The 57,313-nt window shown below is 64.6% G+C and carries 53 protein-coding genes and 1 tRNA gene (1 of these 54 cut by a window edge); 30 read left to right on the forward strand and 24 right to left on the reverse strand.

The genetic code is table 11. From position 1 onward, the window contains the following. From CFB89_RS14495 to CFB89_RS34910, 5 genes are all read right to left on the reverse strand, one after another. Positions 1-1,066, reverse strand: the 5' portion of a protein-coding gene (locus CFB89_RS14495; RefSeq protein WP_089468465.1) for a toll/interleukin-1 receptor domain-containing protein. It extends 101 nt beyond the left edge of the window; the window shows 1,066 of its 1,167 coding nt (coding positions 1-1,066); its start codon is at positions 1,064-1,066; its stop codon lies off the left edge, out of view. Between the two features lie 34 nt (positions 1,067-1,100). After that, positions 1,101-1,592 (reverse strand): TIR domain-containing protein, encoded by a 492-nt coding sequence (locus CFB89_RS14500; protein ID WP_089468466.1) that lies wholly within the window; start codon positions 1,590-1,592, stop codon positions 1,101-1,103. A 466-nt stretch (positions 1,593-2,058) separates the two neighbouring features. Then, on the reverse strand, positions 2,059-6,069 hold the full coding sequence (locus CFB89_RS14505; RefSeq protein ID WP_179233439.1) for an NACHT domain-containing NTPase: 4,011 nt from the start codon (positions 6,067-6,069) through the stop codon (positions 2,059-2,061). Positions 6,070-6,082: 13 nt separating this feature from the next. Further along, complete coding sequence (locus CFB89_RS14510) at positions 6,083-6,958, reverse strand: restriction endonuclease (RefSeq protein WP_089468468.1); 876 nt, start codon at positions 6,956-6,958, stop codon at positions 6,083-6,085. 442 nt (positions 6,959-7,400) lie between these two features. Beyond that, positions 7,401-7,895: a hypothetical protein gene (locus tag CFB89_RS34910; protein WP_179233440.1), complete on the reverse strand. Its 495-nt coding sequence runs from the start codon at positions 7,893-7,895 to the stop codon at positions 7,401-7,403. A gap of 88 nt (positions 7,896-7,983) precedes the next feature. Here CFB89_RS34910 and CFB89_RS14520 point away from each other — a divergent pair, with 88 nt between their 5' ends. Next, the gene (locus CFB89_RS14520; RefSeq protein WP_038771840.1) at positions 7,984-8,274 is read left to right on the forward strand and encodes a helix-turn-helix domain-containing protein; all 291 of its coding nucleotides are present in this window, start codon (positions 7,984-7,986) and stop codon (positions 8,272-8,274) included. A gap of 55 nt (positions 8,275-8,329) precedes the next feature. On the opposite strand, the gene CFB89_RS14525 is transcribed toward CFB89_RS14520, so the two are convergent. The 6 genes from CFB89_RS14525 to CFB89_RS14550 form a co-directional block, all read right to left on the reverse strand. Then, complete coding sequence (locus tag CFB89_RS14525; protein ID WP_080311425.1) at positions 8,330-8,770, reverse strand: hypothetical protein; 441 nt, start codon at positions 8,768-8,770, stop codon at positions 8,330-8,332. Then, a complete protein-coding gene (locus CFB89_RS14530; RefSeq protein ID WP_256979673.1) occupies positions 8,748-10,739 on the reverse strand; it encodes an integrase in 1,992 nt (663 codons plus the stop codon). Before CFB89_RS14530 ends, CFB89_RS14525 begins: the two co-directional genes overlap by 23 nt. A gap of 4 nt (positions 10,740-10,743) precedes the next feature. Then, on the reverse strand, positions 10,744-12,366 hold the full coding sequence (locus CFB89_RS14535; RefSeq protein ID WP_089468471.1) for a site-specific integrase: 1,623 nt from the start codon (positions 12,364-12,366) through the stop codon (positions 10,744-10,746). Continuing rightward, on the reverse strand, positions 12,363-13,562 hold the full coding sequence (locus CFB89_RS14540; protein ID WP_089468472.1) for a site-specific integrase: 1,200 nt from the start codon (positions 13,560-13,562) through the stop codon (positions 12,363-12,365). Before CFB89_RS14540 ends, CFB89_RS14535 begins: the two co-directional genes overlap by 4 nt. Positions 13,563-13,817: 255 nt before the next feature. Beyond that, on the reverse strand, positions 13,818-14,375 hold the full coding sequence (locus CFB89_RS14545; protein WP_089468473.1) for a single-stranded DNA-binding protein: 558 nt from the start codon (positions 14,373-14,375) through the stop codon (positions 13,818-13,820). Positions 14,376-14,475: 100 nt separating this feature from the next. Then, the gene (locus CFB89_RS14550) at positions 14,476-15,663 is read right to left on the reverse strand and encodes an MFS transporter (RefSeq protein WP_089468474.1); all 1,188 of its coding nucleotides are present in this window, start codon (positions 15,661-15,663) and stop codon (positions 14,476-14,478) included. Between the two features lie 262 nt (positions 15,664-15,925). Here CFB89_RS14550 and uvrA point away from each other — a divergent pair, with 262 nt between their 5' ends. Beyond that, the gene (uvrA, locus tag CFB89_RS14560) at positions 15,926-18,811 is read left to right on the forward strand and encodes an excinuclease ABC subunit UvrA (protein ID WP_089468475.1); all 2,886 of its coding nucleotides are present in this window, start codon (positions 15,926-15,928) and stop codon (positions 18,809-18,811) included. Between the two features lie 240 nt (positions 18,812-19,051). Continuing rightward, positions 19,052-20,134, forward strand: coding sequence for an AI-2E family transporter (locus CFB89_RS14565; protein WP_179233441.1), 1,083 nt, complete (start codon positions 19,052-19,054; stop codon positions 20,132-20,134). 97 nt (positions 20,135-20,231) lie between these two features. On the opposite strand, the gene purU is transcribed toward CFB89_RS14565, so the two are convergent. The 5 genes from purU to CFB89_RS14590 form a co-directional block, all read right to left on the reverse strand. Then, positions 20,232-21,116, reverse strand: coding sequence for a formyltetrahydrofolate deformylase (gene purU, locus CFB89_RS14570; protein ID WP_089468476.1), 885 nt, complete (start codon positions 21,114-21,116; stop codon positions 20,232-20,234). A gap of 73 nt (positions 21,117-21,189) precedes the next feature. After that, positions 21,190-22,056 (reverse strand): DUF4743 domain-containing protein, encoded by an 867-nt coding sequence (locus CFB89_RS14575; RefSeq protein ID WP_089468477.1) that lies wholly within the window; start codon positions 22,054-22,056, stop codon positions 21,190-21,192. After that, entirely contained in the window at positions 22,053-22,676 is a 624-nt protein-coding gene (locus tag CFB89_RS14580) for a LysE family translocator (protein WP_089468478.1), read from the reverse strand. The genes CFB89_RS14575 and CFB89_RS14580 overlap by 4 nt, the downstream gene beginning before the upstream one ends. A gap of 75 nt (positions 22,677-22,751) precedes the next feature. Next, positions 22,752-23,318 (reverse strand): adenine phosphoribosyltransferase, encoded by a 567-nt coding sequence (locus CFB89_RS14585; RefSeq protein WP_089468479.1) that lies wholly within the window; start codon positions 23,316-23,318, stop codon positions 22,752-22,754. 77 nt (positions 23,319-23,395) lie between these two features. Continuing rightward, on the reverse strand, positions 23,396-25,402 hold the full coding sequence (locus tag CFB89_RS14590; RefSeq protein ID WP_012329236.1) for a monovalent cation:proton antiporter family protein: 2,007 nt from the start codon (positions 25,400-25,402) through the stop codon (positions 23,396-23,398). Between the two features lie 124 nt (positions 25,403-25,526). On the opposite strand from CFB89_RS14590, the gene kdsD reads away from it, so the two are divergent. The 11 genes from kdsD (at position 25,527) to CFB89_RS14645 (ending at position 34,768) form a co-directional block, all read left to right on the forward strand. Beyond that, entirely contained in the window at positions 25,527-26,510 is a 984-nt protein-coding gene (gene kdsD / locus CFB89_RS14595; protein ID WP_089468480.1) for an arabinose 5-phosphate isomerase KdsD, read from the forward strand. Then, positions 26,510-27,046 (forward strand): HAD family hydrolase, encoded by a 537-nt coding sequence (locus CFB89_RS14600; RefSeq protein WP_050014885.1) that lies wholly within the window; start codon positions 26,510-26,512, stop codon positions 27,044-27,046. The genes kdsD and CFB89_RS14600 overlap by 1 nt, the downstream gene beginning before the upstream one ends. A 3-nt stretch (positions 27,047-27,049) precedes the next feature. Then, complete coding sequence (gene lptC / locus CFB89_RS14605) at positions 27,050-27,664, forward strand: LPS export ABC transporter periplasmic protein LptC (RefSeq protein WP_012329238.1); 615 nt, start codon at positions 27,050-27,052, stop codon at positions 27,662-27,664. Between the two features lie 20 nt (positions 27,665-27,684). Beyond that, a complete protein-coding gene (gene lptA / locus CFB89_RS14610) occupies positions 27,685-28,350 on the forward strand; it encodes a lipopolysaccharide transport periplasmic protein LptA (RefSeq protein WP_050014883.1) in 666 nt (221 codons plus the stop codon). Next, the gene (gene lptB, locus CFB89_RS14615) at positions 28,347-29,123 is read left to right on the forward strand and encodes an LPS export ABC transporter ATP-binding protein (protein WP_089468481.1); all 777 of its coding nucleotides are present in this window, start codon (positions 28,347-28,349) and stop codon (positions 29,121-29,123) included. Before lptA ends, lptB begins: the two co-directional genes overlap by 4 nt. 172 nt (positions 29,124-29,295) lie before the next feature. After that, positions 29,296-30,801 carry an RNA polymerase factor sigma-54 gene (locus tag CFB89_RS14620; RefSeq protein WP_089468482.1) on the forward strand — a complete coding sequence of 502 codons (1,506 nt, stop codon included), beginning with the start codon at positions 29,296-29,298 and terminating at the stop codon, positions 30,799-30,801. Positions 30,802-30,960: 159 nt separating this feature from the next. Further along, entirely contained in the window at positions 30,961-31,320 is a 360-nt protein-coding gene (gene hpf / locus CFB89_RS14625; protein WP_006477786.1) for a ribosome hibernation-promoting factor, HPF/YfiA family, read from the forward strand. 194 nt (positions 31,321-31,514) lie between these two features. Continuing rightward, positions 31,515-32,027, forward strand: coding sequence for a PTS sugar transporter subunit IIA (locus CFB89_RS14630; protein WP_027806888.1), 513 nt, complete (start codon positions 31,515-31,517; stop codon positions 32,025-32,027). 126 nt (positions 32,028-32,153) lie between these two features. Next, on the forward strand, positions 32,154-33,122 hold the full coding sequence (hprK, locus tag CFB89_RS14635) for an HPr(Ser) kinase/phosphatase (protein WP_006483133.1): 969 nt from the start codon (positions 32,154-32,156) through the stop codon (positions 33,120-33,122). Positions 33,123-33,196: 74 nt separating this feature from the next. Next, positions 33,197-34,105 carry an RNase adapter RapZ gene (gene rapZ / locus CFB89_RS14640; protein WP_089468483.1) on the forward strand — a complete coding sequence of 303 codons (909 nt, stop codon included), beginning with the start codon at positions 33,197-33,199 and terminating at the stop codon, positions 34,103-34,105. Positions 34,106-34,132: 27 nt separating this feature from the next. Continuing rightward, positions 34,133-34,768 carry an LON peptidase substrate-binding domain-containing protein gene (locus tag CFB89_RS14645; protein ID WP_059575655.1) on the forward strand — a complete coding sequence of 212 codons (636 nt, stop codon included), beginning with the start codon at positions 34,133-34,135 and terminating at the stop codon, positions 34,766-34,768. Between the two features lie 123 nt (positions 34,769-34,891). Here CFB89_RS14645 and mutY read toward each other — a convergent pair whose 3' ends face one another. Together mutY and mutM are read right to left on the reverse strand one after the other, a co-directional pair. Continuing rightward, positions 34,892-35,998 (reverse strand): A/G-specific adenine glycosylase, encoded by a 1,107-nt coding sequence (gene mutY, locus CFB89_RS14650; RefSeq protein WP_089468484.1) that lies wholly within the window; start codon positions 35,996-35,998, stop codon positions 34,892-34,894. Between the two features lie 24 nt (positions 35,999-36,022). Next, positions 36,023-36,850, reverse strand: a complete 828-nt coding sequence (gene mutM, locus CFB89_RS14655; protein WP_089468485.1) for a bifunctional DNA-formamidopyrimidine glycosylase/DNA-(apurinic or apyrimidinic site) lyase — start codon at positions 36,848-36,850, stop codon at positions 36,023-36,025. A 246-nt stretch (positions 36,851-37,096) separates the two neighbouring features. Between mutM and CFB89_RS14660 the strand changes: the two genes are divergently transcribed. From CFB89_RS14660 to hisC, 8 genes are all read left to right on the forward strand, one after another. After that, positions 37,097-38,920, forward strand: a complete 1,824-nt coding sequence (locus tag CFB89_RS14660) for a tetratricopeptide repeat protein (RefSeq protein ID WP_089468486.1) — start codon at positions 37,097-37,099, stop codon at positions 38,918-38,920. Further along, entirely contained in the window at positions 38,920-39,540 is a 621-nt protein-coding gene (gene lolB / locus CFB89_RS14665) for a lipoprotein insertase outer membrane protein LolB (RefSeq protein WP_089468487.1), read from the forward strand. The genes CFB89_RS14660 and lolB overlap by 1 nt, the downstream gene beginning before the upstream one ends. Before the next feature lie 27 nt (positions 39,541-39,567). Beyond that, positions 39,568-40,449, forward strand: a complete 882-nt coding sequence (gene ispE / locus CFB89_RS14670; protein WP_089468488.1) for a 4-(cytidine 5'-diphospho)-2-C-methyl-D-erythritol kinase — start codon at positions 39,568-39,570, stop codon at positions 40,447-40,449. A 53-nt stretch (positions 40,450-40,502) separates the two neighbouring features. Next, positions 40,503-40,579: transfer RNA gene (locus CFB89_RS14675), tRNA-Gln, on the forward strand. Positions 40,580-40,623: 44 nt separating this feature from the next. Beyond that, complete coding sequence (locus tag CFB89_RS14680) at positions 40,624-41,586, forward strand: ribose-phosphate pyrophosphokinase (RefSeq protein ID WP_089468489.1); 963 nt, start codon at positions 40,624-40,626, stop codon at positions 41,584-41,586. A gap of 158 nt (positions 41,587-41,744) precedes the next feature. Further along, entirely contained in the window at positions 41,745-42,350 is a 606-nt protein-coding gene (locus CFB89_RS14685; RefSeq protein WP_011546248.1) for a 50S ribosomal protein L25/general stress protein Ctc, read from the forward strand. A 120-nt stretch (positions 42,351-42,470) separates the two neighbouring features. Next, complete coding sequence (pth, locus tag CFB89_RS14690; RefSeq protein WP_031403074.1) at positions 42,471-43,070, forward strand: aminoacyl-tRNA hydrolase; 600 nt, start codon at positions 42,471-42,473, stop codon at positions 43,068-43,070. Between the two features lie 115 nt (positions 43,071-43,185). Then, positions 43,186-44,253 (forward strand): histidinol-phosphate transaminase, encoded by a 1,068-nt coding sequence (gene hisC, locus CFB89_RS14695; protein ID WP_089468490.1) that lies wholly within the window; start codon positions 43,186-43,188, stop codon positions 44,251-44,253. Between the two features lie 74 nt (positions 44,254-44,327). Here the strand turns inward: hisC and CFB89_RS14700 are convergent, their stop codons facing one another. The 3 genes from CFB89_RS14700 to rsmD form a co-directional block, all read right to left on the reverse strand. Beyond that, a complete protein-coding gene (locus CFB89_RS14700; protein WP_006477774.1) occupies positions 44,328-44,594 on the reverse strand; it encodes a YfhL family 4Fe-4S dicluster ferredoxin in 267 nt (88 codons plus the stop codon). Between the two features lie 59 nt (positions 44,595-44,653). Further along, on the reverse strand, positions 44,654-45,151 hold the full coding sequence (coaD, locus tag CFB89_RS14705) for a pantetheine-phosphate adenylyltransferase (protein WP_006477773.1): 498 nt from the start codon (positions 45,149-45,151) through the stop codon (positions 44,654-44,656). A 111-nt stretch (positions 45,152-45,262) separates the two neighbouring features. After that, on the reverse strand, positions 45,263-45,877 hold the full coding sequence (gene rsmD / locus CFB89_RS14710; RefSeq protein ID WP_089468491.1) for a 16S rRNA (guanine(966)-N(2))-methyltransferase RsmD: 615 nt from the start codon (positions 45,875-45,877) through the stop codon (positions 45,263-45,265). A 214-nt stretch (positions 45,878-46,091) separates the two neighbouring features. Here rsmD and ftsY point away from each other — a divergent pair, with 214 nt between their 5' ends. After that, complete coding sequence (gene ftsY / locus CFB89_RS14715; protein ID WP_089468492.1) at positions 46,092-47,252, forward strand: signal recognition particle-docking protein FtsY; 1,161 nt, start codon at positions 46,092-46,094, stop codon at positions 47,250-47,252. Between the two features lie 96 nt (positions 47,253-47,348). Here the strand turns inward: ftsY and maiA are convergent, their stop codons facing one another. Continuing rightward, entirely contained in the window at positions 47,349-47,993 is a 645-nt protein-coding gene (gene maiA, locus CFB89_RS14720; protein WP_089468493.1) for a maleylacetoacetate isomerase, read from the reverse strand. Positions 47,994-48,173: 180 nt separating this feature from the next. On the opposite strand from maiA, the gene ybiB reads away from it, so the two are divergent. Both ybiB and leuA read left to right on the forward strand, forming a co-directional pair. Beyond that, complete coding sequence (ybiB, locus tag CFB89_RS14725; protein WP_089468494.1) at positions 48,174-49,148, forward strand: DNA-binding protein YbiB; 975 nt, start codon at positions 48,174-48,176, stop codon at positions 49,146-49,148. 377 nt (positions 49,149-49,525) lie between these two features. Next, positions 49,526-51,172, forward strand: coding sequence for a 2-isopropylmalate synthase (leuA, locus tag CFB89_RS14735; RefSeq protein ID WP_089468495.1), 1,647 nt, complete (start codon positions 49,526-49,528; stop codon positions 51,170-51,172). Between the two features lie 142 nt (positions 51,173-51,314). Here the strand turns inward: leuA and CFB89_RS14740 are convergent, their stop codons facing one another. Together CFB89_RS14740 and pagL are read right to left on the reverse strand one after the other, a co-directional pair. After that, positions 51,315-51,698, reverse strand: coding sequence for a nuclear transport factor 2 family protein (locus CFB89_RS14740; protein ID WP_089468496.1), 384 nt, complete (start codon positions 51,696-51,698; stop codon positions 51,315-51,317). Positions 51,699-51,743: 45 nt separating this feature from the next. After that, positions 51,744-52,313, reverse strand: coding sequence for a lipid A 3-O-deacylase PagL (gene pagL, locus CFB89_RS14745; RefSeq protein ID WP_089468497.1), 570 nt, complete (start codon positions 52,311-52,313; stop codon positions 51,744-51,746). A gap of 359 nt (positions 52,314-52,672) precedes the next feature. Between pagL and rpoH the strand changes: the two genes are divergently transcribed. The 5 genes from rpoH to cydX all read left to right on the forward strand — a co-directional run bounded on the left by rpoH (position 52,673) and on the right by cydX (position 57,172). Further along, entirely contained in the window at positions 52,673-53,608 is a 936-nt protein-coding gene (rpoH, locus tag CFB89_RS14755) for an RNA polymerase sigma factor RpoH (protein WP_089468499.1), read from the forward strand. A gap of 359 nt (positions 53,609-53,967) precedes the next feature. Continuing rightward, entirely contained in the window at positions 53,968-54,249 is a 282-nt protein-coding gene (gene cydP, locus CFB89_RS14760) for a cytochrome oxidase putative small subunit CydP (RefSeq protein WP_027806881.1), read from the forward strand. Beyond that, positions 54,239-55,819 carry a cytochrome ubiquinol oxidase subunit I gene (locus tag CFB89_RS14765; protein ID WP_089468500.1) on the forward strand — a complete coding sequence of 527 codons (1,581 nt, stop codon included), beginning with the start codon at positions 54,239-54,241 and terminating at the stop codon, positions 55,817-55,819. The genes cydP and CFB89_RS14765 overlap by 11 nt, the downstream gene beginning before the upstream one ends. Positions 55,820-55,850: 31 nt before the next feature. Then, entirely contained in the window at positions 55,851-56,987 is a 1,137-nt protein-coding gene (cydB, locus tag CFB89_RS14770; RefSeq protein WP_089468501.1) for a cytochrome d ubiquinol oxidase subunit II, read from the forward strand. A gap of 62 nt (positions 56,988-57,049) precedes the next feature. Beyond that, positions 57,050-57,172, forward strand: coding sequence for a cytochrome bd-I oxidase subunit CydX (gene cydX, locus CFB89_RS14775; protein ID WP_089468502.1), 123 nt, complete (start codon positions 57,050-57,052; stop codon positions 57,170-57,172). Positions 57,173-57,313 lie beyond the last annotated feature (141 nt).

A 57,313-nucleotide genomic window follows, 5' to 3' on the forward strand; every position in this document is an offset into this window, starting at 1 on the left:
GCCATTGCTTGCCGATCCCGACGTGGTCGTAAACCAGCATCGGCGTCTCGTCATGATTTGCCGCCCTGGCCTTGTCAGCGACATCGTTGAGCAACTCGGCTGTTGGGATGCCCACTACGGGATACGCCCAGATGGTACGTCCGTCGTCGAGTCGAATCGATATGGCCCGATGTGCGCCAATACCGATGATCTCCCCCCCTACACGTTCGATCTCGGCTCGCAGCTTACCCGTAATCGACATATAGCGAGACGCGATGCTGCGACTACGCAGACTCTCGACGGCCAACACGATCTGTTCGGCCTTAGCATCGGCGATTGGTCCATCGGGACCAACAAGTTCATTCGCATCCAGATAGATCGTTTCGGCCAGATCCATGGCGCGATTGGGCGTGTGGTCCGGCCACACGACACGCAGCACATGGATTTCCTTCGCGCGTGCCCTGCCCAGTTCCTGCCGCGTCCATTTGTTTTCAAAGTACGTGGGCGTATCGAGCATGACCATGACGTCGGAGTCGCACAGCCGATGCCACAGGACCTCTTGGAACGCTTCGCCGGGGCGGATGTCGTGCGTATCGAGAAACACGTCGAATCCCCGGGCGCTCATAAGGTCGTGAAGCTGCAGTGCTGCGGCGCGCGAGTCGACCCTGCGATAGCTTACAAAGACGCGCCGCTGACGCCGCAACAGACCGATGCACTCAAGTAACGCCGTCGCAAGCTCAGTGAGTCGAGTGTCGCCGGCGCGCCGGCGCAGAGCATTCGCATGGGAAAGCACGTCGGGCACGCAGGCTGCAAAATCATCGGCGACGCCAATGACAGGGATGACCGGCGCACTTGCACGCACGAGTTCTCGCGCCAGGTCTACATCAACCTGCTTCGTCGCTCCGAAGTATGCAGCAACAAACGCCGCATGCCGGTTGCGCTCACGCACTTCGTCCGCAATACGGATCCTGACTTCATCGCCTATGGCAAGGCCGAATTCCTGTATCAGTCCCGCGAGCGTTGCCGGTAACACTTCGCAATCTGTCTGCGACAGGCTGCCCAGAATTCCAATCTCATAGACGCTCAACGCATGCCTCCCAACGTGTCAGCCCGGATCCGCTTCAGTATTTCGCGCGAATCCTGATCGCGTCTTCCACCCAGGCATCGAGGTTTTTCTCGATGGAAGCGTAGACCGCCTTGCTGTCGAGTCCTGCCGGATCGTGCAGCGGAACGATTTGAGAAAGCGACGTCTGGCTAAGATTGAACCCTGCGAACGGATTAGCACCGGGCGTAGCCGTCCGCAGGTTCTGGTCCGTTAATCCATGAATGCGCACGCCGACCACGCCCAAGCCCCTTTCCCACGCCTTACGGATCTCGTACTTAACCCACGGACGTGATGCCGTTTGCGCTCCGACAAGCACCACCGCGCATGTGCGGCCACTCATCTGGGAAGCGATCCAGCGTTCAATCGCTACGTCACCGCCACGCTTGACCGTTTCCCAATCATTGCCGGACACGGGCTCGTTACCTTCGAGCGCGCCCATCTGTCGCACCTTGGACGCTCGCCAACTATCAGCATCAAAGTGGAAGCTGAAGAATACTTTCCTCGTCATTAGCTTCTCCGATAGCGTGTTCTAATTCTGGCTTTACTTCAGATCACAGCTGACTTGTCCGCAAATTTCCGCGGGGCAGAAGTCCGATAGACCTCTGATTTGCCGCACATAGACACCAAGCAATCGGCACAGTCTGCATGAGAACGCCGTCGTATTCTATTGAGCCTTCAAAAAACTGAAATTCCGACGCACATCGCTCACTTTGACCAGACTGACACAGCATACGCCGTGAAGCGCAGGTGGCATTGTTGATTGTCAGCGATCTCGATATAAATGTCGAGTAACCAAAGTTGGCCTGCTTCCGGCTGACATTAGCAGCCGAAAGCAAGCAGCTGATTCTCTCTCTTGATTGTTCGAGTTCCCGAGCCGTTCCTATCAAAAGCGAGCACCAGTCGGACCTGCTATCACCGGCGCGCCTGCTTCAATCGCCACAGCTGCTCCATCGCTTTTTTAAAAGCCACCTGCATTAGCCAAGTTCAAGTCCGGCGGACACAGCGTCAAGCAGAGTCGCGCGTATCGATCGCCATTGATCGGCTATCGCATCGTAGCCCGCGACTGGCAATCGTTGCCCGGTGCCAAATGCCTGAAGAAGATCGAGCGCCTTGCTACGCGCTTCCGGACCGAGTTTTCCTGCTGCGGACAGATAGCGTGCAAAGCTGCCGCTGACGCTTGGATCGACATCGTGAGCGATCCGAGCGCTCAACAATACTTCAAGTTTCAGGTCTCGCTGGAGCCTTTCCTCGACCGCTAGGTTCGTGATCTGCTGCGCGTCGAATTGTGAACGCCACCGCCGAGTCACCATAGTCTCTAGTAGCTTGCAAAATGCGGCGCTGTCGGCCCGGCGCGCCGCCACGTGAACTGCCACAGTCCAATCGGCGAACTCGTGCCCCAGCTCCTCAAAATTCGTGACAAGTGTCAACTCCTCAGCATCGGGTGCGAAGATCGCGAGCGGGATTGCAGTGACGACGGCCGGCGTTTGCCTAAACCGTCTTATAAGTTGCCGACGCACATCCGCGTCTCCCGTGAAGTGGTCCCGCAAAATTAAGCCGACGTCGGCGCTAACCATCGCGCGGTCATTCCGCCCATCGCTGATGTCGAGCATGTCCCAGCATCGCGCAAGTAGAAGGTCACTACGGGGGCGTTCGGCGGCAAGCGCGCGCAGTATACGTGTAGCGTATAGTGTGTGTTGGATCTCTCCGCGCTCGACAAGCGCGAGGAATTCTGCTCGGGCGGCTGGCGAAGCGCCCGGCGCCGCGGAGAGGATCTCTACGAGTCGATTACCTTGCCCAATCGATCTAATCCGCTCTGACAAGCTGTCGCCGAAGACAGTCTTAAATTCGGCAAATCGCTCACAAATCATCCGCTCAACGGAATCGATGCCTTCTATAAGGCCACCAGTCTCGATAGGAAGCGGTCTTCCATGTATTTGGACTGTCGCCAGCGCGTCGAGCGCGTCGATTGTTACCAGCCCTGCGAGCGCCGCAGCGCGAACAGGTTCATTGTTGTGACCAACCTCAACCGCCTTGGCGATGAGCGTCTGCCTAGCCGCGTCGCGTCCATCGGACGGCAGCGCACGATAGTGGGCGATAACCATACGTGCACGCAACTCCGGATCGGCCTCGGACATAGCTTGAGCCAAGACGACCTCGAGTACCGTTCCAGTCGCTCCGGTTGCAGCAACCTCAATGACCTGCGTACGTAGATCTACCGGCAACGGTACTGCTGCATCTAACAGCACCGGCGTGAATTCGGGGTCGTCCGGGTACGCGGCCGCGATTGCTGCGAGTGGTCCGTCGGCCTCGTAGGCTAGCTCCAGTGCGAGCGCGCGAACCTTGGCGTTTGAGCCGAATGCGCGAAAGAGCGAATAGTATGCGTTTTCGTTCATCTGCCGGGGAAAGGCGAGGATTGCCGCCACGGCCTCATTGTCTGCCGCGTCGCATCCGCATCCCTCCAATCCGATGGTAAGCAGATCACGCCGAAGCTCGCAACGCTTCGCCATGCGAATCAATTTCTCGCGCGCTACCGCCTTCTCTCGCGTGATCATCGGAAGCAAGGAAGCGAGATCTATTAGGTCCTCGTCAGCTGCATCGGCGAGTGAGTCGATGGCCGATCTAACCTCGACATGATCCCGCCCCCAGCCAGTCAATAGTGCTGTCAGTGCCCAGTAGCGATTGAACCCGTTCTGCTGATCTCCCAAAACTTCCTTCAACATCGCAGCAATCGGTGGATCAGCGACCTGCGCAACATACATCGGCATGTTGTACATTCCGATGACCCGGTTCTTGGGCTGAAGCCAGTGGTTATTGGCAGCGAGGCGTATTTCGGGGTCGGCGGCGGCGAAACGACCGACTTGGGACCAGAGGCGCTGACTGCCACCCATGACGTTGAATGGATGGTCTCGACCGAGTTCAGCGAGAATCCAAGTGCGAACATCATCTCGGCCGACGGCCGACTCCATAAGGTAGGCGTACGCGACGTCCAACTCCCAGGGCGAATCGAATTGACGCGACGCACGGCCGAGCGCCCCTTTGATGAGCGTGTCATTGCCGGGCCAGTACTTCATCAACATCGTCGAAGCGAGTTCGCGATACGGATGGGAAATATCCGACCAAAAGTTTTGCGCGCGCAGCACGGCATCCCTTGCTTCGTCGGAAGCCCTCCCCCTCGCAGCGAGCCCCAGGATTCCGACCAAACCAAGCTCACGTTCGTGCAGACGCCAAGCCTCCTCGAACAGAGGCGCTACCCCAGGCGCGTCCTGCCAACCGATCGCAAGACTCTCAAGAAGTGCGGCAGCCGCTGCAAGATCGCGTGTGCAAGCCAACCCGTCGACAAGCCGCTGACCGGCATCAGCAGAAGTGGAGAAGGCCCTAGCATAGGCCGCCGCTGCGGCCCGTTGAACGCCGCGATCCTCGTCATGCATGGCCCGAAATAGAAGGTCTTGAAGCTGTGCGGTCGGTTGCCATGCGCCGAACTTAGCGATCAAAGGTGCACGGTGAAGCACGCGCGCAGGCAACCAACGGCTGAGGCACTGCGCGACGTCGTCCTTCAATGCCGGATCGACGAGACCTTTTAGTACTGACGCCAGCGCCTCACGACGCGCGGGTAGCCAATCCTCGGTTTCAACCCGTTGCATGGCCGCGAACGCCAGTCGCCTGGTCGTCGCTGTCGCGCGCATCGCCGCGCCGAATGCGATGTCGCCGAGCAGAGCCTGCCGGTGAAAACACGCGACTTCGTCGGAGTCGGTTGTCTCGATGACCGCTACCAACCGATCGAACTCGTCGCGCCGCTCGATACGACCAATAAGGTTGGAAATGACGTTTCGCCAGCGGCCCTCGCCTGCATGTGCACGCACGAACACTTCGATCTCGCCGAACGGCCAGCCGCCGATATGCTCGGCGCCTAGAAACTCTTCGAAGCTCGCATGGACGAATCCAACTTCACCGAGCGCCTTTTCGACGAGCAACCCCTGAGTTTCTGCATTGACTGCAAGGATCTCGCCGGCAATTACTGCAGCGTCGGCATCGGCGAGATCGAAACCCTGCGGCGATGCGAGATACGCGCGAAGAATCTCGCGCGCGTCAAGTAATGACATGCCGGCACCACCGGTATCTTTGCGCAACGCGTATGCCAATCTAGCGATCGCCGCACGCCTTTGCAAAGGATCAATCGCGTGGCGAAAGCGCGACTCAGTGTCGCCTGAGGCCGTCGCACGCCTGTCTGGGTGAAGTTCGAGCAGGACGCGGACTAGCTGGTCGTAGATGTCGGTCTTCGTGCGCGGAAGGATCTGGCCGCGCAATGCGAGGATCACAAGACCGACAAGTAGCAGTGGTACCGTCGCAAGCGCGCCGAGGTTGGCGTCCCGCGCAAGTTCGGCCATAAATCGATTATTTCGCAGGCTGGCCTCAGAAATTCCGATGCTGACAGACGACACCGCGGAGTACCGCTCAAACCAGCGCACCGCAATAGCGGACTGTTGGGAAACTGACAGAGGTGCGATAGACCCACGTTTCCAGTTATAGGGGAGCGAACCGATGCGGCTCAAACCTCGGGGCCGCCCCGAGACTATGACGGGAATATCATGTGCCTCGACAGTAGTGACCAGCGCACTCAGTGTCGAGCGGGCAGCCTGCTCGACACTCCACTCGTCAAGACCATCGATGAGCAGCAGAGCGCGTCTGTCGTCAATGACCCTGTCAAGCAGATCCACGATTGAACCGGTGAGAAATTGCTCGAGTGAACGCCGGACGATCTCCTTGATACCGATTGTGTGACGGTCTCGCGCCACTTGCGAAGACCAGCGCGCAAACGGGATATATACAGGGATATGCTGCCCCCAACGCGTTGCGAGCTCGGGAAAATATGACTGTCCGTGAAGCAGATCGAGCGCAATAGCGCGTAGCAGCGTGCTCTTGCCACACCCCGCGTCGCCCAACAACACTAGCCGTTGGCTGTCATCAAGCCATTCAGGGAGCGGCACGCGACGCATTCGGCTACTTGCGAGGGTATCGCTTGACCGGGTCTCGTCGGGCGATACAGTTAGTTCGTGGCGATTCCGCAGCACTGGTGCTCCGCTCGCTCGCAGTCTCAGCGCCTGGGTTACGCTCGCGGGCCTGAGCGACTTCACGCACCAGCATGTCCGGCTTAAGAAACCGCTCGAGCACGGTTAGTGCGGGGCGGCTATCCTCGTCGCTAACCGATCCAAAGCTGCCGGGGTCGAAGTGCTGGAACTGCGCCTCATAAACACGAGCCAACTGCGCGCGGACACGCGCGAAGGCCACGCCGTCGAGCCGCGAGCCTAGATCGTCGGCAACGTCCTGCCCCAAAAGTGCAACGACCCAGGAGCGTCCAAAGAAGTCATCAACGAGTACCGGGTGGGCGCGCAAACGGTCTGTGAGATCCTCGCCGTCGAGCGCCGCAAAGGCAATTCCGCGCTCCACAAGCAGTCGTGTCTGGCGCTCAATTTCCTCTTGCACCGCAGTCGATCGGAGCGATGCCTGGACTGCGATAGTAAAGCGAATGGCACGTGCAGCCCAGCTGCCAGCAACGAACAGGTCGACAGCGTCGCGCAGATTGGCGGGGCCAAAGCTATGATGACGCTTAGCTTGGAGGCAATGGTAGCGGCCGTCAGCTCGGCGCGCAAAGATGTCGATACCTTCTTGTGCATCGCCCTGCCTTCCGTAACGCGCACAATGTTCGACATCGCCATCTAGCGCAGTCAACCGGTGACAAAGACGTTCAAAATTTTGCCAAGTCAGCTTTTCAAACGGTAGGATCTGGACACGCGTAGAGACGGGAAGCTCTGACGGCACCTCATTGGGTGGCGCAAGTACGGCAGACAACTCATGGGCGGAGGGGATAGCACGCATCGCTCCATAATGGCATCGCAATCCTTACCTGACCAGCGCAAATTGAATCGACGCAGCGATGTCCATGCCGGATGCGATTCCGCCCGTGCTGAGTCTCCAGAAGCACCCACGCAAGCGTCCGAACGAACCACATGCCGACAAAAGTTACAACTGTCGCCGATGCCGAAATGGATTGTGCTGACGCGGCATTACCGCTCGAATCGTCCACAAAGGTACCAAAATCAAAGGCTCCCCATAGGCGTTACTGCAGGTGGTCGATCGCACACACGCACGGTTTCCCGGATTCGGCAAGTTGCGAGTCCGCTTTGAGCGATAGCTTGATGCTCATACTGTACCGATCAAGCTCGCCACCGCCATCATTTTTTCCCGCATCAGGGATGACTTGCGTCAATAGCTGATAGCGCTCAAAAAAAACGCCAAGGTCGTCGCGAGCCACCATGCATCACGAATCAGCTCCTCCGGAAATCCCTTTAGATTCGGCGGCTCGCCGATAGACACGCCGGCCATGTTCGGGATATGTCGTAGAACCCGCTTCCATTGGCAGATAGTGTCGAGATCCATCTTCGGTAATCAACGCGATGGTCAGACGCTGAAGTACGTTGCGATTCTTTTGCTCTGTTGGTGGAACCACGCCTGTTCGAATCTCTCGCAACGGTTCAAGCCTCCACATTTTCGACGAACGAGCCGCACTCAATCGTAGGATCGCGGCGCCACGAACCACAAATCCGTCGCTAACACACTGCTGGATTACGGCTGCGCAATCCTTCAAATCGACAAGCGCGACCTTTCGTGGACTACCTCGCTGATCACCCTCCGACAACTGGAGGACAAGCGCATCATTGCCTCCCCAGATGTCAACGATCGACCATACAGAAAATTGATCCCCCGCGATGGCGGAATAAAGCGGCAATGCATTGGCTTGGTGTGTTGCAAACATGATGCCGATGATACCAAATGAACACTATAGATTGTAGTCCTTTAGTGTTCGAAATGAGTACATCAAGTCCTTTATTAAGGGGGCTTGCATGCACTCATCGGCGCGAATCGGCGCAGCGTTGCGGATGCTTCGCCAAGCGAAAGGCGTATCTCAGGAGGACTTCGGCATTGTCTCCAGTCGCACCTACGTAAGCACCGTCGAGCGCGGTCTCAAGTCCCCTACCCTCGGAAAAATTGAGCAGTTGGCGGAGGTACTAGGTGTCCACCCTCTCACGCTCATAGCCACCGCATACCTGGAGGAATACAGCGACAAAGGCGTGGAGACTGCCCTCTCCGAGCTGAGAAGTGAATTACTGACGCTCCTTGAAAAAGCGCAATAGTGACCGATGGTCGAGCGTTGGACGTTGACGATCAAGAACTTCGATCGGGCCTCGCTCACTTTCTTCTATCGGTGTCGAAGCTTCGCCCCGGGTCATCCAGCGGTTGATCAAGTTCGCCGATGCTCAGCCCGCGTCTGGAGCAATGAAATGCGATGCGCTGCCAACGCTGAAGCCACCCCTGCTCCAATGCTTCGTACCGCCTCACCTCCGCCCGCAGCGAAGCAAGCGTTTCGTCAAAGTACGTACGCTCATCATCTTGCGAACGCGATCGGGAACGACGATCAGGCATCGACAGGGATCGTTTGGCTTCCTGATACGCACTTGCAATCTTCGGATGACGACTCAGTGCTTGCCGCGTAAATCCTGAAAACGCTTCAATCCTCTCCCATGTCAGTTTGACGCCGAGCTCCTTGTCTCGCCACCGCTCAAGCTCGGCGATGATGCTCGTCAACTTTGCAGCACTGATTTTCGAGTTAGCTCGGATCGCCTTCGGCATGGCCGCTCCCTTGGTCGATATAGCGCACAAGATCTACTTCCTCGAAGTTGAGCGGTGCCAATTGCATCATCAGCTGGTCGTACCGGATACGCAGGTGGCTCATCCAGTCCGGCTCAACCAACGCCTGTCCGTCGATCTGCTTCTGAACATTTTGCAGGCTGAGATAGACAACGGCCGCCTGTCTCTTGAGTTCGTCCGACCGTGACGCATCACGCTTCAGCCAGATGTACTCATCGCAATTCACCGTGCACTGCAGATGGCGCGAGCACGGCGCCATCTGGAAGTCGTGAATGCACATTCCCGGTCCGACATCGTGAACGGCATGGATGCGTGCAGTCAGGAATGTCTGTGCGAGCTCGACTGGCAGAACCTTCGCAATTTCCGTCACCGCACCGCTGATTTGGCCGTCCATGATGTCCGCCACTACTTGCGCAGCCTTTTGGGCGTGCGTCAGGTGCTGATATGCCTTTGTGTCGCCAGCATGCTTGCGCCCGAACCATTTGGTCTGCACGAGATCCGGTGCACCACCCTCGTCCAGTAGATGGTTTAGAAAGTGACGAAATCCATGCGAGCGAACGTTTATTTGGCCGCCACTACTGTCGGCGATCGCGTAACGCTCGAAAACAGAACCAACGACTCCACGCCCAGTCAGGAAGTCCCGCACGTTCTGGTCAGTAATGGGACGGGCCGCGTAGGTCAGCGTCGTCCGAGTGCCACGGTGCATCTGATTTGTGTAAGCAACGCAGAGCGCTTCATGAAGCGCAAGGCCGCGACCGGGTGTGCCGGGTATGGTGGGCGATGCCCAGTGGTCGCCCCGAATTCCTTGAAGCAGCGCCTCGCGACTGATCCGAATATTCTTCGCGACAACGGTGTAAGTGATGCGCCGAGCTTTCAGGAACTGCGCAACCGCTTTGCTGCGCAATCCCAGTATCGCGGGCAACGAAGTTCCAACAATTTCCGCCTGTAATGGTAAGGCGGCGAGTAGCTCACCCGACTCATGGAACGAGCGGGCTATTTGGCGCGCTCCCTGCGTCACCGCCCACAGCTCGATCAATGCTGCTTCGACGACCTCCTCGGTCTCCGTCAGCAGCGGTTTGGTAAGCCACTCGACGGCCACATCGTCGGCACGCCCCTTCAGGCGCGCATAGCGCAGATTTGTGCTGCCGTCTTCCGCAGGGGAGATGGGATTCTCCGGTAGGGTCAGCATTTCGCCGATGCGCAGCCCGGTGCAGACCATTACCGTTGCAATCAGAATCATAATGCGATCGGCACTGACCGGATCATGTGGCGGTGCGTCACGTGGGATCTGCTGATAGAGGTAGCCGATCGCGCGGATGGCCTCCTCATCTGGTAGCTGACTCCGTTGCCCGACCTGCTGTGCTAAGTCGTCGATACGATCAGGCGTCGTTGATTTCGGACGGGATTTGCGTCGACAGCGCCAGTCGAGTCGTATCCGGCACAAACCGTTGCGATCCAGTGCATCGGCGAACTCCTCCATGTGACCAACGACCTTGTATGCCGTTGACTCCCTCTCGCGCTCGAACAGCCTTGCAGCGGCAGCATCCAGATGATTCGCCGTCAACTGGCTGATGTCATCGTCTCTATCTGCCAATGCATCGAACACATAGCGCGAAGCCCGGATGAACACCATGTGACTGTTTGCCGACTGCCCCCGTTGACGATGCCGCTGGCATATAAGCGACTTCATGACATCCCCAAACGCCCTCCCAAATGGCGCCCCGGGTATCCGTGGCACGCGGCTATGCTGCGTGAACAGCAGACGCTGCGCCGGTCGGTCTGCTTTGTAACCACGGGTGCGGTGCAAGTAGGCCAACGACACATCCCAGACTGTGCTGTCCCATTCCACGCCCGGGAACGGGACTAAGACCTTTGCTTTGTCTACTAGCGTCTCACGGTTGACGATCCAGTTATCCGACAGCTTGCCAACCGCACTGGCAAGCGCCGCCATCGATTTACGCTTTCTTGCGACGCCCGCAGACATATTCGTCGACCTCTCGGATCACTTGCGCAACCGCGTAGATGACATCATCCAACTGGATCGACAAACGCGCGCCGTATTTCGTTTGACGGTGCTTGCGGCCCGCGAGCAGTTCGCTCAGCACCGCCTGATGGTCGGCTTCCAAGTAAGGCTGGAACTTTGGACAGAGGTAGCACGAGAACGGCGGATCAAGGGCACAAAGCTGATCCTGTCCGCAGGCTCCGATCTCAACCGGCTGTACCGCCGATATATCCCCAACGAACTGGATGCACTTCGTTGGATCAGGGCCGCTCACGGCAGACTCGGATGACGGTACCAGCGTTCCACGAAACAGCCTCATCAGCGGCCCCATCTTCAGCGCGGCCGCCCGATCGAGAATCTTGGTCAGGCGTCGCCCCTTCAAGGCGTAATAAACCTGAACGTGCTGCGTGTCGGAGTGATCAAGCATGGCGGCAAGCACTCTCTTTGACACACCCAATTCCACCATTGTCGTCGCGAACGTATAGCGCAACCGACGGGAAGTAACATGAAGAGCCTGCCCCGTACGTGGGGAAAAAAGATTCATCCGAGCGGCAAACCGTTTTATCAACAGGCGGAATTCATCGACTTTAATGTGGTAGCCGTATTCACCGACGCCGGTGTCCTGACACCAACGATCAAAATTCTCGCGCATGAAGATAGGCCGGGGGTGATCGCCACAATCAACCATTTTGTTCGCATCAAGAAGCGTCCGCAAGAAGCCCGCCAGTTCGTCGCTCACGCGCTCCTCGATAAAGGCCTGCCTGGCACCAACACCCGGCTTCTTAATTCTGGGAATTGAGAGCGTCCATTGCTCCGGCACGTCAAACCCTGCAAGCACATTCCTAAAGTCTGTTTCCCGCAGCAGGCAGAAGTTGGACGGATTGCGACCGTACGCAAGACTGAGCGCGACTGCCGCGCGCTGCATTACGTGCTGACGCGCCGTCGATACATCCTCCAGCAGCGCGCGACGAAGAATCGTCACTTCGGTATCCCAGAGCGGACCGCACTCCTCATCCTCGAGTTCAACCGCAAGACGCGACGGTCGCGCGGGAATTCGAACTTCATCGAGTTCGAGAGCGAATTCCTCGTCGAAACCGAGGCAGTCCAACATTTCCGATGACCAAAGATACCAATGGCGCAGGACGTAGAAGTCGACCATTGCTTTCCGTACTCGCAGGCCCTGAATTGCCCTTTCCATCTGGGCGCGCAGCGCCGTTCGCATACGCACTGGATCAGTAATCTCGGCCAGCCCTGGCCACATATGTTGCCCCCGTTCTGAGACGGGATCGCGAAGCGCATCGACAATGGTGCGGAGACCGTTCGCCACGGTTCGGCCAGCTTGTTGAGCAAGCAGCAGCACGGCCCATCGCCGCAGCGCATAGCTCACAATCGCGTTGCAGTCGGCAAAGCTGGACCAGTCGACGGCTATGTGCTCAGTCGCCACATTAAACTTCCATACCGTGCCATGGAGGTCCATTCGACGTCCATCCCGGTCAACAACGAAATCCGGCAACGCTGGAAGGCCGTACCGCCGCAGGTGTTCCACCATAGCTTGGTTCACGTCGCTGTTCGTCATGCGTCGCTCCGGAAGATTGACCTGCCAAGGGACGCAGCCTGGTAGCTCAGGCTGATCTCACACGATTCGCGCCGGATGGCCGCATCGATATACGGCATCACTGAGTCGGCCGAGCGCCAGCCAAAGAAGTACATCATGTCCTTGTCGATTCGCTCCTCGTCCAATCCATTGCGCAAGCCAGCCTCGCGGAAGTTGGTCGCACATGTGCTGCGCAGGCAATGCGGGTGCAGACCTTCGAATTCAGGATGAACAATTGCGATCTGATCAAGGAGACCATTCACGCGCGCAAGGCTCATCGGTTGTCCGCCTCGACTTAGAAATAGGAACGGGCTCCTGCCGGCTCCTGGGATATTTCGGCGCGTCGTGCAGATGTAGTCGTTAAGGTACCTGGCTAGCGATGTGTTGCACGGTAGAAGTCTCGACTCGGTCTTGACTTGCGGCTCGTTGATCCGGGGATCACTTGGATCGTCGGGCGATCTCTTCACACGGATTTCGGGAATAGCGCGAGACAAGTGGCAGTCCGAAACCCGAAGCTTGAGCAACTCCCCCCGACGCACACCGAGCATTGCCATCATCAGCACGATCAGGAAGTTGCGCTGCCGATACGGCTTTTTCCATGGATTCTCGCGAGAGTCAGGATGGCAGATCCGCAATAGTCGTTGCTGTTGATCTGTCGACAGCGGCGTCGCATGAGTCGAAGACTCGACGCGCACGCGCCCCGCTGTTGAGAAGCTACGCTCAATGAACGTCAACCTCTCTCGCATTTCGCGAATTTCTGGGCTACCCACTGGCATCGCGAACATCGCGCACTCGAGATGCCACCTGACACACTGCGAAACGACGTTCAGACGAAACGCTACGGTGCTCGGCGAAACGATGAGCTTGCGAACTTTTCGGGTTGTCTGGAAGTTGCGCCGCAACCAGGGGTAAAGCTGACTGACGATCTCGTCCTGACTCAGACCTTCGCCAGAAACTAGACGCGTCTCCAGCGGAAACGCCTCTGCCAACGCCCAAGCCCATATATAACCGAGAGCGCGCAACGTCTTGATGAGACTGTTGACAGACAGCCTGGGACGCAGGTGCTTGATGAGATACGCGTTAATCCATGGCACCGGTTGCCTTTCCGCATCAAGCAGGATTGGAAGGCGCTCCCCTCCTGGATGCAGAACCGTAACCACGTGAAATCGCACTTGCATGCGTCTCTCCTTGATGCTGCCGACTCAAGGTACGCAATGTTTACGACTTTTTCATGGCAACGCCTGAGGAAGCCCGCGCCTCAGGATGGCTAACACCGAAAGTTGACGATATGCGTTATCAGCGAAAAATCGTCTGCCGCCGCGGTACCCCTCCGGCAAATGTTGCGGGTCAAGGAACGCTCTGAATCCCAGATATATAAAGAAAAACCCCACCAAAAGGCGGGGTTGATCTTTACATTTCTCGGATACGGGAAATCAGAACGGAATATCGTCGTCCATCTCGTCGAAGCCGCCGCCTGCCGGCGCGCTCGGACGGCTCTGGCCGCCGCCACCCGCACCGCCACGCGCTGCGCCGCCGGCACGGCCACCGCCGCCACCGCCGCGCTCCGCCTGCTCGCCGCGACCGCCGCCACCACCACCACCGTAGCCGCCGCCGTAACCGCCTTCGTCACCGCCGCCACCGCCGCCGCCCGAACCGCCGCGGCCGCCGAGCATCTGCATCTGTTCGGCGACGATCTCGGTCGAATAACGATCCTGGCCGTCCTGGCCCTGCCACTTGCGCGTGCGGATGCGGCCTTCGATATAGACCGACGAACCCTTCTTCAGGTATTCGCTGACGATTTCCGCCAGACGGCCGAAGAACGCGACGCGATGCCACTCGGTCATTTCCTTGAAATCGCCGCTTGCCTTGTCCTTGTAGCGGTCGGTCGTCGCGAGACGGATGTTCGCAACCGCGTCGCCGCTCGGCAGGTAACGGACTTCAGGATCGGCGCCGAGGTTGCCGACGAGGATGACCTTGTTGACGGATGCCATGTGTTTCTCCAGTAAATTCGATGCCGGGCCGCCCGCGCGTATCGCCGGAACGGCCCGCCGGGCAGGCCGGCGCGCTGCCGATGCCTGCCCGAAACAAGATTCAGGCCTTGCGCGGCGGCGCTTTCATGCTGGCCGCGATTATAAGCCACGCGGCAACGAGCCCCGAGCACGTATAAAACACCGTGTTCGCGCCGCCGTGCTTCAGCAGCCAGCCGCCCACGATGCCGCCGAGCGCGAGCCCGATCGACTGCGTGGTGTTGTAGACGCCCGTGGCCGCGCCCTTGCGCGAACCCGGCGCGAGCTTCGACACGAGCGACGGCTGCGACGCTTCCAGGATGTTGAACCCGAGGAAGTACACGAAGAGAATCGCCGCCACGATCACAATGGTATGCGGTGCGCTGCCGAGCAACAATTGACCGATCAGGATAGCCAGAATGCCGCCGAGCAGCACCGGCTTCATCTTGCCCCGTTTTTCCGCGACGATGATCGCCGGCACCATCATGATGAACGCGAGCCCCATCACCGGCAGGTAGACCTTCCAGTGCGCGGCGACCGGCAGCCCGCCGTCCACCAGCAGGCGCGGCACGACCAGGAACAGCGCCGTCTGCGTCGCATGCAGCACCAGCACGCCGAAGTTCAGGCGCAGCAGCTCGACGTTGTGCAGCACCTCGGCGAACGGCGCGCGCACGTGCACGGGCTTCGCCGCGTCGGGCACGACCCACAGCACGACGCCGATCGCGAGGATCGACAGCACGCCGACGATCGCGAACAGCCCGCTCATCCCGACCCAGTGGAACACGATCGGCGCGCCGACGATCGCGACCGCGAACGACACCCCGATCGAGCCGCCGACCATCGCCATCGCCTTCGTGCGGTTCTGTTCGGAGGTCAGGTCGGCGATGAACGCGAGCACCGCCGACGACACGGCGCCCATCCCCTGGATCACGCGGCCGACGATGATCCACGTGATGTCGTGCGCGAACGCGGCGACGAAGCTGCCGAGCGCGAAGATCACGAGGCCGGTGACGATCACCGGCTTGCGGCCGAACTTGTCGGACGCCCAGCCGTAGAAGATATAGAACAGCGACTGCGTGACGCCGTAGGCCCCGAGCGCGAGCCCGACGAGCAGCACGTTGTCGCCGCCCGGGATGGTTTTCGCATAGACCGAGAACACCGGCATGATCATGAACAGGCCGAGCATGCGCAGCGCGAAGATCGCCGCGAGCGACGTGGTCGCGCGCAGTTCGGGCGCAGTCATGCGGGAAGACGTGGCGGACGGATTGGACATCGGGAATGAATTTCGAATGATCGGAATGTCCGCCCGGCGGCGGGCGGCGGAAGATCAGGACCGGCGGCCTGGCGGCCTTTCGGACGACACGTCGGGGCCGGATGCGGGCGGCCTGCGGGCCGCGCGGAACATGCGGCGCGACCGCTTTTCCCGGCGCAGGTGTCGCCTTGCTGCCACCTGCTGTAAAGGCCAGGGGCCGTAAACGACGGTCTCGAAAAGCCGTTATAGTAGCAGGTTTGGTTCCCTCCATTTCGCCAGGTTCATGGAACAGATCCGTATCCGTGGGGCACGCACCCACAACCTGAAAAACGTCAATCTCGACCTGCCGCGCCACAAGCTGGTCGTGATTACCGGGCTGTCCGGGTCGGGCAAGTCGTCGCTCGCGTTCGACACCCTTTATGCCGAGGGCCAGCGCCGCTACGTGGAAAGCCTGTCCGCGTACGCCCGCCAGTTCCTGCAGCTGATGGAGAAGCCCGACGTCGACCTGATCGAGGGGCTGTCGCCGGCGATCTCGATCGAGCAGAAGGCGACGTCCCACAACCCGCGTTCGACCGTCGGCACGGTCACGGAAATCCACGACTACCTGCGACTTTTGTACGCACGCGTCGGCACGCCGTACTGCCCCGACCACGACATCCCGCTCGAGGCGCAGAGCGTGTCGCAGATGGTCGACGCGGCGCTCGCGCTGCCCGAGGAAACCAAGCTGATGATCCTCGCGCCCGTCGTCGCGAACCGCAAGGGCGAGCACGCCGAGCTGTTCGAGGAGATGCAGGCGCAGGGCTTCGTGCGCTTTCGCGTGCGCTCGGGCGGCGGCGCCGCGAACGAAGGCGTCGCGAAGATCTACGAGGTCGAGTCGCTGCCGAAGCTGAAGAAGAACGACAAGCACACGATCGACGTCGTCGTCGATCGCCTGAAGGTGCGCCCGGACATGAAGCAGCGGCTCGCCGAATCGTTCGAGACGGCGCTGCGCCTTGCCGACGGCCGCGCGATCGCGCTGGAAATGGATACCGATCGCGAGCACCTGTTCAGCTCGAAGTTCGCGTGCCCGATCTGCTCGTACTCGCTGCAGGAGCTCGAGCCGCGCCTGTTCTCGTTCAACAACCCGATGGGCGCGTGCCCGGAATGCGACGGCCTCGGCCAGATCACGTTCTTCGATCCGAAGCGGGTCGTCGCGCACCCGTCGCTGTCGCTGGCCGCCGGCGCGGTGAAGGGCTGGGACCGCCGCAACCAGTTCTACTTCCAGATGCTGCAGAGCCTCGCGGCGTTCTACGAATTCGACATCGACGCCGCGTTCGAGGATCTCCCCGAAAAGATCCGCAAGGTGCTGCTGTTCGGCTCGGGCAAGCAGACGATCCCGTTCTCGTACATCAACGAGCGCGGCCGCACGACGATCCGCGAACACGTGTTCGAAGGGATCATCCCTAACCTCGAACGCCGCTACCGCGAGACCGATTCGGTCGCGGTGCGCGAAGAGCTGTCGAAGTACCAGAACAACCAGCCGTGCCCGTCGTGCGACGGCACGCGCCTGCGCCGCGAGGCGCGCCACGTGCGGATCGGCACCGGCGACCACGCACGGGGCATCTATGAAATCAGCGGCTGGCCGCTGCGCGACGCGCTCGGCTATTTCGACGGGCTGACGCTCGACGGCGCGAAGCGCGAGATCGCCGACAAGGTGATCAAGGAAATCGTCGCGCGCCTGACGTTCCTGAACAACGTCGGCCTCGACTACCTGTCGCTCGAGCGCAGCGCCGAGACCCTGTCGGGCGGCGAGGCGCAGCGCATCCGGCTCGCGTCGCAGATCGGCTCGGGGCTCACGGGCGTGATGTACGTGCTCGACGAGCCGTCGATCGGCCTGCACCAGCGCGACAACGACCGCCTGATCGCGACGCTCAAGCACCTGCGCGACCTCGGCAATTCGGTGATCGTCGTCGAGCACGACGAGGACATGATCCGCACGGCCGACTACGTCGTCGACATGGGCCCGGGCGCGGGCGAGCACGGCGGCGTCGTGGTGGCCGAAGGCACGCCGAAGCAGGTTCAGTCGAATCCGCAGTCGCTGACCGGCCAGTACCTCGTCGGCAAGCGCGTGATCGAGTATCCGGACGAGCGCATATCGCCCGATCCGGAGCGGATGCTGCGCATCGTCGACGCGCACGGCAACAACCTGAAGCACGTCGATCTCGAACTGCCGGTCGGCCTGCTGACCTGCATCACCGGCGTGTCGGGCTCCGGCAAGTCGACGCTGATCAACGACACGCTGTATCACGCGGTCGCGCGCCACCTGTACGGCTCGGCCGCCGAGCCGGCGCCGCACGAGGCGATCGAGGGCCTCGAGCACTTCGACAAGGTGATCAACGTCGACCAGTCGCCGATCGGCCGCACGCCGCGCTCGAACCCGGCCACGTATACGGGCCTGTTCACGCCGATCCGCGAGCTGTTCTCGGGCGTGCCGACGTCGAAGGAGCGCGGCTACGATCCGGGCCGTTTCTCGTTCAACGTGAAGGGCGGCCGCTGCGAATCGTGCCAGGGCGACGGCGTGCTGAAGGTCGAGATGCACTTCTTGCCGGACGTGTACGTGCCGTGCGACGTGTGCCACGGCAAGCGCTACAACCGCGAAACGCTCGAAGTGCAGTACAAGGGCAAGAACATCAGCGAAGTGCTCGACATGACGGTCGAGCACGCGTACGCGTTCTTCAGCGCGGTGCCGGTCATCGCGCGCAAGCTGAAGACGCTGCTCGACGTCGGCCTCGGCTATATCCGCCTCGGCCAGTCGGCCACGACGCTGTCGGGCGGCGAGGCGCAGCGCGTGAAGCTGTCGCTGGAGCTGTCCAAGCGCGACACCGGCCGCACGCTGTACATCCTCGACGAGCCGACCACCGGCCTGCACTTCCACGACATCGCGCTGCTGCTCGAAGTGATCCACCGGCTGCGCGACCAGGGCAACACGGTCGTGATCATCGAGCACAACCTCGACGTAATCAAGACGGCCGACTGGGTGATCGACCTCGGCCCCGAAGGCGGCGCCGGCGGCGGCCAGATCATCGCGCAGGGCACGCCCGAGCAGATCGCGAAGACGAAGGCGAGCTTCACCGGCAAGTACCTCGCGCCGCTGCTCAAGCGTCCGACCCGCAAAGTCGCGGCCGGCTGACGCCCGTTCGCCCTTCCCCGCGCGCGGCCGCCCGGCCGCGCGCCCGTCGAGGGCGATCGCGCCCCCTCGTTTTCCCTTCTGCGTTTACACCATGCGCCAAACGGCCCGTTTGCGGACCATAATGGCAGCTATACTTTACGGCCGTAAGGTTCGTCATCCGCACCAATCCGGTGCGGCGCCGGGCGACCCGCGCTCTGCCGCGTGCCGCGCGGCACGACCCAGGGACAACAGGAATCCACGATGGAGAAGCAACAAGAGTCGCGCGATACGCAGAACCGCGAGCCGCACCTGCGCAGCGTGCGGCTGACGAGCGACTTGAGCCTGCCGAAGCTGTCGGCGCTCGAGATCGGCAGCTATCTCCTTGCGCTCGTCATGATGTGGCTCGTCCTCGAGCTCAAGCTGCTCGGCGGGATGCTGGCCGGCCTGCTCGTCTATCAGCTGATCCACACGATCGCACCGGTGATCGAACGCCACACCACCAGCATGCGCGCGCGCTGGGTCGCGGTCGTACTGCTGTCGATCGCGATCGTCGGCGCGCTCACCGGCCTGACGCTCGCCATCATCGAACACTTCGAGCACACGGTGCCGAACCTGCAGAGCCTGCTCGGCCAACTGATGCAGATCGTCGAGCAGACCCGCGCACGCACGCCGTCCTGGATCGCCAATCTGCTGCCCGTCGACGTCGAACAGATGAAGACGAAGGCGGCCGTGCTGATGCACTCGCACATGGACCAGCTCCAGCAAAGCGGCAAGAGCGTCGCGCGCGGCTTCGGCCACGTGCTGTTCGGGATGATCATCGGCGCGATGATCGCGATCGGCGTCGAGCAGGGCAAGGCGCGCCGGCCGCTGTCGACCGCGCTCGTCACGCGCGTGTCGCGCTTCGCCGACGCGTTTCGCCGCATCGTGTTCGCGCAGATCAAGATCTCGGCGATCAACGCGGCCTTCACCGGCATCTACCTGCTCGTCGCGCTGCCGATCTTCCATCAGCGGCTGCCGCTGTCGAAAACGCTCGTGCTCGTCACGTTCATCGTCGGCCTGCTGCCCGTGATCGGCAACCTGATCTCGAACACGCTGATCGTCGCGGTGTCGCTGTCGGTCAGCATGGGCACCGCGATCGCGTCGCTCGCGTTCCTCGTGGTCATCCACAAGCTCGAATACTTCCTGAACGCGAAGATCATCGGCGGCCAGATCGAGTCGCGCGCGTGGGAGCTGCTGCTCGCGATGCTGATTATGGAAGCCGCGTTCGGGCTGCCGGGCGTGATCGCCGCGCCGATTTTCTATGCGTACCTGAAACGCGAGCTGTACCTGCTGCGGCTGATCTGAAGCCGCCCGCTCGCCAACGGCCATAAAAAAACGCCGCGCCCGTGAATGAAGGGCGCGGCGTTTTCGTTTGCAGAGCCAGCCTGTCGCGGCCGACGGATCAGCGGAACACGACCGTCTTCGTCCCGTTCAGCACGATCCGGTGCTCGACGTGCCACTTCACCGCCCGCGCGAGCGTCACGCATTCGACGTCGCGGCCGATCGCGGTCAGCTGGTCGGGCGTCATGCTGTGGTCGACGCGCTCGACTTCCTGCTCGATGATCGGGCCTTCGTCGAGATCGGTCGTCACGTAGTGCGCGGTCGCGCCGATCAGCTTCACGCCGCGGTCGAACGCCTGGTAGTAAGGCTTCGCCCCCTTGAAGCTCGGCAGGAACGAATGGTGGATGTTGATCGCGCGCCCGGCGAGCTGCGCGCACATGTTCGGCGACAGGATCTGCATGTAGCGCGCGAGCACGACGAGATCGGCCTGATGCTCGTCGATCACTTCCAGCACGCGCGCTTCCTGCGCGGCCTTCGCGGCATCGGACGAGCCGCCGATCAGCGGGAAGTGATGGAACGGAATGTTGTAGCTCGCGGCGAGCTGGTAGAACTCCTTGTGGTTCGACACGATCGCCGGAATCTCGATCGGCAGCTGCCCGGTGCGATAGCGGAACAGCAGATCGTTCAGGCAGTGGCCGATCTTCGACACCATGATCACGACGCGCGGCTTCACGGCCGCATCGTGCAGCTCCCAGCGCATCGAGAACTGCTCGGCGAGCGGCGCGAATTCCTTGCGAAGCGTGTCGAGCGCCGACGCGGCATCCACGCCGCCGCCGTCCTGCTCGAAGTGCACGCGCATGAAGAACTCGCTGGTGCGGCTGTCGCCGAACTGCGCGGAATCGAGGATGTTGTTGCTGCGCTCGAACAGGAAGCCCGAGACCGCATGGACGATGCCGTGCCGGTCGGGGCACGACAGTTTCAAGATAAAGCTGTGATCGGTCGGCATGACCGCTACTCCCATTGTTTCCGTATTCGTCAAATTGGCCGTTCGCGCCGCACGGCGCACGTCGCTGTGCACGTCACGCAGCCGGCACGAACAGCGCGTCGATGCCGGCCGCGTCGGCCGCCGCAATCCAGCGGTGGCGCAGCAGCGTGTCGAGCGTCGCGAGGCTCGCATCCATCGTCGCACGGCCTTCGCGCAGCCAGCCGATCACCTCGGGCACGCCGGCCAGCAGGTGCTCGGCCACTTCGCCGTCCTGGTTGCGCGGCGCGAAGTCGTGCGGCAGCGGCAGGTCGTACACGAAGATCAGTTCCGACTGCGTGCCTTCCGGCAGCGCGTTCAGCACCTGCACCGTGCGGCCCGCGATCGCGCGCGCCGACAGGTCGGCCGGAATGCCGGCTTCTTCCCAGCACTCCTTCGCGAGCGTCTCGTGAACGCCCAGCCCCCAGCCGATACCGCCGGCGACGACGTTGTCGAGCATGCCGGGGTCGGTGGCCTTGGTCGCGCTGCGGCGGCCGAGCCACATCTTCGGCGTCGCCGCAGCGGTCGGCTCGCCCGGCGCAACCGCATATTCTACGATGCCGTTCACGTGCACCGCATAGGTCTGCGTGCCGAAGAAGCGCGACGCCGCGCGCTCGATGTAGGCGAGCGGCGGATCGTCGAAGCGGTTGCGGATCGCGTAGATCTCGTCGCGCCAGCCGGGAATCGCGCCTTCGGCCGCGAGCGCGCCGATCGCGCTGGCCAGCGCCATGCTGCGCGCGTCGACCGAATCGTAGCGCGCCGACAGCACGACCCGATCGGCGGTCAGTTCGAACACGTCGGGCCAGCGCGCGAGCTTCGCGACGTCCTGGCGGCGCACCCAGCCGACCGCCTGGCCGGCGATCTCGAAGCGCAGGTGCGCGGCCGGATCGAAGCGGCGCGCGGCCGCGATGCACGGAAACGTCATCGCGCTAAGTCCTTCAGCGCGACGCGGATGCCGATCGCGATGAACGTCGCGCCGGCGATCCGGTCGAGCCACACGCCGGCTTTCGGGCGGCGCTTCAGCCACGCGCCGATCATGCCCGCGCCGACGCCGAACAGCGAGAAGACCGCGGCCGTCTGCAACATGAACAGCGCGCCGAGCTCGAACATCTGGAGCGTCACGCCCTGCGCGCCGTGCGGATCGACGAACTGCGGCAGGAACACGACGAAGAACAGCGTGACCTTCGGGTTCATCAGGTTGCCGATCACGCTCTGCCGGAAAATCGTGGCGAGCGGCTGCGGCGGGCGCGCATGCGCGTTCGCGAGCCCCTGGCTGCGCAGCGCCTTGATGCCGATCCACACGAGGTACGCGGCGCCCGCGAGCTTCAGGATCTGGAACGCGACCGGCGACGAGCGCAGCACGGCCGCGACGCCGAGCGCCGCGAGCGTCGTGTGGAACAGGATTCCGGCGGTGAAGCCGAGCGCGGCGACGAAGCCGGCCGCGCGGCCCTGCGAGATGCCGCGTGCGAGGACCTGCAGGTTGTCGGGACCCGGCGCGAACGTGATCGCGATCGACGTGGCGAGAAACAGCATGAAGTTGGGCATCGTGACCTCGCTGCGGAATGTGACCCAAGCGTGAATCAAGGCAAGCCGCGACGGCCGGCCCCGACGGGCCGGCGTTCAATGGCCGGCGAATTCGGTAACGGTATAGACGGGCAGTCCGGCGTTGCGCAGCAGCGTCGAGCCGCCGAGATCGGGCAGGTCGATGATCGCCGCGCCTTCGACGACCTCCGCGCCGAGCCGCTCCAGCAGGTTGCGTCCCGCCATCATCGTGCCGCCGGTCGCGATCAGGTCGTCCATGATGATCACGCGATCGCCGGGCTTGCACGCATCTTCGTGGATCTCGACCGTCGCGCTGCCGTATTCGAGATCGTACGATTCCGAACGCGTCTTGTACGGCAGCTTGCCGACCTTGCGGATCGGCACGAAGCCGACGCTCAGCTCGTAAGCGACGATCGGCGCGATGATGAAGCCGCGCGCGTCGAGGCCCGCGACGTAATCGAGCTTCGCGTCGACATAGCGTTCGACGAACAGGTCGACGAGGATGCGCAGCGCCTTCGGGCTCTGCAGCAGCGTCGTGATGTCGCGGAACTGCACGCCCGGCTGCGGCCAGTCGGGCACCGTGCGGATCTGGCTGTGGATGAAGGCGACCGGATCGAGCGGTGCGCCCGGCGACGAATGCGGCATGAAACTCTCCGAAAAAAACGGTGCGCGAAGATCGGGCACCGTTTCTGATCAATACGGGTCGGGTCGTGAATCGCGGCTCACGCGGCCGCGGCCGGCGGGTCGCGCCGATGGCGCGACAACCGCTCCTCCGCGAGCGCGAGCGCCTCGGGCAGCCCGCGCAGCACCACGATGTCGCTCGCGCGCAGCTTGGTCTGCGGATCGGGTTCGACGCCGCGGATGCCGTGCCGGCGGATCGCCGTGACTTCCAGCCCGAGCGCGTACAGCCCGAGTTCTTCCAGCGAACGCCCGACCGCGTCCGCGCGCGCATCGACCGGCACCGATTGTAGCCGCACCTGCTCGTGATCGTCGTCGTCCGCATCGTCCGCGCCGCGGAAATAGCCGCGCAGCAGGCTGTAGCGCTCGTCGCGCATCTCCTCGACGCGCCGCACGACCTTGCGCATCGGCACGCCGACCAGCACCAGCGTGTGCGACGCGAGCATCAGGCTGCCCTCGACGATCTCCGGAATCACCTCGGTCGCGCCGGCCGCGAGCAGCTTCTCGAGATCGGCGTCGTCGACGGTACGCACGATCGCGGGCAGCGTCGGCTCCAGCTCGTGCACGTGATGCAGCACGCGCAGCGCCGACGGCGTGTTCGCATAGGTGATCGCGACGGCCGCCGCCCGGTGGATACCGGCCGCGAGCAGCGATTCGCGGCGCGCGGCGTCGCCGAACACGACCGATTCGCCGGCCGTCGCGGCCGCGCTCACACGATCGGGGTCGAGGTCGAGCGCGACGTACGAAATGCCTTCCTGCTCGAGCATGCGCGCCAGGTTCTGGCCCGCGCGGCCGTAGCCGCAGATGATCACGTGGCCGCGCTGCTTGAGGCTTTGCGTTGCGATCCGCGTCATCTGCAGCGACTGCTGCATCCATTCGGTCGACGACAGCCGCATCACGATGCGGTCCGCGTTCTGGATCAGGAACGGCGCGGCGAGCATCGACAGCAGCATCGACGCGAGAATCGCCTGCAGCAGCGTCGAATCGACGAGGTGCCGGTCGAGGATCAGGTTCAGCAGCACGAAGCCGAATTCGCCGGCCTGCGCGAGGCCGATGCCGGTGCGCATCGCGACGCCCGGCGTCGCGCCGAACAGCCGCGCGAGCCCGGCGATCATCGTCGCCTTGAACAGGATCTGCCCGACGAAGAAGCCGAGCACGATCAACGGATGCTCCCAGATCACGCGCGGATCGAGCAGCATCCCGGTCGTTACGAAGAACAGGCCGAGCAGCACGTCGCGGAACGGCTTGATGTCCTCCTCCACCTGATGGCGGAACGGCGTCTCGGAAATGAGCATCCCCGCGATGAACGCGCCGAGCGCGAGCGACAGGCCGAAGCGGTCGGTGATGAACGCGGCGCCGAGCGTGACGAGCAGCAGGTTCAGCACGAACAGCTCCTGCGAGCGGCGCCGCGCGACCACGTTGAGCCAGCGCGTCATGAAGCGCTGGCCGATGACGAGCAGCAGCGCGAGCGCGATCACGATCTTGACGGCCGCGAAGCCGAGCGTGAGCGCGAGGTCCTTCGACGATTCGGCGCCGAACGCGGCGATCACGATCAGCAGCGGCACGACCGCGAGATCCTGGAACAGCAGCACGCCGAAGATGTTGCGGCCATGCTCGGTCTCGATCTCGAGCCGCTCGGCGAGCATCTTCGACACGATCGCCGTCGACGACATCGCGAGCGCGCCGCCGAGCGCGATGCTGCCCTGCCACGTAATGTGCACCCAGTGCTCGAACAGCGCGCCGAGCACGAGCGCGAGCACGAGGGTCGCGACGACCTGCAGCAGGCCGAGCCCGAACACGAGCCGCTGCATCGACCTCAGCTTCGCCAGGGAGAATTCGAGGCCGATCGAAAACATCAGGAACACCACGCCGAATTCCGCGAGGTGCTCGGCCCGTTCGAGATCCGCCGCGACGCCGAATGCGTGCGGGCCGACCAGGATGCCGACGGTCAGGTAGCCGAGCATCGGCGGCAGGTTCAACGAGCGGAATACGACGACGCCCACCACCGAGGCCAGCAGCAGCAGCAGGGTCATTTCGAGCGGGGAAATCACAGGCGAAGCGTCCTCGTTCGTCGGGGCCACGGCAAGGCGGGCGCGGGTGGTGGCGGTGGACAGGCGGCATCGGACGAGTCCGAAGCGCGGCGCGGCGAACAAACGCCTTTGCTATACTCCGCGCATGATAGCGAAAATCAATGATGATCGGGCGCTCGCGCTCGCCCGCGACGTGCTCGACATCGAGGCGGACGCCGTGCGCGCGCTGCGCGACCAGCTCGACGGCGGCTTCGTCGAGGCCGTGTCGCTGCTGCTCGGCTGCCGCGGCCGCGTCGTGGTTTCCGGGATCGGCAAATCGGGGCATATCGCCCGCAAGATCGCGGCCACGCTGGCCAGCACCGGTACGCCGGCCTTCTTCGTCCACCCTGCCGAGGCCAGCCACGGCGACCTCGGGATGGTCACCTCCGACGACGTCTTCATCGGCATCTCCTATTCCGGCGAATCGGAAGAACTCGTCGCGATCCTGCCGCTCGTGAAGCGGATCGGCGCGAAGCTGATCGCGATCACGGGCCGTGCGGAGTCGAGCCTGGGCACGCTCGCCGACGTGCACCTGAACGCCGCGGTGTCGAAGGAAGCGTGCCCGCTGAACCTCGCGCCCACCGCGAGCACGACCGCCGCGCTCGCGCTCGGCGACGCGCTCGCCGTCGCCGTGCTCGACGCGCGCGGCTTCGGCTCGGACGATTTCGCGCGCTCGCATCCGGGCGGCGCGCTCGGCCGCCGCCTGCTCACCTACGTGCGCGACGTGATGCGCTCGGGCGACGACGTCCCGTCCGTCGGGCTCGATGCCACGCTGTCGGACGCGCTGTTCCAAATCACCGCGAAGCGCCTCGGCATGACGGCCGTGGTCGACGCCGGCGGCAAGGTCGCCGGCATCTTCACGGACGGCGACCTGCGCCGCGTGCTCGCCCGCGACGGCGACTTCCGCACGCTGCCGATCACCGAAGTCATGACGCGCAACCCACGCACGATCGCGCCGGATCACCTGGCCGTCGAGGCCGTGGAACTGATGGAGCGCCACCGGATCAACCAGATGCTGGTCGTCGATGCCGACGGCGCGCTGATCGGCGCGCTGAACATGCACGACCTGTTTTCGAAGAAGGTGATCTGATGAGCGCAGCGCTGACTGCGGCCGAACGCGCGAGCCGCGTGAAGCTGATGATTTTCGACGTCGACGGCGTGCTGACCGACGGCGGCCTGCTGTTTACCGCGGCCGGCGACGCGATGAAGTCGTTCAATTCGCTCGACGGCCACGGCGTGAAGCTGCTCGGCGAAGCCGGCATCGCGACCGCGATCATCACGGGCCGCCGCTCGGAGATCGTCGCGGCGCGCGCGAAGGAGATGAAGATCGCGCACCTGTTCCAGGGCGTCGAGAACAAGCTCGCCGTGTTCGCCGACCTGATCGCGTCGCTCGGCCTGACGGCCGACGCATGCGGCTACATGGGCGACGACTGGCCCGACCTGCCGGTGCTGCTGCGCTGCGGCTTCGCCACGGCTCCCGCGAACGCGCACCCCGAGGTGATCGCCCGCGCGCACTGGGTCGCCGAGGCCCGCGGCGGCCACGGCGCCGTGCGCGAGGTCTGCGATGCGATCCTGCGCGCGCAGCGCCGCTACGACGCGCTGCTCGCCGCCGCCTGCGGAGCCTGACCGATGAGTACGCATTTCCGTTGGACCCAGATGCTGCCGCTCGCCGCGGTCGCCGCGCTCGCGGGCGTCACCTGGTGGCTGCTGCAGGCCACGCTGCCGCCGCCCGGCGAGGGCGTCGCGCAGCCGAAGCGCCACACGCCCGATTATTTCGCGGACAACTTCTCGGTCACCGAACTCGACCAGACCGGCACGACCCAGTACCGGCTGACGGCCGCGAAGCTGGTCCATTACGAAGACACCGAAGGCAGCGACCTGACCGATCCGGCCATGCGCGCGTTCCAGCCCGGCAAGCCGGTCGTGACGACCACCGCGAAGCGCGGCACCGTCAACGGCGACGTGTCGATCGTCGATTTGTACGACGACGCGCGCATCCTGCGCGCGGCCGGCGGCGGCGATCCGCAGATGCAGGCCGATTCCCAGCATTTCCGGATCTTCGTCAATGACGATGTGATCCAGACCGAAAAGCCGGTTAAACTTCAGCGCGGCCTGTCGCTCGTCAACGCGACCGACGGCATGAAGTACAACAACGTCACCCGGGTCATCGAGCTTTACGGCAACGTGCGCGGCACGATTGCCGCCGCGGACACGTCCGGCGGCTCGAAAGGTCAACCCAAGTGACGCATCCCTCACGTGACTGCATGAACGAACCGTTCCCTCGACTGATTTCCGGCGGCGCTGCGCGCGCCGTCCGCGCCGCGCTCGCCGCGACGCTCGTGGCGCTCCCGCTCGTCGGGCTGGCGCCGCTCGCCCATGCCGAGAAGGCCGACCAGAACAAGCCGATCAACGTCGAGGCCGACAACCTGACCTACGACGATCTGAAGCAGGTCACGGTCGCGACCGGCAACGTCGTGATCACGAAGGGCACGATCATCATCAAGGGCGATCGCGTCGAAGTACGCCAGGACCCGGAAGGCTATCAGTATGCGACGTCGTTCGGCAGCGGCAAGAAGCACGCGACGTTCCGCCAGAAGCGCGAAGGCCTCGACGAATACATCGACGGCGACGCCGAACGCATCGACTACGACGGCAAGCAGGACCTGACCACGCTGACCACCGCCGCGACCGTGCGCCGCCTGCAGGGCACGTCGACGGTCGCCGACACCGTGCACGGCAGCGTGATCACGTACGACGGCCAGCGCGACTTCTACACCGCGAAGGGCGGCAAGGACGTCGCGGCGCCGGGCAACCCGAACGGCCGCGTGCGCGCGATGCTGTCGCCGAAGAACGGCGGCCCCGCGCCGCTGAACGGCGCGCCGGCCAAGCTGTCGCCGTCGACCACGATCCAGGGAGCACCGGGCCAATGAACGCGCTCCCGAACCGCCAGCCGGCCGGCACGACGAGCTCGCTCGTCGTCCGCAACCTGAAGAAGCGCTACGGCTCGCGCACGGTCGTCAAGGACGTGTCGCTCGACGTGAAGAGCGGCGAAGTCGTCGGCCTGCTCGGCCCGAACGGCGCCGGCAAGACCACGTCGTTCTACATGATCGTCGGCCTCGTGCCGACGGACGCGGGCGAAATCTCGCTGAACGGCAGCTCGATCGGCCTGCTGCCGATCCACAAGCGCGCGTCGCTCGGCCTGTCGTACCTGCCGCAGGAAGCGTCCGTGTTCCGCAAGCTGACCGTCGAGCAAAACATCCGCGCGGTGCTCGAGCTGCAGTACGGCGAAGACGGCAAGCGACTGTCGAAGGATGCGATCTCGTCGCGCACCGAAGCGCTGCTCGACGAGTTGCAGATCGGCCACCTGCGCGAGAACCCCGCGCTGTCGCTGTCGGGCGGCGAACGACGCCGCGTCGAAATCGCGCGCGCCCTCGCGACCAACCCGAGCTTCATCCTGCTCGACGAACCGTTCGCCGGCGTCGACCCGATCGCGGTGCTCGAGATCCAGAAAATCGTCAAGTTCCTGAAACAGCGCAACATCGGCGTGCTGATCACGGACCACAACGTCCGCGAAACGCTCGGCATCTGCGACCACGCGTACATCATCAGCGACGGGTCGGTGCTGGCCGCCGGCGCGCCGAGCGAAATCATCGAAAACGAAAGCGTGCGCCGCGTGTACCTCGGCGAACACTTCCGCATGTAACGCCCTCCTCGTGGCTGGCTGCACCCCGCCCGGCATCGCCGCGCGGGGCTGCGCCCCGCTTTGCATCCACGCCCGCGGCCCTGCCCGCGGCCGGGCGGCGCGCCGCGCGTAATCGCGGATGGCTCAATGCGCCTGGGTCGTGGCAAACTGCCGGTATGACTCCCTCCTTGCCATGAAAGCCAGCCTTCAACTCCGCCTGTCGCAACATCTTGCGCTGACGCCCCAGCTGCAGCAGTCGATCCGGCTCCTGCAGTTGTCGACGCTCGAATTGCAGCAGGAAGTCGCGATGGCCGTCGCGCAGAACCCGCTGCTCGAGAACGACGACGAATGGATCGCGAGCCCGCTGCGCGTCGCGGCCGACGGATCGCTGATCGCGCAGACGCCGCCCGCCTCGAACACCGAACCCGCCGCGGCCAACGGCAGCAGTACGTCCAGCGATCGCGCGGAGCGCGACGAGCCGGCCGGCGCCGACGAATACGACGGTTACGGCTCCGCCGACGGCAACGACGGCCCGCAGTGGAACCTCGACGAATACGGCCGCTCGAGCGGCGCGTCCGACGACGACGACTTGCCGCCGCTGCAGGTGCAGGAAGCCGCGACGTCGCTGCGCGACCACCTGTCCGCGCAGTTGCGCGTCACGCAGGCCGGCCCGCGCGATCGCGCGCTCGTGATGTTCCTGATCGAATCGCTCGACGACGACGGCTACCTGACCGCCACGCTCGACGAAGTGCTCGCCGACCTGCCGCCCGAACTCGAAATCGACTGCGACGAACTGAACGCGGCGCTCGCGCTGCTGCACAGCTTCGACCCGGCCGGCGTCGGCGCCCGCTCGGCCTCCGAATGCCTGAAGCTCCAGCTGCTGCGCCTCGATCCGTCCCCCACGCGCACGCTCGCGCTCGAGATCGTGTCGCAGCATCTCGAACTGCTCGCCGCACGCGACTTCACACGGTTGCGCAAGCACCTGAAGGCGAGCGACGACGCGCTGCGCGACGCGCATGCGCTGATCCGCTCGCTGGAGCCGTTCCCCGGCGCCGCATACGGCAAGGCCGAGGCCGACTACGTCGTGCCCGACATCATCGTGAAGAAGGCCGGCCAGGGATGGCTCGCGGAGCTCAATCCGGAGGTCGTGCCGCGCCTGCGGATCAACAACCTGTACGCGAACATCCTGCGCAACAGCCGCGGCGATCCGTCGGCCGGATCGCTGAAGCAGCAGCTCCAGGAAGCACGCTGGTTGATCAAGAACATCCAGCAGCGTTTCGAGACGATCCTGCGTGTCGCGCAGGCTATTGTCGAGCGTCAGAAGAATTTCTTTGCGCACGGTGAAATTGCCATGCGCCCCTTGGTTTTGCGGGAAATAGCTGATACGCTGGGCCTACACGAGTCGACTGTCAGCCGTGTGACAACCGGGAAGTACATGCTGACCCCGTTCGGGACGCTGGAATTTAAGTACTTCTTCGGATCTCACGTCTCGACCGACACCGGTGGCGCCGCCTCGTCGACCGCCATCCGAGCCCTCATCAAGCAACTGATAGGAGCTGAAGACCCAAAATCGCCACTTTCGGACAGCCGCATTGCCGAGCTGCTGGCAGAACAGGGTTTCGTGGTCGCGCGCCGCACGGTTGCGAAATATCGCGAAGCCCTCAAGATCCCGGCAGTGAATCTGCGCAAGTCTCTTTAAGCCTGCTGCCTGCCCGGCGGCAGGCGTGTCCCGACCACCGCGCACACGGGGAACAGGCCGGGCGACCTGTCCGCGATACGCCGCCTTTCCGCGGCATGGGCAAGTCGACCGGAGCGCCGCCTCGATGCGGCCGGGTGGTCACTCGCTTGGAGAAGCACTATGAACCTGAAGATCAGTGGACATCATCTCGAAGTCACGCCTGCCATTCGCGAATACGTGATCACCAAGCTGGACCGGGTGCTACGGCATAGCGATCAGGTGATCGATGGCACTGTGATCCTCTCGGTCGACAACCACAAGGAAAAGGACAAGCAGCAGCGCGCGGAAATCAACCTGCACCTGAAGGGCAAGGACATCTTCGTCGAAAGCGCGAACGGCAACCTGTATGCCGCGATCGATCTGTTGATCGACAAGCTGGATCGCCAGGTCGTCAAGCACATGGAGCGCCTGCAAACGCACGCGCACGACCCGATCAAGCTGCAGCCGTCGATCGACCAGATCGAACTGCCGCCGCAATAACCGTCACAGCAACACGCACGCCGCCCGGTTCGCCGGGCGTTTTTTTTGCCACGCCGAGCGCAGGTGCCACCGGTCCGTCCGTGCTGCGCCACGCACGCGGCTGTGCTCTATAATGTTCCGGTTATCGCCGGGGGGTGTTGGATGCGGTAGCGGCGTTGCAGGTTGCCATGCCACATGCCTTGATATCGCCGAACATGGAAAATCAGTCCGCCGCCGCAAGGAGACCCCAGGCCGCCCAATCGCCTGCCAACATGAATCGCCTAGCCAAAATCCTGCCCATAGAGAACGTCGTCATCGACCTCTCGGTCACCAGCAAGAAACGCGTCTTCGAACAAGCCGGGCTGATGTTCGAGAATCAGAACGGCATCGGCCGCAGCACCGTCACGGACAACCTGTTCGCGCGCGAGCGCCTCGGTTCGACCGGGCTCGGCGAAGGTGTCGCGATTCCGCACGGCCGCATCAAGGGCCTCAAGCATCCGCTCGCCGCGTTCGTCCGCCTCGCCGATGCGATCCCGTTCGAAGCGCCCGACGGTCAGCCTGTCGGTCTCCTGATCTTCCTGCTCGTCCCCGAGCAAGCCACCCAGCAGCACCTCGAGATCCTGTCGGAAATCGCGCAACTGCTGTCCGACCGCGACGCACGCGAGCGTCTGCACAACGAAACGGATATCGCCGAGTTGCATCGCCTGCTCACTCAGTGGCAACCTTGAGTTGTTCCGGGCGGAATATTTCCCCGTACGAGGCGGCACGCGCCGCCCAGGGCCGCCCGGCGCCGGCCCGGCATGGCGACGTCCGTCGCCGCGCGCCCGCACCGGCCCATTGGAGTGACGAGAGTCATGGATACGTCCAGCATCAACGCCCAGAGCATCTTCGACGACAACGCAGCGACGCTGAAACTGAGCTGGCTGACGGGGCATGAAGGCTGGGAGCGCGGCTTTTCGGCCGACACGGTCGGTAACGCAACGTCGAGCGCCGACCTCGTCGGCCACCTGAACCTGATCCACCCGAACCGGATCCAGGTGCTCGGCGAAGCCGAAATCGACTACTACCAGCGCCAGACCGACGAAGACCGCTCGCGCCACATGGCCGAGCTGATCGCACTCGAACCTCCGTTTCTCGTCGTCGCCGGCGGCGCCGCGGCGCCGCCCGAACTGGTGCTGCGCTGCACGCGCTCGTCCACGCCGCTGTTCACGACGCCGATGTCGGCCGCCGCGGTGATCGACAGCCTGCGGCTCTACATGTCGCGCATCCTCGCGCCGCGCGCGACGCTGCACGGCGTGTTTCTCGACATCCTCGGGATGGGCGTGCTGCTGACCGGCGATTCCGGCCTCGGCAAGAGCGAGCTCGGCCTCGAGCTGATCAGCCGCGGCCACGGCCTCGTCGCCGACGACGCGGTCGATTTCGTCCGTCTTGGCCCCGATTTCGTCGAAGGCCGCTGCCCGCCGCTGCTGCAGAACCTGCTCGAAGTGCGCGGCCTCGGCCTGCTCGACATCAAGACGATCTTCGGCGAAACCGCGGTGCGACGAAAAATGAAGCTGAAGCTGATCGTCCAGCTCGTGCGTCGCCCCGACGGCGAATTCCAGCGCCTGCCGCTCGAAAGCCAGACCGTCGACGTGCTCGGCTTGCCGATCAGCAAGGTCACGATCCAGGTCGCGGCCGGCCGCAACCTCGCGGTGCTCGTCGAGGCGGCCGTCCGGAACACGATCCTGCAGTTGCGCGGAATCGACACGTTGCGCGATTTCATGGATCGGCAACGGCTCGCGATGCAGGATCCCGACAGTCAGTTCCCCGGCAAACTGGTGTAACCCGCACGCGCCGGCCGCGCAACGCCGACGCGTCGAGCCGGTGCTATGATGAAACGTCAGGATTCTCCGTTCCCATGCGCATCGTCCTCATCACCGGCATCTCCGGCTCAGGCAAGTCCGTCGCGCTGAACGCGCTCGAGGACGCAGGCTATTACTGCGTCGACAACCTGCCGCCGCACGTGCTCCCCGAACTCGCCCGCTACCTCGAGCAGGACGGCCAGCGCCGGCTCGCGGTTGCGATCGACGCGCGCTCGAGCGCATCGCTCGACGAAATGCCCGGCCTGATCCGCGAGCTGTCCCGCGAGCACGACGTGCGCGTGCTGTTCCTCAACGCGAGCACCCAGGCGCTGATCCAGCGCTTCTCCGAAACGCGCCGCCGCCATCCGTTGTCCGGCTCGCTGTCGCACGATGCGGACGTCGGCCTGCTGTCGTCGCTCGAGGAAGCGATCGAGCGCGAGCGCGAGCTTGTCGCGCCGCTCGCCGAATTCGGCCACCAGATCGATACCAGCACGCTGCGCGCGAACGCGCTGCGCACCTGGGTCAAGCGCTTCATCGAGCAAAAGAACAACGACCTGATGGTGATGTTCGAATCGTTCGGCTTCAAGCGCGGCGTGCCGCTCGACGCCGACCTGATGTTCGACGTGCGCGCGCTGCCGAATCCGTACTACGACCACGAGTTGCGCCCGCTCACCGGGCTCGACCAGCCGGTCATCGCCTTTCTCGACGCACTGCCGATCGTCCACCAGATGATCGACGACATCCATGCGTTCCTGATGAAATGGCTGCCGCACTTCCGCGACGACAACCGCAGCTACCTGACCGTCGCCATCGGCTGCACGGGCGGCCAGCATCGCTCGGTGTTCATCGCGGAAACGCTCGCCGCGCGCCTGGCGCGCGAGGCGAACGTGATCGTGCGGCATCGTGACGCGCCCGTGGATGTCGACGCGTCGTCGCGGCTCGTCTCCGAGGTCGACCGACCCTAGCGACACCCGCCCCCACGCCCGCGCGCCATGTCCTCCTTATCGACCACCCTGATCGACCTGCCGCTGTTTCCGCTGCACACGGTGCTGTTTCCTGGAGGGCTGCTCCCGCTCAAGGTGTTCGAGGCGCGCTATCTCGACATGTCGCGCGCCTGCCTGCGCGACGACGCACCGTTCGGCGTGTGCCTGCTCAAGAGCGGGCCCGAAGTCGCGCAGGACGGCGCGGTGTCGGTGCCCGAAACCATCGGTTGCATGGCGCGCATCACCGAGTGCGATACCGGCGAATTCGGGATGCTGTATCTGCAGGCGGTCGGCACGCAGCGTTTCGAGCTGCTGTCGTATCGCGTCGAAGGCAACGGGCTGCTGGTCGGCATCGCGGAGCCGCTGCCCGACGACATTCCGCTCGAAGGCGAACAGGCGCTCGCGCAGTTCGGCTCGTGCGCCGAGGTGCTCGAACGCATCATCGATGCGCTGAAAAAATCCGATCCGCAGAAAATGCCGTTCGGCGAACCGTTCCGCCTCGACGATCCGAGCTGGGTATCGAATCGCCTCGCGGAACTGCTGCCGCTCGACCTGCGCGCGCGGCAGAAGCTGATGGAGTTTCCGGACGTCGGCGCGCGCATCGACGCCGTGCACCACGTGCTCGACCGGCACGGCTGGCTGTAGCGACCGCGCGCCGATCCGCCGCGAGTCGCGCGTCGTGCCCGCCCGAAGGCCATTCCTTCCTGCGGGCGACAACGCGGCGCCTTCGCGAACGCGGCCCGCGCCGCGCCCTTTCTTCCCCGCTCGTTACAGCAACGGCCCGCTCAGCGCATCGAGCAGCCTGCGCACGGGCGCCGGCACGCCGTACGCGTCGAGCCGGCTCAGCGGCACCCATGCGGTGTCCGCGTCCCGCGCCTGCGACGGCAGGCCGCCGCCGTCGGCCACATCGCTCAGCCGCGGCTCGATCTCGAGCCGGAAATGCGTGAACGTATGCGTGAGCGGCGCAAGCGGCACCGTGCCGCCGCCGCCGAAACCGCGCGCGAGATCGGCGAGCGCGGCATCGCCGTCCGCTTGCGGCAGGCTCCACAGGCCGCCCCAGATGCCGGTCGGCGGCCGTCGCTCGAGCAGCACGGCGTCGCCGTCGCGCAGCACGAGCATCCAGGTCTTGCGCGTCGGCACGGCCTTCTTCGGCCGGGCGGCCGGCAGTTCGCGCTGCCGGCCGGTCGATTGCGCGACGCAGTCGCCCGCGAACGGGCAGCGCGCGCAGTCGGGCTTGCCGCGCACGCACAGCGTCGCGCCCAGGTCCATCAGCCCCTGCGTATACGCGCTCACGTCGGCCGCGTTCGCGGCATCGGGCAGCAGCGATTCGGCGAGTGCCCACATGTCGTTCTCGACCCGCTTCTCGCCCGGAAAGCCCTCGACGCCGAATACCCGCGCGAGCACGCGTTTCACGTTGCCGTCGAGGATCGTCGCGCGCGCGCCGTACGCAAACGACGCGATTGCGGCGGCCGTCGAGCGGCCGATGCCGGGCAGTTCGGCCAATGCGTCGGGCGTCGCCGGAAACGCGCCGCCGTGCTCGGCGACGACGACCTGCGCGCAGCGGTGCAGGTTGCGCGCGCGCGAGTAGTAGCCGAGCCCCGCCCATAGCGCCATCACGTCGTCGGCCGGCGCGGCCGCGAGCGCGGCGACGTCGGGGTAGCGGTCGAGAAAACGCGTGTAATACGGAATGACGGTCGACACCTGCGTCTGCTGGAGCATGATTTCCGACAGCCAGATCCGGTACGGATCGCGGGTGTTCTGCCACGGCAGGTCATGGCGGCCATGCTCGCGCTGCCACGCGACGAGACGCGTGGCGAACGTGCGGTGCAGCGGCGTGACGGGGAACGGAGCGGGGGCGATGCGGGGCGGCTTCAAGTTATCTGATCGGGGAAAAGGGTTTCAACGCTGGCACGTCGGGCAAAAATAGGTCGACCGCTGGCCCTGCACGATCTGGCGGATCGGCGTGCCGCATACGCGGCAAGGCTGGCCGGCACGATCGTAGACGAAGCAATCGAGCTGGAAGTAGCCGCTTTCGCCGTTGCTGCCGACGAAATCGCGCAACGTGCTGCCGCCGCGCTCGATCGCGTCGGCGAGCGTCGCGCGCACCGCATCGGCCAGCCGCTCGTAGCGCGGCAGCGAAACCTTGCCGGCGGCCGTCGTCGGCCGGATGCCGGCGCGAAACAGGCTCTCCGACGCATAGATGTTGCCGACGCCGACGACCATGTCGCCCGCGAGCAGCGCCTGCTTGACCGACACCGTGCGGCCGCGCGTGCGCGCATGCAGCAGAGCGCCGGTGAACGCCGGCGAGAACGGCTCGACGCCGAGGCTCGCGAGCAGCGGATGCGCATGCACGTCACCGGCTTCGCGCGGGTGCCACAGCACGGCGCCGAAGCGGCGCGGATCGCGGAAGCGCAGCACGAATTCGTCGAAGATCCAGTCGATGTGGTCGTGCTTCGCGGCGATCGGCACGCCGGCCGCGGGCAGCACGCGCAGCGTGCCCGTCATCCCGAGATGGACGATGAACCAGCCCGCATCGACTTCGAACAGCAGGTACTTGCCGCGGCGCTCGACGGCGAGCACCTCGCGCGCGCGCAATTGCTCGGCGAGCCCGGCCGGCACGGGCCAGCGCAGCATCGCGGTACGGACGTCGACACGCTCGACGCGGCGGCCCGCGACAAAGGGCTCGATGCCCCGGCGCGTGACTTCGACTTCTGGCAACTCTGGCATGTTTTGCGGGTCTGAGGCTACGGTCTGCTTACATAGGGAACGCGCATGCGCCGCCGCGAGAACGGCCGTTCTCGCGGCGGCCCCGAATTAAACACGGGAATGCCCGAAATCGCTCGCCTGGCAGCACGCGAGGCGGGCGATTTCGGGCATTCGCATGGGGGTTCCACAGGTAAACGGACCCTATCACGATCGTGCGTGTATTGTAGCGAGCGCGTTACAATCGGTTGAAACATCGAACGGATTTCCATGACCCTGCCCTCGAAGCTGCTTCAGGAGCGCCCCGCCGCCGTGCGCGGCGCGCGCGCCTTCCCGGTCCGCCGTGCACTCGGTGCCGCGCTGTTTGCCGCCTGGACCCTCACCGCCTTTCCGGCCCACGCGCAGAATCCGGCATCGGACGACGCGGAGCCGCAGGGTGCGTTCGAGCACGTGTTGCCGGACGAGCAGAAGAATCTCCCCGGCGTGCCGCTGACGGGCCAGATCGTCTACCAGGTGCTCGCCGCCGAGGTCGCGCTCCAGCGCAACCAGCCGGCGCCGGCGTACCAGACTTACCTCGCGCTGGCCCGCGACACGCGCGATCCGCGCATGGCGCAGCGCGCGACCGAAATCGCGCTCGGCGCGCAGAGCCCGGCCGACGCGCTGTCCGCCGCGAACCTGTGGCGTCAGTACGCACCGGATTCGAACCGCGCGTCGCAGGTCGACGCCGCGCTGCTGGTGCTCGCCGGCAAGCCGGCCGACGCGCAGCCGATGCTCGCGCGCGAGCTGGCCCGCGCGACCGGCGACACGCGCGGCCCGGCGATCCTCGCGCTGCAGGCGCTGCTCGTGCGCGGCCCCGACCGCGTCGGCGGCCTCGCGGTGCTGAAGGACATGCTGAAGAACGACATGAACCGCCCCGAAGCGCAGCTCGCGATCGCGCGGCAGCAGCTCGCGGTCGACGACAAGGAAGGCGCCGCGCAATCGCTGAAGCAGGCGCTGCAGATCCGCCCCGACTACCTGCCGGCGGCGCTGATGCTGTCGCAGATGGGGCCGGCGGAACGCGCGGCGGGCATCGCGTCGTTCGAGAAGTATGTTCAGCAGAATCCGAAGTCGCGCGACGCACGGCTCGCGCTGTCGCAGCTCTATCTCGCCGACGATCGCCTCGACGACGCGCAGAAGCAGTTCGAGACGATGCGCAAGCTCGACGCGAAGGATCCGACGCCGCTGATGGCGCTCGCGCTGATCAAGATCCAGCAGAAGAAACTCGACGAGGCGACCGGCTACCTGAAGCAATACGTGCAGCTCGGCGACAAGCAGCCGAACCTCGACGTCGGCCAGGGCTACATCTACCTCGCGCAGATCGCGATCGACCAGAACAACGACGCGCAGGCGTCGCAATGGCTCGACAAGGTCGACCAGACGAGCCAGCACTACCTGCCCGCGCAGATCACGCGTGCGCAGCTGCTGCAGAAACAGGGCAAGACCGACGAGGCGCGCAAGGTGCTCGACAACCTGCCGATCTCGGATCCGCGCGACGCGGCCGTGGTGGCGCGCACCGATGCGTCGATCCTGTTCACCGCGAAGCGCTATCCGGAAGCGGAGGCGCGGCTCGGGCAGGCCGTCCAGGACTTCCCGGACGATCCCGACCTGCGCTACGACTACGCGATGGCGGCCGAAAAGACCGGCCACTACGCGACGATGGAAAAGCAGTTGCGCGAGTTGATCCGTACGCAGCCCGACAACCCGCAGGCCTACAACGCGCTCGGCTATTCGCTCGCCGACCGCAACCAGCGCCTGCCCGAGGCCAGCAAGCTGATCGACAAGGCGATGGCGCTCGCGCCGAACGACGCGTACATCATGGACAGCCTCGGCTGGGTGAAGTACCGGATGGGCGACACGGCCGGCGCGACGAAGGTGCTGCAGCGTGCATACGAACTGCAGCCGAACGCCGAGATCGGCGCGCATCTCGGCGAAGTGCTGTGGAAGAGCGGCGCGCAGGACGACGCGCGCAACGCGTGGCGTGCCGCACAGAAGCTCGAGCCCGACAACGAAACGCTCGTGCAGACGCTCAAACGCCTGCAGATCAACGGCCTCTGATGCGGATGTTCCCGATGTTTTCCCTGTCCTCCCGCGCGCGGCGCACGCTGGCCGCGGCCGGCGCGGCGCTCGCGCTCGCCGGCTGCGCGAGCACGCCGCCGTCGGCCAACGCGCCGACGGGCGCCGTGCTGCAGACGGCGGCGGCGCATGCGTACCACGGCCGCTTCGCGGTGCGGTACGACGATCGTCTCGGCAACCCGCAGAACGTGTACGGCAACTTCGACTGGCAGGAGCACGGCGACGACGTGTCGCTCGAACTGCGCAGCCCGCTCGGCCAGACGCTCGCGGTCGTGAAATCGACGCCGCGCGCGGCGTCGCTCGAATTGCCGAACCGCCCGACCCAATATGCGCCCGACGTCGGCGACCTGATGCAGAAAACGCTCGGCTTCGAGCTACCGCTCGCGGGCCTGCGCTACTGGCTGCTGCCGACCGCCGCGCCCGCGACGCCCGCCGAAACCGTGCGCGACCCGGCCGACAGCACGCGCATCAAGCAGTTGCGCCAGGACGGCTGGACGATCGACTACCTTGCCTACGCGGATGCCCCGGCCACGGGCGTCAAACGCGTCAACCTCGTGCGCGCCACGCCGCCGCTCGACATCAAGCTCGTGCTCGATCAGTGAGCACGCGCGCCTAGCCCCGATACCCGCATGACCGATTCGACCCGCTCGCTGCGCAACTGCCTGGCGCCCGCGAAACTCAACCTGTTCCTGCACATCACCGGCCGCCGTCCGAACGGCTATCACGATCTGCAGAGCGTATTCCAGCTGCTGAACTGGGGCGACACGCTGCACTTCACGCGGCGCGACGACGGCCGCGTCGCACGCGTCACCGACGTGCCGGGCGTGCCCGAGGAGAGCGATCTCGTCGTGCGCGCGGCGAACCTGCTGAAGACGCATACGGGCACCGCGCACGGCGTCGACATCGAGATCGACAAGATCCTGCCGATGGGCGCCGGGCTCGGCGGCGGCAGCTCCGACGCGGCGACGACGCTGCTCGCGCTGAACCGCCTGTGGCAACTCGATTTGCCGCGCGCCGAACTCCAGGCGCTCGCGGTCAAACTCGGCGCCGACGTCCCGTTTTTTATTTTTGGAAAAAATGCGTTCGCGGAGGGTATCGGAGAAGAATTAGCTGAGGTACAATTGCCGACTCGCTGGTTCTTGGTTGTGACGCCACGCGTTCATGTCCCGACCGCTGAAATATTTTCAGATGAGTTGTTGACAAGAAATACGAAGCCCGTCACAATTGCTGACTTTCTTGCACAGCAAACCAGCGATACGGGATGGCCAGATAGCTTCGGTCGGAACGATATGCAGGAAGTTGTAACAAGGAAGTACGCGGAAGTTGCGCAGGCGGTCAAATGGTTGTATGATGTGACCCCCGCGAGGATGACCGGCTCCGGAGCAAGCGTGTTTGCAGCGTTTCACAGCAAGCACGAGGCAGAAGCGGCGAAAGCCAAGTTGCCCGCCAGTTGGAATGGCGCAGTTGCCGAGAGTCTGAACGAGCATCCGCTCTTCGCTTTCGCGTCATGAAGTTTTACTTTGCCGAACGGCCTACAAGTTCGGTGAAGTTATCAGTTAAGTGTAGGGGAGTCGCCAAGTTGGTCAAGGCACCGGATTTTGATTCCGGCATGCGAGGGTTCGAGTCCTTCCTCCCCTGCCAAAAATTTTCCCGCATTTCCCGCCCAAGCCTGAAGCAGGTGCACGATGAGCAGCCACAGCCATGATGGCCTGATGGTCTTTACTGGCAACGCGAATCCCGCGCTCGCCCAGGAAGTCGTCAGTATCCTTGGTATTCCCCTCGGCAAAGCGATGGTCAGCCGTTTCTCCGACGGCGAAATCCAGGTCGAGATCCAGGAAAACGTGCGCGGCAAGGACGTCTTCGTCCTGCAATCTACGTGCGCACCGGCGAACGACAATCTGATGGAACTGATGATCATGGTCGATGCGCTCAAGCGCGCATCCGCAGGCCGGATCACCGCTGCCATCCCCTACTTCGGCTATGCGCGTCAGGATCGCCGCCCGCGTTCGGCGCGCGTCGCGATCTCAGCGAAGGTCGTCGCGAACATGCTGGAAATCGCCGGCGTCGAGCGGATCATCACGATGGATCTGCACGCCGACCAGATTCAGGGCTTCTTCGACATCCCGGTCGACAACATCTACGCGACGCCGATCCTGCTGGGCGACGTGCGCAAGCAGAACTACTCGGATCTGCTCGTCGTGTCGCCGGACGTCGGCGGCGTGGTGCGTGCCCGGGCGCTCGCGAAGCAGCTCAACTGCGATCTCGCGATCATCGACAAGCGTCGTCCGAAGGCGAACGTCGCCGAAGTGATGAACATCATCGGTGAAGTCGAAGGCCGCACCTGCGTGATCATGGACGACATGGTCGATACGGCAGGCACGCTCTGCAAGGCTGCACAAGTGCTGAAGGCACGCGGTGCGAAGCAGGTGTTCGCGTACGCGACGCACCCGGTCCTGTCGGGCGGCGCCGCCGAGCGTATCGCCGCATCGGAACTCGACGAGCTGGTCGTCACCGATACGATTCCGCTGTCGGCCGAATCGCTGGCATGCTCGAAGATCCGCTCGCTGACGAGCGCGAGCCTGCTGGCCGAGACGTTCTCGCGGATCCGCCGCGGCGATTCAGTGATGTCGCTGTTCGCGGAATCCTGATCGCGAATCGACGGAACAAAGCATGCGCGAAAAGCGAAGCGGCAACGCTTCGCTTTTTGCACAATCGGACGGGATAGACGAAACCCCGGCCGTTTCATCGGGGGCCGCTTGATGGCCCCGTTTTACTGCCTGGTCGCGGGCAGCACATGGAGAATCACATGAAAGTCGTCGCTTTCGAGCGCCAACAGCAAGGTACGGGTGCGAGCCGCCGCCTGCGCAACGCCGGTAAGACCACGGGTATCGTCTACGGTGGCGAAGCAGCCCCGCAAAAGATCGAACTGGATCACAACGCGCTGTGGCATGCACTGAAGAAGGAAGCCTTCCACTCGTCGATCCTCGACCTGGAAGTCGCTGGCCAGTCGCAACAGGTTCTGCTGCGCGACGTGCAATACCACCCGTTCAAGCAACTCGTGCTGCACGTGGACTTCCAGCGCGTCGACGCGAAGAAGAAGCTGCACACGAAGGCACCGCTGCACTTCCTGAACGCGGAAGTCAGCCCGGCCGTGAAGCTGTCGAGCGCGATCGTCTCGCACGTCGCGACGGAAATCGAAATCGAGTGCCTGCCGGCTGACCTGCCGGAGTTCCTCGAAGTCGACCTGTCGAAGATCGAAGCCGGTCAATCGCTGCACGCGAAGGACATCGCGCTGCCGAAGGGCGTCGCGCTGGTCGCGCACGTCGACGCGGAAAACCCGGTCATCGCTTCGGCGACGGTCCCGGCGGGTGCCGTGTCGGACGCAGCAGAAGGCGAAACGCCGGCTGCCTAAGCGGCTGCCTGCACGCCCCATCGATCCGTTTCACGAAACGGTCGACGCAACCCGCCGCGGCTTGCCCGGCGGGTTTTTCTTTTTCTGCGCCCAGGCGGCAGCCGCCGCCTTCGAAACGTCATGATCAAACTGATCGTCGGCCTCGGCAATCCCGGGGCGGAATACACCGCGACGCGCCACAACGCCGGTTTCTGGCTGATCGACCAGCTCGCTCGCGAAGCCGGCACGACGCTGCGCGACGAACGCCGCTTCCACGGCTTCTACGCGAAAGCGCGCCTGCACGGCGAGGAAGTGCATCTGCTCGAGCCGCAGACCTACATGAACCGCTCCGGCCAGTCGGTCGTCGCGCTCGCGCAATTCTTCAAGATCCTGCCCGACCAGATCCTCGTCGCGCACGACGAGCTCGACCTGCCGCCCGGCACCGTGAAGCTGAAGCTCGGCGGCGGCAGCGGCGGCCACAACGGCCTGAAGGACATCACCGCGCACCTGTCGTCGCAGCAATACTGGCGGCTGCGGATCGGCATCGGCCATCCGCGCGACCTGATTCCGGAAAGCGCGCGCGCCGGCGCGAAGCCCGACGTCGCGAACTTCGTGCTGAAACCGCCGCGCCGCGAGGAACAGGACGTGATCGACGCATCGATCGAACGCGCGCTCGCCGTGATGCCGATGGTCGTCAAGGGCGAACTCGACCGCGCGACGATGCAGCTGCATCGCAGCTGACCGCACCGCGCACGGGCCGGTGCATCGGCCATCCGGCCAACCCGACGGCCTCGCCTGACCCACCGCGACGCGCACATGCGGTAATCTGGGCGTTTTGCCCGACAGGAGCCAAGCGGTGAGCCGTTACTGGAGCGACGTCGTTCAGCAATTGGTGCCTTACGTGCCGGGCGAACAGCCCGCGCTCGCGCACCCCGTCAAGCTGAACACCAACGAGAATCCCTATCCGCCGTCGCCGCGCGTCGTCGCGGCGATCGCACGCGAACTCGGCGACACCGGCGACACGCTGCGCCGCTATCCCGACCCGGTCGCACGCGCGCTGCGCGAGACGGTCGCGGCCCATCACCGCATCCAGCCCGAACAGGTGTTCGTCGGCAACGGCTCCGACGAGGTGCTCGCGCATGCGTTCCAGGCGCTGCTCAAGCACGACCGGCCGCTGCGCTTTCCCGACATCACGTACAGCTTCTATCCGACCTACGCGCGCCTGTACGGCGTCGAGACCACGGTCGTGCCGCTCGCGGACGATTTCTCGATCCGCGTCGACGACTATCTCGACGACGCCGGCGGCGTGCTGTTTCCGAACCCGAACGCGCCGACCGGGCGCGCGCTGCCGCTCGCGGACGTCGAGCGCATTGCGGCCGCGAACCCGTCGTCGGTCGTCGTGATCGACGAAGCGTACGTCGATTTCGGCGCGCAGTCGGCGATTACGCTGATCGACCGCCATCCGAACCTGCTCGTCGTGCATACGACGTCGAAGGCGCGCTCGCTCGCGGGCATGCGCGTCGGCTTCGCGTTCGGCGATGCGGCGCTGATCGACGCGCTGAACCGCGTGAAGGACAGCTTCAATTCGTATCCGCTCGACCGGCTCGCGCAGGTCGCCGCGCAGGCTGCGTATGAAGACACCGATTATTTCAACGCCACCTGCCGGCGCGTGATCGACAGCCGGGCGCGGCTCACGCATGCGCTCGCCGCGCTCGGCTTCGAGATCGTGCCGTCGGCCGCGAATTTCGTGTTCGCGCGCCATCCGGCGCACGACGCGGGCGCGATCGCGGCGAAGCTGAAGGAACGGGAAATTTTCGTGCGGCACTTCCGGCTGCCGCGGATCGACCAGCATCTGCGCATCACCGTCGGCACCGATGCCGAATGCGATGCGCTCGTCGCGGCGTTGCGCGAGCTGCTGGGCTGATATGGAAGAACCGACGCCGGTCTGAAAGAAAGCGCGACGCGCGCCCGTCGATCGGAGCGCGCGTCAGCGCAGGATCACGATGCGTCGTCGCCCTTCACGGCGATCAACGCGTGGTACTTCTCCATCAATTGCGCGTGCGATTCGTCATGCTGCGGATCGCGCGGAATGCATTCGACCGGACACACCTGCTGGCACTGCGGTTCGTCGAAATGGCCGACGCACTCGGTGCACTTGTTCGGGTCGATCACGTAGATATCCGGGCCCATCGAAATCGCGCCGTTCGGGCACTCGGGCTCGCACACGTCGCAATTGATGCACTCGTCGGTAATCATCAAAGCCATACTGATCTCACTTCTTCAGGCCGGCGGCCGGCTTCGCAACGAAACCGGCCGGCGCCGCATCACGCGGCAGGGCCTCCCATCGCCGTGACTTTCTCGGTCAGCCACTTCTCGACGGACGGAAACACGAATTTGCTGACATCGCCGCCCAATTGCGCGATTTCGCGCACGATCGTCCCCGAGATGAACTGGTACTGGTCGGACGGCGTCATGAACATCGTCTCGACGTCGGGCAGCAGATAGCGGTTCATCCCCGCCATCTGGAACTCGTATTCGAAATCGGATACGGCGCGCAGCCCGCGCACGATCACGCGCGCATTGTTGACGCGGACGAAATCCTTCAGGAGGCCGGTGAAACTCATCACCTTCACGTTCGGATAATGGCCGAGCACCTCGTTCGCAATCGTCAGACGTTCTTCGAGCGAGAAAAACGGCTTCTTCGCGCGGCTGTCGGCAACGCCCACCACCAGCGTATCAAAAATGCTCGACGCACGCCGCACGAGGTCTTCGTGCCCGCGCGTCAGCGGATCGAACGTACCGGGATACACGGCGACTACCATGTCGCTCCTCCTGTCATCACGCAAACGGGATGGCAGCCGTGCGATGCACGCGCCGCTGCCGAGATGGGCATGCGTCGCCTTCGCGGCGCGCCGCCTCGTATGGAACGCGCATTATTCATCATTTTCGCGGCGCAGCAAATGATAGTGAACCGCACCGGCCTTGCCGTGCTTCACCACCTGCCAGCCCGCGAGCGCGTCGTGCGCGGCCGGATCGAGTTCCGCCCCCGTTTCGACGTACAGCGCGCCGCCCGCCGCGACGAGCGGCGCCGACAGCGCGATCGCGCGATCGCGCGCGGCCAGGTCATCGAACGGCGGATCGAGGAACACGACGTCGAACGCACCCGGCGTGAGCCCGGCCGCGAGCCGCAGCGCATCGGCTTCGGCGATCTCGACCGAACGGGCGCCGAGCTTGTCCTTGATCGCACGCAACTGCTGCGCGGCGCGCGGATGGCGCTCGACCATCACGACGCTCGCCGCGCCGCGCGATGCGGCCTCGAAGCCGAGCGCGCCGGTGCCCGCGAACAGGTCGAGGCAGCGCCGGCCTTCGAGATCCTGGCCGAGCCAGTTGAACAGCGTCTCGCGTACGCGATCGGGGGTCGGGCGCAGGCCGTCGAGATCGAGCACCGCGAGCGGCGTGCGTTTCCAGTCGCCGCCGATGATGCGGATCGTGTGCGGCTTGCCGCGGCTGGAAGGGGCCGCCGGGCGGCCGGAAGAGGAACGGGACATACGGGATATCGACAACGGAGGAACCGGGCGCGCGCGAGGGGCGCCGCCAAACAGGCGCACGTTACCACAGCGGCGGCGCGCACTGACGCGAGCGCCGCGCCGCACTGATAAAATGCACGGTTTCGGCCGCCGAGCGCCGCGTCCGCGCGAACGCAGAACGGCCCGTCCGGCGCCCCGCCCCCGCGGCGGCCCGCCCTCTTCCCGACGCCAGACCATGTTCAGTTTCTTCAAACGATTCAAAAAAACGCAGGAGCCCGATCCGGCGGAATCGCAATCGGCCGACGCGCAGCAAGCGGACGAAGCGTCCGACGCCGACGCGCCCGAGCCCGACGCGCCGCCCGCGGCCGACCTGCCGCAGGCGAGCGCGCAACCGGCCGCGCCGGCCGTCGTGATGACGGTCACGCCGACCAACGACGGCCGCGACGAAGTCGTCGAGACGGTCGAGATCGTCCCGCCGCCGCTGCAGGACGCCTCCGCGAAAAAGTCGTGGCTCGCGCGCCTGAAAACGGGGCTCGCGAAGACGGGCTCGAGCATCACCGGCGTCTTCGTCAACACGAAGATCGACGAGGACCTGTACGAGGAGCTCGAAACCGCGCTGCTGATGTCCGACGCGGGCGTCGACGCGACCGAGTACCTGCTCGGCGCGCTGCGCGAGAAGGTGCGCACGGGCCGGCTGACCGATCCGCAGCAGGTAAAGGATGCGCTGCACGGCCTGCTCGTCGAGTTGCTGACGCCGCTCGAGAAATCGCTGATGCTCGGCCGCGCGCAACCGCTCGTGATGATGATCGCCGGCGTGAACGGCGCGGGCAAGACGACCAGCATCGGCAAGCTCGCGAAGCATCTGCAGAGCTTCGACCAGTCGGTGCTGCTGGCCGCCGGCGACACGTTCCGCGCGGCCGCGCGCGAGCAGCTGGTGGTCTGGGGCGAGCGCAACAACGTGACGGTCGTGCAGCAGGAAAGCGGCGATCCGGCCGCGGTGATCTTCGACGCGGTCAGCGCCGCACGCGCGCGCAAGATCGACGTGATGATGGCCGACACGGCCGGCCGCCTGCCGACGCAGCTGCACCTGATGGAAGAGCTGAAGAAGGTGAAGCGCGTGATCGCGAAGGCGCACGACGGCGCGCCGCACGAAGTGTTGCTGGTGATCGACGCAAACACCGGCCAGAACGCGCTCACGCAGGTGAAGGCGTTCGACGACGCGCTGGGCCTGACCGGCCTGATCGTCACGAAGCTCGACGGCACCGCGAAGGGCGGGATTCTCGCCGCGATCGCGCGGCAACGGCCGGTGCCCGTCTACTTCATCGGCGTCGGCGAGAAGGTCGAGGACCTGCAACCGTTCAGCGCGGTGGAATTCGCGGACGCGCTGCTCGGCTGAACGCCGCCGGTCCGCTTCGCACCAAGGCGCCTTCGGGCGCCCTTTTTCGTGCGCGCCCGATCCGGCCCGCCACGGGTCGCGGTGCGCCTTCCGCGCTCATTCCGCGTCCGGCTGCACGCCCGGCTCGGCGGCCTTGAACGCATCAAGCGTCGCCGCATGATCGGCGATCCGCTGGATCGTCGGGAAACGCGTCGTGTCGATCGAAAAGCGGTTCGCGTTGAACACCTGCGGCACGAGGCACACGTCGGCGAGCGTCGGCGTGTCGCCGAAGCACAGCTTGCCGGTGCGCGGATCGTTCGCGAGACGCGTCTCCAGCGTGTCGAAGCCCGCCTCGATCCAGTGCCGGTACCACGCGTTCTTGGCATCCTCGGACACCTTCAGCGTGTGCTTCAGGTACTTGAGCACGCGCAGATTGTTGAGCGGGTGGATTTCGCACGCGATCTGCAGCGCGACCGATCGCACGTACGCGCGATCGACCGGCCGATTCGGCAGCAACGCGGGCTCGGGATGAATTTCGTCGAGATATTCGATGATCGCGAGCGACTGCTGCAGCGTCGCGTCGCCATCGACCAGCGTCGGCACGACCCCGTCCGGATTCAGCGCGCGGTACGCGTCCTTCAGTTGCTCGCCGCCGTCGCGCAGCATGTGCACGGGCGCATAGTCGAACGGCAACTGCTTGAGGTTCAGGGCGATCCGCACGCGGTACGACGCGGAACTGCGGAAATAGCTGTAGAGCTTCATGGGATGTCTCTCTTTTGGTCGTATTCGGCCGGCGGCGACATCGGCGCGGCGCGGCGGCGCGCGCGCCGCCGGGAACCAGAGTGTAGCGCGGCACGATGCGCGGCCGCGCCCGTGCGATACTCGGGGCATCCCTCACCGCTCACCGCGCGGCCCGATGCCGGCCGCCCGCCCCACGCTCCGATGACCGCTTCCCACGATCCCGCCGCCGCTCCGTTCCCCTGCGCCCGCTTCATCAAGGAAATCGGCCGCGGCCCGAACGGCGCGCGCGCCCTGTCCGCCGAGGACACGTTCGCGCTCTATCGCGCGATGCTCGATGCGCGCGTGTCGGACGTCGAACTCGGCGCGATCCTGATCGCCTACCGGCTGAAAGGCGAATCCGCCGACGAACTGGCCGCGATGCTCGCCGCCGCGCAGGCGTCGTTCGAGCCCGTGCACGTACAGGACGCCGCGTTCCGCCCGGTGTCGATCCCGAGCTACAACGGCGCGCGCAAGCAGCCGAACCTCGTGCCGCTGCTCGCGCTGCTGCTCGCGCGCGAAGGCGTGCCGGTGCTGGTGCACGGGGTGGAGCGCGATCCCGGCCGCGTGACGAGCGCCGAGATCTTCTCGGCGCTGTCGCTCGCGCCGTCGACGTCGCACGATGCGATCGAGGACACGCTCGCCGAGCGCCGCGTCGCGTTCGCGCCGATCGACGTGCTGGCGCCGCGCATCGCGCACCTGCTGTCGCTGCGCGGCGCGCTCGGCGTGCGCAACTCGACGCATACGCTCGTGAAGATCCTGCAGCCGTTCGCGCCGGCCGGGCTGCGGCTCGTCAACTACACGCACCCGCCGTACCGCGACAGCCTCGCGCAGCTGTTCCGCGATCATCCGGACGCCGCGCTCGGCGGCGCGCTGCTCGCGCGCGGCACCGAAGGCGAGGCGGTGGCCGACACGCGGCGCCAGGTGCAGGTCGACTGGCTGCACGACGGCGTGTGCGACACGCTGATCGACGCCGAGCGTTCGTCGACCGACGCGCCGCCCGTCGCGCTGCCCGAGTCGCGCGACGCGGCGACCACGGCCGCGTGGACGGACGCGGTGCTGCGCGGCGAGGTGCCGGTGCCCGACACGGTGGCGCGACAGGTCGCGACGATCGTACAGATCGCCCGCGTCGCGCGCTGACGGCTCGGCGCCGACCTGCCCCTTTATCCCGACATTTGACACGCGAGCGCATCCTGGCATAGAGTGGTCGCCATGCGTTCCTTTCCGAACACCCTCCGAATTACCTCCGGCCGCCTAGCGCGGCCGCTATCGCTACGACTAGCCTAAGGCTGTCGTAGCGCCGTGTGCTGTTCGCACGGTCCTCCCAGCAGTTCCTCGCCGTACCCCTCTCGCAGTTTTTACAACCCGAAGTCGCCAGCATTCGTCCGTCCATCCGTCGGCCGATTCGCGAAGATCATCCGCATCCGCGGCGCCATTGCGCGCCGGATGCGAGGCAGCGCCCACCGGCGCCCGTGCCGCCCGTCTTCGCTCGCGACTTGAGACCCGAGGTCCAGAAGATGATGCGCAATCCGCAAGACAAGTACCGTCCGTTCGAGCCCGTCCGCCTCAATGGCCGCCGCTGGCCCGCCCGCACCATCAAGCGTGCGCCCGTGTGGATGAGCACCGACCTGCGCGACGGCAACCAGTCGCTGATCGAGCCGATGAGCATCGAGCAGAAGCTCGAGTTCTTCGAAATGCTGGTCGCCATCGGGTTCAAGGAGATCGAAGTCGGTTTTCCGTCGGCGTCGCAAACCGACTTCGATTTCGTCCGCAAGCTGATCGACGACAAGCGGATTCCCGACGACGTGACGATCGAAGTGCTCGTGCAGTCGCGTGAAGACCTGATCGCGCGCACGTTCGATGCGCTCGAAGGCGTGCCGCGCGCGATCGTGCACCTGTACAACGCGGTCTGCCCGTCGTTCCGCCGCATCGTGTTCGGGATGTCGAAGGACGACGTGAAGGCGCTCGCGATCGACGGCACGCGCATCATCAAGGCACACGCCGCCGCGCGCCCCGATACGCACTGGACCTTCCAGTACTCGCCGGAAACCTTCAGCATGACCGAGCTGACGTTCGCGCGCGAGATCTGCGACGCGGTCGCGCAGACCTGGCGCCCGACCCGCGACCACAAGATGATCGTCAACCTGCCGGCCACCGTCGAGGCCGCGACCCCGAACGTGTTCGCCGACCAGATCGAATGGATGGACCGCAACCTCGCGTACCGCGACAGCATCGTGCTGTCCGTGCATCCGCACAACGATCGCGGCACCGCGGTCGCGGCGGCCGAACTCGCGCTGCTCGCGGGCGCCGATCGCATCGAAGGCTGCCTGTTCGGCAACGGCGAGCGCACCGGCAACGTCGATCTCGTCACGCTCGCGTTGAACCTCTACACGCAAGGCATCGACCCGGGCCTCGATTTCTCCGACATCGACGCGGTGCGCCGCGTCGTCGAGCGCTGCAACCAGATTCCCGTGCATCCGCGCCACCCGTACGCGGGCGACCTCGTGTTCACCGCGTTCTCGGGCTCGCACCAGGATGCGATCCGCAAGGGCTTCGCGCAGCAGCGCCCCGACGCGGTGTGGGAAGTGCCGTACCTGCCGATCGACCCGGCCGACCTCGGCCGCAGCTACGACGCGGTGATCCGCGTGAACAGCCAGTCCGGCAAGGGCGGCGCGACGTTCCTGCTCGAGCGCGGGATGGGCTTCACGCCGACGCGCCGCGTCCAGATCGAGTTCAGCCATGCGGTGCAGACGCTCGCCGACGCCTCGGGCGAGGAAGTGACGGGCGACGCGATCTGCGCGCTGTTCGCGCGCGAATTCCTCGAGACCGACGGCCCGGCCGCGCGCCACGGCAGCGGCGCGCGCTGGCAAAACCGCGAGATCGCGGGGGCGCCCGCCGCCGATGCAACGCCCGACGACGCCGCGCGACATTTCGCCGCGGCTTTCGCGGCGGCCGCCGGCGCCGCGATCGACGTCGCGTCGTGCGAACACACGCGCGCCGTGGACGGCCGGATCGCGGTATCGGTCGGCTGCCGGGTCGGCAACGCGCCGCTGCGGCACGGCGTCGGCGTGCATGCCGACGCGGCGGTCGCGGCGCTCGATGCGGTCGCGAGCGCGATCAACCGCTCGGCATGGCACTGCGCGGATCGACGCGCGGCGGCCTGAGCGCCGGACTTCGATGCAGGGTTGAATGTCAGCGAGCGGTGCGTGACCGCCCGTGCGCCGCGCGATCCGCGCCGCACGAGGCAGCAAAAAGCGGCTCAGAAGGCCGCTTCGGTCGATGCATGAAAAGGGGCGCCACCCGCGCTCATGTTTCGGTCGCGCACCGCGTCGCCTGCCACGCGAACAGGCACCAGCGGCCCTGGTCGTGCGTGTGGACGGACGTATAGGCAATCGGAAAGACGAGGCCGCCGTTGTTCGTTTCCATCTCGATCAACGCGCGCCCGGTGACGACGCAAGTGGCGTCGCCGACCGGCAGCACGTCCTGCGACTGGATTTCGATCTGACGATAGCGGCGGCGGCCGGCGACGATGGCGTCGATGAACTGCTGCTTGGTTTCGCGTTTGCCGTTGGTGTGAACGAAAAACACCTTGTCCGACAACAGCGCGTCGAGCGCCTCGCCGTCGCCGTCCACCATCGCCCGGAACCGATCGCGCTCGAGCGCGCGGATCGCATCGACCACCTTCGTCATCGCCTGACTCCTCGGCAACGCGCCCGCGTTGCCCGGGCGTACGGATCAGAAGTTGTACTGCACGTAGAACTGGTGGAAATTTATACCAGGATTCGGCTCTTTGATACCCGCGTTAGACACATGTTCGAAACGGTAGCCGACCTGATACTGTTGCCGTTGGCCGAACTGCACGCCCACGCCGCCCGTCGGCGCGAACTGGAATGCGGTGGACAGCGAGAAATTGTCCGAGATCGTCGGGTGCGTCAGCAGGCGAACGCCGCCGCCCGCCTCGATGAACGGGCGAATCTGCCCGCTGCTCTTGATGAAGCGGAACATCGGCGTGACGCCGAACTCGCCGATGTTGCCGTGAACGTTGCCGCCCGTATGCCAGTAGCCGGCGTGCCCTTCGACGACGAACGTGAAGTGCCAGCCGCCGACTTCCCACCAGTTCCAGCCGGGATCCCACACCACGCCGATATCGGCCTTGTCGATCCCGCGGCGATCCGAAAAGCCGCCGCCGGCCTGGATTCCCCATCGATCCGCGAAAGCCGCACCCGATCCGCCCAGAAGAGACGCCGCCAGCATCGCATGCAGCACCAGCCGGCTGCGGGGCCGGCGATTCTTCTTATTGTTCATCTGACACTCCAACTTTGTGGGTTGAATGGAGCCTGCGGCAACGGCCGGGCCCGAGCGAACTGAATGGTATGGTAAAGGACTTTTCGAATCGGCATCACGAAGCGAAATGGCTTGCTTCCAAAACGACAAAAATCGAAATCGTCTACTGATTCCTAACAGAAACAACGGCTTACGGAACTTCGTGGCGGAGCCCCTGTCGCAGAATAGGCTATCGACTCGACTCATCCGATAGAAAAACAGGGAACTCCGATGCCCCCGCATGCTCTAAGGAATTAGCACTCGTATTGCGGGAGTGCTAAGATGACCCACGGAATCTCATTCGAGACCGGGGTTTGTCCCTGATTCCAAAGGAGTTTTTAGTGAGCAACGCCCTGACCCTCCCGAACACCCTGAGCCCGGCGCCGGCCAAGGCCGAATCGGCAGGCTCGCTGGCGCTCGCAGCCCAATCGATGTTGCCAGGCCAGCTCGGCAACATCGACGCGTACATCCAGGCCGTCAACCGCATTCCGCTGCTGACCGCCGAGGAGGAACGCCGGTATGCAACCAAATTCCGCGAAAACAACGACCTCGACTCCGCGCGCCGCCTGGTGCTCTCGCACCTGCGTCTCGTCGTGTCGATCGCGCGCAACTATCTCGGCTACGGCCTGCCGCACGGCGACCTGATCCAGGAAGGCAACATCGGCCTGATGAAAGCGGTGAAGCGTTTCGACCCGTCGCAAAACGTGCGCCTGGTGTCGTATGCGATTCACTGGATCAAGGCCGAGATCCACGAGTACATCCTGCGCAACTGGCGCATGGTGAAGGTCGCGACGACGAAGGCGCAGCGCAAGCTGTTCTTCAACCTGCGCAGCCACAAGAAGAGCATGCAGGCGATGACGCCCGAGGAAATCGACGGCCTCGCGCAGGAGCTCAACGTCAAGCGCGAGGAAGTCACCGAGATGGAAACGCGCCTGTCGGGCGGCGACGTCGCGCTCGAGGGCCAAGTGGAAGACGGCGAGGAGTCGTACGCGCCGATCGCCTACCTGGCCGACTCGCACAACGAGCCAACCGCCGTGCTTGCCGCGCGTCAGCGCGACATGCTGCAGACGGACGGCATCGCGCAGGCGCTCGACGCGCTCGACGCTCGCAGCCGCCGCATCATCGAGGCACGCTGGCTGCAGGTCGACGACGACGGCTCGGGCGGCTCGACGCTGCACGATCTCGCTGCCGAATTCGGCGTGTCGGCGGAACGCATCCGCCAGATCGAGGCGAGCGCAATGAAAAAGATGCGCACCGCCCTCGCCGAATACGCCTGAATCCCGCCGATTGAGAGCGCCTCGTCGAAAACCGCTGCCCGACCGGCAGCGGTTTTTTTTCGTCCTTTTTTCTGCTGCTTTTCACTCGCTTTTCAGCGCGTTTCACGCTCCGTTTCTCACCCGATAATTGAACGGATTCATCAGGCATTACGCTATTTGCGACGCCCTTCCGCATAAGCTTGATCCACCTCAATTTTTACCCCCTGTTTCGCGACGGTCTGCCGCATCGCAGCACTCGGCATCGGAAAGCAGTCCTTTTAAAATTGGCATGTCAGGCGCAAAAGGATTAAAACAGCTTCACGGCCGTCATAAATCCGACGTAAAGTCGCCCCCAATCCGACGTAAATCGTTTCAGGATAATCGCCTTGATCTCGATCAATAAAGAGCCTGCGCCGCCCTCGCGGCCGGCCGGCACGATCGGCTGGCGTGCGCGCATCGCCGCATGGGCACGCGGCCCCACCCTCGCCCGCGACATCACCCTGGTGCTGATCGTCAAGCTGATCCTCCTGATGTCGCTCAAATACGCATTCTTCAATCATCCGCAGGCCGAGCACATGTCGTTGCCGCCTGCCGCCGTGGCCGAGAAGCTGCTCTCGGTGCCGGCGCCTGCATCTACCGAGGGAGACCATCATGATAAGTAGTGAAGTCGTCGATCTGTCGCGCCTACAGTTCGGCATCACGGCGCTCTACCATTTCCTGTTCGTGCCGTTGACGCTCGGCCTGTCCTGGCTGCTCGTCATCATGGAAGCCGTCTACGTGATGACCGGCAAACAGGTCTACAAGGACATGACCCAGTTCTGGGGCAAGCTGTTCGGCATCAACTTCGCGATGGGCGTGACGACCGGCATCACGCTCGAATTCCAGTTCGGCACGAACTGGTCGTACTACTCGCACTACGTCGGCGACATCTTCGGCGTGCCGCTCGCGGTCGAAGGCCTGATGGCGTTCTTCCTCGAATCGACCTTCGTCGGCCTGTTCTTCTTCGGCTGGAACCGCCTGTCGAAGGTCAAGCACCTGATCGTCACGTTCCTCGTCGCGCTGGGCTCGAACCTGTCCGCGCTGTGGATCCTCGTCGCGAACGGCTGGATGAACAACCCGGTCGGCGCCGAGTTCAACTACCAGACGATGCGCATGGAGATGACGAGCCTGTTCGACGTGCTGTTCAACCCGGTCGCGCAGGTGAAGTTCGTGCACACGGTGTCGGCCGGCTACGTGTCGGCGGCGATGTTCGTGCTCGGCGTGTCGTCGTGGTATCTGCTGAAGAAGCGCGACGTCGATTTCGCGCTGCGCTCGTTCGCGGTCGCGGCCGGCTTCGGCCTCGCGGCGACGCTGTGCGTGATCGTGCTCGGCGACGAATCGGGCTATACGACCGGCGAAGTGCAGAAGATGAAGCTCGCCGCGATCGAATCCGAATGGGAAACGCAGCCGGCGCCCGCGTCGTTCACGCTGATCGGCATCCCGAACCAGGCGGAACAGCGCACCGACTATGCGATCAAGATCCCGTACGCGCTCGGCCTGATCGCGACGCGCTCGATCGACGAACCGGTGGTCGGCCTGCGCGACCTCGCGAAGCGCAGCGAGGAGCACATCCAGAGCGGGATGATCGCGTACGGCGCGCTGCAGAAGCTCAAGCAGGGCGACACGAGCGACGCGACCCGCGCGCTGTTCGACCAGCACAAGCAGTATCTCGGCTACGGGCTGATGCTCAAGCAGTTCACGCCGAACGTGACCGACGCGACGCCCGAGCAGATCAAGGCCGCCGCGAAGAAGACGATTCCGCCCGTCGCACCCGTGTTCTTCTCGTTCCGGATCATGGTGGCCCTCGGCTTCCTGTTCGTCGCGACGTTCGTTGCCGCGTTCTGGTTCTGCGCGCGGCGGCAACTGCTGCAGGACAACCGCCGCTGGTTCCTGCGCTACGCGGTGTGGGCGATCCCGCTGCCGTGGATCGCGATCGAATTCGGCTGGATCGTCGCCGAGCTCGGCCGCCAGCCGTGGACGATCGCCGGCGTGCTGCCGACGCACCTGTCCGCGTCGAGCCTGCAGCCGAGCGACCTGTACCTGAGTCTCGCCGGCTTCATCCTGTTCTACACCGCGCTGTTCGTCATCGAGATCAAGCTGATGTTCAAGTACGCGCGCCTCGGCCCGTCGTCGCTGCATACCGGCCGCTATCACCACGAACTCGTCGCTACCGGCGAGCGGGCCGCGGTTTGAGCACGCCCTCGCAACGGAACAAGGAATCGCTATGGACTATGCAACTCTCAAGCTGATCTGGTGGGTGCTCGTCGGCGTGCTGCTGATCGGCTTCGCCGTCACCGACGGCTTCGACATGGGCGCGACCGCGCTGCTGCCGTTCCTCGGCAAGACCGACGACGAGCGCCGCATCATCGTCAACACGGTCGGCGCGACGTGGGAAGGCAACCAGGTGTGGCTGATCACGGCCGGCGGCGCGATGTTCGCGGCCTGGCCGCTCGTCTACGCGGCGTCGTTCTCCGGCTTCTACTTCGCGATGCTGCTCGTGCTGTTCGCGCTGTTCTTCCGGCCGGTGGGCTTCGACTACCGCAGCAAGCGGCCGGACCCGCGCTGGCGTGCGGGCTGGGACTGGGGCCTGTTCGCCGGCGGCTTCGTGCCGGCGCTCGTGTTCGGCGTCGCGTTCGGCAACCTGCTGCAGGGCGTGCCGTTCAAGTTCGACAGCGACCTGCGCGTGACCTACTACGGCGGCTTCTGGGCGCTGCTGAACCCGTTCGCGCTGCTGTGCGGGCTCGTCAGCCTCACGATGCTCGTCGCGCACGGCGCCGCGTTCATCAAGATGAAGACCGACGGCGCGATCGCCCGCCGTGCGTCGATCGCGCTGCGTGTCGCGTCGTTCCTCGCGGTCGTGCTGTTCGTGCTGGCCGGCGTGCTGGTGGCCTCGTATATCGGCGGCTTCCACATCACGCACGCCGCGCCGACCGACACCGTCGCGAACCCGCTGCTCAAGGACGTCGCCGCCGGTGCGGGCCTGTGGCTCGCGAACTACGGCGACTATCCGTGGATGATCGCCGCGCCCGTCGTCGGGATCGCGGGCGGCGTGCTCGCGCTGCTGCTCGCCGGCTCGAAGCAGGAAAAGACGGCGTTCTTCTGCACCGGCCTGATGATCGCCGGCGTGATCCTGACCGCGGGCTTCTCGATGTTCCCGTTCATCATGCCGTCGTCGCTCGACCCGCGCAGCAGCCTGACCGTATGGGATTCGACGTCGAGCCACATGACGCTGCAGGTGATGCTGTTCGCGGTGATCGTGTTCCTGCCGATCGTGCTGATCTACACGGGCTGGGTGTACCGCGTGATGCGCGGCAAGGTCACGCACCAGACGCTCGAAGAGAACAAGCACTCGATGTATTGATGCATTGAACCGGGCCGGGGCGCGTGGGCGCCCTCGCCTACCGTTTCGCAAGGAGTCGGATCATGTGGTATTTCAGCTGGATTCTCGGTATCGGCGTCGCGCTGTCGTTCGGCATCGTCAACGCGATGTGGCTCGAAGCGCGGCAGAAGACGCAGGAAGCGTCCGGACGGACACGGCGCGACTGACGCACCGACGGGTGACGCACGCGGCCGCTCGATCCGCGCGCCGCTGCCGTCGCCGTCCGGAAGGAAAGAACCTCGCTTCGCGCGAGGTTTTTTTCGTGCTGGCCGCGCTGGCAGGCCGCGTACATCGATGCCAATTTAGCG

The organism is Burkholderia sp. AU16741 (assembly GCF_002223345.1).
GTDB classification, from domain to species: Bacteria; Pseudomonadota; Gammaproteobacteria; order Burkholderiales; family Burkholderiaceae; genus Burkholderia; species Burkholderia sola.

Bases quoted from the DNA above. Each gene is read 5' to 3' on its own strand.
- CFB89_RS14575 (WP_089468477.1), bottom strand. From the start codon at position 22,056: ATGACGTTTCCGTGCATCGCGGCCGCGCGCCGCTTCGATCCGGCCGCG.
- CFB89_RS14700 (WP_006477774.1), bottom strand. From the start codon at position 44,594: ATGGCTTTGATGATTACCGACGAGTGCATCAATTGCGACGTGTGCGAG.
- kdsD (WP_089468480.1), top strand. From the start codon at position 25,527: ATGATAGCGAAAATCAATGATGATCGGGCGCTCGCGCTCGCCCGCGAC.
- pagL (WP_089468497.1), bottom strand. From the start codon at position 52,313: ATGAACAATAAGAAGAATCGCCGGCCCCGCAGCCGGCTGGTGCTGCAT.
- CFB89_RS14520 (WP_038771840.1), top strand. From the start codon at position 7,984: ATGCACTCATCGGCGCGAATCGGCGCAGCGTTGCGGATGCTTCGCCAA.
- hpf (WP_006477786.1), top strand. From the start codon at position 30,961: ATGAACCTGAAGATCAGTGGACATCATCTCGAAGTCACGCCTGCCATT.
- CFB89_RS14550 (WP_089468474.1), bottom strand. From the start codon at position 15,663: ATGTCCAATCCGTCCGCCACGTCTTCCCGCATGACTGCGCCCGAACTG.
- CFB89_RS14740 (WP_089468496.1), bottom strand. From the start codon at position 51,698: ATGACGAAGGTGGTCGATGCGATCCGCGCGCTCGAGCGCGATCGGTTC.
- cydB (WP_089468501.1), top strand. From the start codon at position 55,851: ATGGACTATGCAACTCTCAAGCTGATCTGGTGGGTGCTCGTCGGCGTG.
- lptA (WP_050014883.1), top strand. From the start codon at position 27,685: ATGAACGAACCGTTCCCTCGACTGATTTCCGGCGGCGCTGCGCGCGCC.
- CFB89_RS14525 (WP_080311425.1), bottom strand. From the start codon at position 8,770: ATGCCGAAGGCGATCCGAGCTAACTCGAAAATCAGTGCTGCAAAGTTG.
- rsmD (WP_089468491.1), bottom strand. From the start codon at position 45,877: ATGTCCCGTTCCTCTTCCGGCCGCCCGGCGGCCCCTTCCAGCCGCGGC.
- CFB89_RS14765 (WP_089468500.1), top strand. From the start codon at position 54,239: ATGATAAGTAGTGAAGTCGTCGATCTGTCGCGCCTACAGTTCGGCATC.
- lptC (WP_012329238.1), top strand. From the start codon at position 27,050: ATGAGTACGCATTTCCGTTGGACCCAGATGCTGCCGCTCGCCGCGGTC.
- ftsY (WP_089468492.1), top strand. From the start codon at position 46,092: ATGTTCAGTTTCTTCAAACGATTCAAAAAAACGCAGGAGCCCGATCCG.
- uvrA (WP_089468475.1), top strand. From the start codon at position 15,926: ATGGAACAGATCCGTATCCGTGGGGCACGCACCCACAACCTGAAAAAC.
- CFB89_RS14565 (WP_179233441.1), top strand. From the start codon at position 19,052: ATGGAGAAGCAACAAGAGTCGCGCGATACGCAGAACCGCGAGCCGCAC.
- leuA (WP_089468495.1), top strand. From the start codon at position 49,526: ATGATGCGCAATCCGCAAGACAAGTACCGTCCGTTCGAGCCCGTCCGC.
- CFB89_RS14535 (WP_089468471.1), bottom strand. From the start codon at position 12,366: ATGACGAACAGCGACGTGAACCAAGCTATGGTGGAACACCTGCGGCGG.
- CFB89_RS14620 (WP_089468482.1), top strand. From the start codon at position 29,296: ATGAAAGCCAGCCTTCAACTCCGCCTGTCGCAACATCTTGCGCTGACG.
- ispE (WP_089468488.1), top strand. From the start codon at position 39,568: ATGACCGATTCGACCCGCTCGCTGCGCAACTGCCTGGCGCCCGCGAAA.
- CFB89_RS14510 (WP_089468468.1), bottom strand. From the start codon at position 6,958: ATGCGTGCTATCCCCTCCGCCCATGAGTTGTCTGCCGTACTTGCGCCA.
- cydX (WP_089468502.1), top strand. From the start codon at position 57,050: ATGTGGTATTTCAGCTGGATTCTCGGTATCGGCGTCGCGCTGTCGTTC.
- CFB89_RS14645 (WP_059575655.1), top strand. From the start codon at position 34,133: ATGTCCTCCTTATCGACCACCCTGATCGACCTGCCGCTGTTTCCGCTG.
- pth (WP_031403074.1), top strand. From the start codon at position 42,471: ATGATCAAACTGATCGTCGGCCTCGGCAATCCCGGGGCGGAATACACC.
- coaD (WP_006477773.1), bottom strand. From the start codon at position 45,151: ATGGTAGTCGCCGTGTATCCCGGTACGTTCGATCCGCTGACGCGCGGG.
- CFB89_RS14545 (WP_089468473.1), bottom strand. From the start codon at position 14,375: ATGGCATCCGTCAACAAGGTCATCCTCGTCGGCAACCTCGGCGCCGAT.
- CFB89_RS14500 (WP_089468466.1), bottom strand. From the start codon at position 1,592: ATGACGAGGAAAGTATTCTTCAGCTTCCACTTTGATGCTGATAGTTGG.
- CFB89_RS14685 (WP_011546248.1), top strand. From the start codon at position 41,745: ATGAAAGTCGTCGCTTTCGAGCGCCAACAGCAAGGTACGGGTGCGAGC.
- mutM (WP_089468485.1), bottom strand. From the start codon at position 36,850: ATGCCAGAGTTGCCAGAAGTCGAAGTCACGCGCCGGGGCATCGAGCCC.
- ybiB (WP_089468494.1), top strand. From the start codon at position 48,174: ATGACCGCTTCCCACGATCCCGCCGCCGCTCCGTTCCCCTGCGCCCGC.
- CFB89_RS34910 (WP_179233440.1), bottom strand. From the start codon at position 7,895: ATGTTTGCAACACACCAAGCCAATGCATTGCCGCTTTATTCCGCCATC.
- CFB89_RS14680 (WP_089468489.1), top strand. From the start codon at position 40,624: ATGAGCAGCCACAGCCATGATGGCCTGATGGTCTTTACTGGCAACGCG.
- CFB89_RS14630 (WP_027806888.1), top strand. From the start codon at position 31,515: ATGGAAAATCAGTCCGCCGCCGCAAGGAGACCCCAGGCCGCCCAATCG.
- CFB89_RS14580 (WP_089468478.1), bottom strand. From the start codon at position 22,676: ATGCCCAACTTCATGCTGTTTCTCGCCACGTCGATCGCGATCACGTTC.
- lptB (WP_089468481.1), top strand. From the start codon at position 28,347: ATGAACGCGCTCCCGAACCGCCAGCCGGCCGGCACGACGAGCTCGCTC.
- rapZ (WP_089468483.1), top strand. From the start codon at position 33,197: ATGCGCATCGTCCTCATCACCGGCATCTCCGGCTCAGGCAAGTCCGTC.
- CFB89_RS14600 (WP_050014885.1), top strand. From the start codon at position 26,510: ATGAGCGCAGCGCTGACTGCGGCCGAACGCGCGAGCCGCGTGAAGCTG.
- maiA (WP_089468493.1), bottom strand. From the start codon at position 47,993: ATGAAGCTCTACAGCTATTTCCGCAGTTCCGCGTCGTACCGCGTGCGG.
- CFB89_RS14660 (WP_089468486.1), top strand. From the start codon at position 37,097: ATGACCCTGCCCTCGAAGCTGCTTCAGGAGCGCCCCGCCGCCGTGCGC.
- CFB89_RS14585 (WP_089468479.1), bottom strand. From the start codon at position 23,318: ATGCCGCATTCGTCGCCGGGCGCACCGCTCGATCCGGTCGCCTTCATC.
- purU (WP_089468476.1), bottom strand. From the start codon at position 21,116: ATGCCGACCGATCACAGCTTTATCTTGAAACTGTCGTGCCCCGACCGG.
- CFB89_RS14530 (WP_256979673.1), bottom strand. From the start codon at position 10,739: ATGGCGGCGCTTGCCAGTGCGGTTGGCAAGCTGTCGGATAACTGGATC.
- lolB (WP_089468487.1), top strand. From the start codon at position 38,920: ATGCGGATGTTCCCGATGTTTTCCCTGTCCTCCCGCGCGCGGCGCACG.
- CFB89_RS14540 (WP_089468472.1), bottom strand. From the start codon at position 13,562: ATGCAAGTGCGATTTCACGTGGTTACGGTTCTGCATCCAGGAGGGGAG.
- hprK (WP_006483133.1), top strand. From the start codon at position 32,154: ATGGATACGTCCAGCATCAACGCCCAGAGCATCTTCGACGACAACGCA.